General features: G+C 40.1%; 43 protein-coding genes (1 of these 43 running past the window's edge). 24 read left to right on the forward strand and 19 right to left on the reverse strand.

The window, feature by feature from the left end:
* Together AC1M9A_RS06950 and tusA are read right to left on the reverse strand one after the other, a co-directional pair.
* A partial coding sequence (locus tag AC1M9A_RS06950) for a phage late control D family protein (RefSeq protein ID WP_481609929.1) occupies positions 1–835 on the reverse strand: 835 nt, incomplete at its 3' end.
* A 107-nt stretch (positions 836–942) separates the two neighbouring features.
* Positions 943–1,200: a sulfurtransferase TusA gene (gene tusA, locus AC1M9A_RS06955; RefSeq protein WP_481609930.1), complete on the reverse strand. Its 258-nt coding sequence runs from the start codon at positions 1,198–1,200 to the stop codon at positions 943–945.
* Positions 1,201–1,400: 200 nt separating this feature from the next.
* Between tusA and AC1M9A_RS06960 the strand changes: the two genes are divergently transcribed.
* The gene (locus tag AC1M9A_RS06960) at positions 1,401–2,240 is read left to right on the forward strand and encodes an HlyC/CorC family transporter (RefSeq protein ID WP_092767211.1); all 840 of its coding nucleotides are present in this window, start codon (positions 1,401–1,403) and stop codon (positions 2,238–2,240) included.
* Positions 2,237–3,796: an apolipoprotein N-acyltransferase gene (gene lnt / locus AC1M9A_RS06965; protein WP_481609931.1), complete on the forward strand. Its 1,560-nt coding sequence runs from the start codon at positions 2,237–2,239 to the stop codon at positions 3,794–3,796. The genes AC1M9A_RS06960 and lnt overlap by 4 nt, the downstream gene beginning before the upstream one ends.
* Positions 3,797–3,859: 63 nt before the next feature.
* Here the strand turns inward: lnt and AC1M9A_RS06970 are convergent, their stop codons facing one another.
* The 3 genes from AC1M9A_RS06970 to gspF all read right to left on the reverse strand — a co-directional run bounded on the left by AC1M9A_RS06970 (position 3,860) and on the right by gspF (position 6,163).
* Positions 3,860–4,192: a hypothetical protein gene (locus tag AC1M9A_RS06970; protein WP_035264069.1), complete on the reverse strand. Its 333-nt coding sequence runs from the start codon at positions 4,190–4,192 to the stop codon at positions 3,860–3,862.
* 281 nt (positions 4,193–4,473) lie between these two features.
* Positions 4,474–4,911 (reverse strand): type II secretion system major pseudopilin GspG, encoded by a 438-nt coding sequence (gene gspG, locus AC1M9A_RS06975; RefSeq protein ID WP_035264112.1) that lies wholly within the window; start codon positions 4,909–4,911, stop codon positions 4,474–4,476.
* 46 nt (positions 4,912–4,957) lie between these two features.
* A complete protein-coding gene (gspF, locus tag AC1M9A_RS06980; RefSeq protein WP_035264068.1) occupies positions 4,958–6,163 on the reverse strand; it encodes a type II secretion system inner membrane protein GspF in 1,206 nt (401 codons plus the stop codon).
* Positions 6,164–6,315: 152 nt separating this feature from the next.
* Between gspF and AC1M9A_RS06985 the strand changes: the two genes are divergently transcribed.
* From AC1M9A_RS06985 to AC1M9A_RS07010, 6 genes are all read left to right on the forward strand, one after another.
* On the forward strand, positions 6,316–8,538 hold the full coding sequence (locus AC1M9A_RS06985; protein WP_481609932.1) for a primosomal protein N': 2,223 nt from the start codon (positions 6,316–6,318) through the stop codon (positions 8,536–8,538).
* Positions 8,539–8,648: 110 nt separating this feature from the next.
* On the forward strand, positions 8,649–10,529 hold the full coding sequence (locus AC1M9A_RS06990; protein ID WP_481609933.1) for a monovalent cation:proton antiporter-2 (CPA2) family protein: 1,881 nt from the start codon (positions 8,649–8,651) through the stop codon (positions 10,527–10,529).
* A 50-nt stretch (positions 10,530–10,579) separates the two neighbouring features.
* Positions 10,580–11,455, forward strand: a complete 876-nt coding sequence (hslO, locus tag AC1M9A_RS06995) for an Hsp33 family molecular chaperone HslO (RefSeq protein ID WP_092767221.1) — start codon at positions 10,580–10,582, stop codon at positions 11,453–11,455.
* A gap of 153 nt (positions 11,456–11,608) precedes the next feature.
* Entirely contained in the window at positions 11,609–12,532 is a 924-nt protein-coding gene (locus AC1M9A_RS07000) for a DnaJ C-terminal domain-containing protein (protein WP_481609934.1), read from the forward strand.
* Positions 12,529–12,855, forward strand: a complete 327-nt coding sequence (locus AC1M9A_RS07005; RefSeq protein ID WP_179998835.1) for a chaperone modulator CbpM — start codon at positions 12,529–12,531, stop codon at positions 12,853–12,855. Before AC1M9A_RS07000 ends, AC1M9A_RS07005 begins: the two co-directional genes overlap by 4 nt.
* 76 nt (positions 12,856–12,931) lie before the next feature.
* A complete protein-coding gene (locus AC1M9A_RS07010; RefSeq protein ID WP_035264053.1) occupies positions 12,932–13,195 on the forward strand; it encodes an HP1242/YdcH family protein in 264 nt (87 codons plus the stop codon).
* A gap of 82 nt (positions 13,196–13,277) precedes the next feature.
* Here the strand turns inward: AC1M9A_RS07010 and AC1M9A_RS07015 are convergent, their stop codons facing one another.
* From AC1M9A_RS07015 to rpsO, 3 genes are all read right to left on the reverse strand, one after another.
* Positions 13,278–14,510, reverse strand: a complete 1,233-nt coding sequence (locus AC1M9A_RS07015; protein WP_481609935.1) for a magnesium transporter CorA family protein — start codon at positions 14,508–14,510, stop codon at positions 13,278–13,280.
* 106 nt (positions 14,511–14,616) lie between these two features.
* On the reverse strand, positions 14,617–16,704 hold the full coding sequence (gene pnp / locus AC1M9A_RS07020) for a polyribonucleotide nucleotidyltransferase (RefSeq protein WP_481609972.1): 2,088 nt from the start codon (positions 16,702–16,704) through the stop codon (positions 14,617–14,619).
* A 242-nt stretch (positions 16,705–16,946) separates the two neighbouring features.
* Positions 16,947–17,216 (reverse strand): 30S ribosomal protein S15, encoded by a 270-nt coding sequence (rpsO, locus tag AC1M9A_RS07025; protein ID WP_035264047.1) that lies wholly within the window; start codon positions 17,214–17,216, stop codon positions 16,947–16,949.
* 249 nt (positions 17,217–17,465) lie between these two features.
* On the opposite strand from rpsO, the gene AC1M9A_RS07030 reads away from it, so the two are divergent.
* Positions 17,466–18,761: a serine hydrolase domain-containing protein gene (locus tag AC1M9A_RS07030; protein ID WP_092767411.1), complete on the forward strand. Its 1,296-nt coding sequence runs from the start codon at positions 17,466–17,468 to the stop codon at positions 18,759–18,761.
* Positions 18,762–18,825: 64 nt separating this feature from the next.
* Here the strand turns inward: AC1M9A_RS07030 and AC1M9A_RS07035 are convergent, their stop codons facing one another.
* From AC1M9A_RS07035 to AC1M9A_RS07055, 5 genes are all read right to left on the reverse strand, one after another.
* Positions 18,826–20,292, reverse strand: a complete 1,467-nt coding sequence (locus AC1M9A_RS07035) for a S8 family peptidase (RefSeq protein ID WP_481607853.1) — start codon at positions 20,290–20,292, stop codon at positions 18,826–18,828.
* Positions 20,293–20,335: 43 nt separating this feature from the next.
* Positions 20,336–20,623: a hypothetical protein gene (locus AC1M9A_RS07040; protein ID WP_035264045.1), complete on the reverse strand. Its 288-nt coding sequence runs from the start codon at positions 20,621–20,623 to the stop codon at positions 20,336–20,338.
* Between the two features lie 606 nt (positions 20,624–21,229).
* Positions 21,230–22,999: an exodeoxyribonuclease V subunit alpha gene (gene recD, locus AC1M9A_RS07045; RefSeq protein WP_481609936.1), complete on the reverse strand. Its 1,770-nt coding sequence runs from the start codon at positions 22,997–22,999 to the stop codon at positions 21,230–21,232.
* Between the two features lie 87 nt (positions 23,000–23,086).
* On the reverse strand, positions 23,087–26,806 hold the full coding sequence (locus tag AC1M9A_RS07050) for a UvrD-helicase domain-containing protein (RefSeq protein WP_481609937.1): 3,720 nt from the start codon (positions 26,804–26,806) through the stop codon (positions 23,087–23,089).
* A gap of 2 nt (positions 26,807–26,808) precedes the next feature.
* Complete coding sequence (locus tag AC1M9A_RS07055; RefSeq protein ID WP_481609938.1) at positions 26,809–30,471, reverse strand: exodeoxyribonuclease V subunit gamma; 3,663 nt, start codon at positions 30,469–30,471, stop codon at positions 26,809–26,811.
* 187 nt (positions 30,472–30,658) lie between these two features.
* On the opposite strand from AC1M9A_RS07055, the gene AC1M9A_RS07060 reads away from it, so the two are divergent.
* Positions 30,659–31,171, forward strand: a complete 513-nt coding sequence (locus AC1M9A_RS07060) for a hypothetical protein (protein WP_481609939.1) — start codon at positions 30,659–30,661, stop codon at positions 31,169–31,171.
* Positions 31,172–31,235: 64 nt separating this feature from the next.
* On the opposite strand, the gene pap is transcribed toward AC1M9A_RS07060, so the two are convergent.
* Entirely contained in the window at positions 31,236–32,690 is a 1,455-nt protein-coding gene (gene pap / locus AC1M9A_RS07065) for a polyphosphate:AMP phosphotransferase (RefSeq protein ID WP_481609940.1), read from the reverse strand.
* 195 nt (positions 32,691–32,885) lie between these two features.
* Between pap and AC1M9A_RS07070 the strand changes: the two genes are divergently transcribed.
* From AC1M9A_RS07070 to AC1M9A_RS07135, 14 genes are all read left to right on the forward strand, one after another.
* Positions 32,886–33,596: a DUF8198 family protein gene (locus AC1M9A_RS07070; RefSeq protein WP_481596132.1), complete on the forward strand. Its 711-nt coding sequence runs from the start codon at positions 32,886–32,888 to the stop codon at positions 33,594–33,596.
* A gap of 224 nt (positions 33,597–33,820) precedes the next feature.
* Positions 33,821–34,765, forward strand: coding sequence for a bifunctional demethylmenaquinone methyltransferase/2-methoxy-6-polyprenyl-1,4-benzoquinol methylase UbiE (gene ubiE, locus AC1M9A_RS07075; RefSeq protein ID WP_035264034.1), 945 nt, complete (start codon positions 33,821–33,823; stop codon positions 34,763–34,765).
* Positions 34,766–34,784: 19 nt separating this feature from the next.
* Positions 34,785–35,441: a ubiquinone biosynthesis accessory factor UbiJ gene (locus AC1M9A_RS07080; protein WP_481596131.1), complete on the forward strand. Its 657-nt coding sequence runs from the start codon at positions 34,785–34,787 to the stop codon at positions 35,439–35,441.
* 19 nt (positions 35,442–35,460) lie between these two features.
* Entirely contained in the window at positions 35,461–37,080 is a 1,620-nt protein-coding gene (locus tag AC1M9A_RS07085) for an ABC1 kinase family protein (RefSeq protein ID WP_481596130.1), read from the forward strand.
* A 58-nt stretch (positions 37,081–37,138) separates the two neighbouring features.
* Positions 37,139–38,224 (forward strand): patatin-like phospholipase family protein, encoded by a 1,086-nt coding sequence (locus AC1M9A_RS07090; RefSeq protein WP_481596129.1) that lies wholly within the window; start codon positions 37,139–37,141, stop codon positions 38,222–38,224.
* Positions 38,225–38,315: 91 nt separating this feature from the next.
* Positions 38,316–39,098, forward strand: coding sequence for a bifunctional phosphoribosyl-AMP cyclohydrolase/phosphoribosyl-ATP diphosphatase HisIE (gene hisIE, locus AC1M9A_RS07095; RefSeq protein WP_481596128.1), 783 nt, complete (start codon positions 38,316–38,318; stop codon positions 39,096–39,098).
* 163 nt (positions 39,099–39,261) lie between these two features.
* Positions 39,262–40,755: a UvrD-helicase domain-containing protein gene (locus tag AC1M9A_RS07100; RefSeq protein ID WP_481609941.1), complete on the forward strand. Its 1,494-nt coding sequence runs from the start codon at positions 39,262–39,264 to the stop codon at positions 40,753–40,755.
* A gap of 27 nt (positions 40,756–40,782) precedes the next feature.
* Positions 40,783–42,150, forward strand: coding sequence for an ATP-binding protein (locus AC1M9A_RS07105; RefSeq protein WP_481609942.1), 1,368 nt, complete (start codon positions 40,783–40,785; stop codon positions 42,148–42,150).
* Between the two features lie 314 nt (positions 42,151–42,464).
* A complete protein-coding gene (locus tag AC1M9A_RS07110) occupies positions 42,465–45,302 on the forward strand; it encodes a monovalent cation/H+ antiporter subunit A (protein ID WP_481609943.1) in 2,838 nt (945 codons plus the stop codon).
* A 3-nt stretch (positions 45,303–45,305) separates the two neighbouring features.
* Positions 45,306–45,671, forward strand: coding sequence for a Na+/H+ antiporter subunit C (locus AC1M9A_RS07115; protein ID WP_092767259.1), 366 nt, complete (start codon positions 45,306–45,308; stop codon positions 45,669–45,671).
* Positions 45,671–47,482, forward strand: a complete 1,812-nt coding sequence (locus tag AC1M9A_RS07120) for a monovalent cation/H+ antiporter subunit D (protein ID WP_481609944.1) — start codon at positions 45,671–45,673, stop codon at positions 47,480–47,482. The genes AC1M9A_RS07115 and AC1M9A_RS07120 overlap by 1 nt, the downstream gene beginning before the upstream one ends.
* Positions 47,483–48,007 carry a Na+/H+ antiporter subunit E gene (locus AC1M9A_RS07125; RefSeq protein ID WP_035264002.1) on the forward strand — a complete coding sequence of 175 codons (525 nt, stop codon included), beginning with the start codon at positions 47,483–47,485 and terminating at the stop codon, positions 48,005–48,007.
* Positions 48,004–48,279 (forward strand): monovalent cation/H+ antiporter subunit F, encoded by a 276-nt coding sequence (locus AC1M9A_RS07130; protein ID WP_035263999.1) that lies wholly within the window; start codon positions 48,004–48,006, stop codon positions 48,277–48,279. The genes AC1M9A_RS07125 and AC1M9A_RS07130 overlap by 4 nt, the downstream gene beginning before the upstream one ends.
* A 9-nt stretch (positions 48,280–48,288) precedes the next feature.
* On the forward strand, positions 48,289–48,681 hold the full coding sequence (locus AC1M9A_RS07135; RefSeq protein ID WP_481608947.1) for a Na+/H+ antiporter subunit G: 393 nt from the start codon (positions 48,289–48,291) through the stop codon (positions 48,679–48,681).
* 33 nt (positions 48,682–48,714) lie between these two features.
* On the opposite strand, the gene AC1M9A_RS07140 is transcribed toward AC1M9A_RS07135, so the two are convergent.
* The 5 genes from AC1M9A_RS07140 to aroB all read right to left on the reverse strand — a co-directional run.
* Positions 48,715–49,605: a metal-dependent hydrolase gene (locus tag AC1M9A_RS07140; protein WP_481589148.1), complete on the reverse strand. Its 891-nt coding sequence runs from the start codon at positions 49,603–49,605 to the stop codon at positions 48,715–48,717.
* 281 nt (positions 49,606–49,886) lie between these two features.
* Complete coding sequence (locus AC1M9A_RS07145; RefSeq protein ID WP_035263992.1) at positions 49,887–51,308, reverse strand: FAD-dependent oxidoreductase; 1,422 nt, start codon at positions 51,306–51,308, stop codon at positions 49,887–49,889.
* A gap of 72 nt (positions 51,309–51,380) precedes the next feature.
* The gene (gltB, locus tag AC1M9A_RS07150; protein WP_481608955.1) at positions 51,381–55,856 is read right to left on the reverse strand and encodes a glutamate synthase large subunit; all 4,476 of its coding nucleotides are present in this window, start codon (positions 55,854–55,856) and stop codon (positions 51,381–51,383) included.
* Between the two features lie 413 nt (positions 55,857–56,269).
* Entirely contained in the window at positions 56,270–57,115 is an 846-nt protein-coding gene (locus AC1M9A_RS07155) for a hypothetical protein (protein ID WP_481609945.1), read from the reverse strand.
* Between the two features lie 14 nt (positions 57,116–57,129).
* On the reverse strand, positions 57,130–57,671 hold the 3' portion of the coding sequence (gene aroB, locus AC1M9A_RS07160) for a 3-dehydroquinate synthase (protein ID WP_481596118.1). It continues 538 nt past the right edge of the window; the window shows 542 of its 1,080 coding nt (coding positions 539–1,080); its start codon lies beyond the right edge, outside the window — the gene reads right to left on this strand; it ends in the stop codon at positions 57,130–57,132.

Below are 57,671 nucleotides of genomic sequence, written 5' to 3' on the forward strand. Positions count from 1 at the left end.
CTGAGCCTGCGCCTTCTTCTTGTTCGAGGGCTGTGGCTTGCCAGCGTTGTAGGTGGACTGCGGTGGGTTGTAGGCTACGTTGTCCGATAAAGCTGGTGATGCTATCAAATTGTTCTGTCGCATCACTACGGTGGTAGCGAATGTTGCGTCGGTTAAGGGCTTGGTATTGGCTGTTGTCGTCAATCAGGCGGAGCTTTTGTGCTTCAATCGGGCTGTTGTTGCTCGGTACAATCGGTTGGGCTTCATCAATGAGCCAGTTAATGCCTTCACTGCGTAGTAAGCGAGTCAGAAAGTCGTAGTCGCTTTCGTTGCTTTGCATGATGAAGGGTCGGATGTCGTATTGTTGTTGTAATCCACTGTGGTCTAGGCTGAGGCTAGAGGCAAAGAGTGGGCTTTTGTTTTGCCATTCTTCAAAGAGGATTTCCACCACTTCGACCACGGATTTGTTCATAAATACGCGGCTGTTGCGGCGTTTGTGCCAAAGTGAGGTTGCATCGTTAAGCGTGAGTTTGTAGAGGGTCAGTGCCCCATCGCTTTGTCCTTGTGAGGCTTCGGTGATGATGCCTGTAGTTCTAAACAGGGTGCCTTGATCGGTGACTTGATCGACGGCCACTTGTGTGCCGATGAATTGTTTGAGTGGAATTAAGGCATTGGTCGAGAGACAGACGAGTTCTGCTTGCACGCCTTCGTTAAGGGCATGGCTGCCATCGATGCGTTGTAGGAAGACTTGGCTATTCAGCTGTGAATGACTGAATTGGATGTGGAGGGCTCTGTTTTGGGCAGTTAGACCGAGCTGTTCAATCGTACGCTGAATATTATTGATGAAATTCTTCATGTCAAAATGAGTTAATCATTATTATTTAGATATTCTTAACCCAAATTGTACACGAAAAAATCAATTTTAAACGATATGAATTGTTTCAACCGTTAATTCACGACGGGCTAACCTTTTTTTACCAAATAATGAAATTCTTTGTTCCCATTGTCATCTAAACGTTCTTCTTGCAACAGCAATTCATGACCAAGATGCATACAGAATTTAGGAATATCCCAAGAAGTTGAATTATCTGTTGCAAATACTTCCACCACATCACCAGACTTAGATTTACGAATGGCTTGATGTAACATCATCACCGGTTCTGGACAACGTAAACCACGAGTATTCAACAGGATTTGAGGTTGAACTTGAGAATCAGACATTCAATATCGCCCTAAAAAGATTGGGCGATTATTTTATCATAATTCAATCTTTTCACTCCCAAATTCAGAAAAAGACTCCAAATACAGTGGTCTATGATCAAATAGATCATTAGGAATCAAAATTTTACCAATAGACAAGCGTATTTTCTTCGGTATGATTAAAACTTATTTTTTCAATTGAAGAGTCTTTAGGAAAGATCATGCAAGAGGAATCAGGTACATCGTGGGGTATGCGTGGCTTACGCAAATGGTTAGGCACAGCCCCAGAAACCCGAGATGAACTGTTAAAAATTGTACAAGATTCACGTCGACTACTCGAACCAGATACAGTAGCGATGCTCGAGGGAATCTTTGACCTTCCAGCGACTAAAATTCGTGAAGTCATGACTCCACGAACTTCAATGGTCAGCTTACAAGAAGATGATGAGTTATTGGATATTCTTGATGTTCTCATCGAGTCAGCGCACTCACGTTTCCCTGTATTTTCAACAGATCAACCTGATAACGTCATTGGTATCCTTTTGGCAAAGGACCTCTTACCTTTCTTAAAAGATCGTGATTCGAAAGTAAATGTACATTCGCTGATGCGCCAACCGATTTTTGTGCCTGAAAGCGCGCGTTCTGATCAAGTGCTCCGAATGCTAAAAAACACTCAAACACATATTGCGATTGTGATTGATGAGTACGGTTCTACTTCGGGTTTAGTAACACTTGAGGATATTCTTGAAGAAATTGTGGGTGAAATTGAAGATGAACATGACAATGTCGATGAAGAAGCCAATTTTATTGTTCCAGATCAAACCAGCAACAGCAGTAACACGTGGTTAGTTCAAGCACTTACACCAATTGAACATTTTAACAATGTTTTAAATGCTGAATTTTCCGATGATGAAGTGGAAACTGTGGGTGGACTATTACTGCAAGAAATTGGTTTAGTCAGCGATCTTCAAGGACAAGTGATTGAATTGGGAGATTGGGAATTTACCATTGTGGAAGCAGATGTCCGTACTATTCATCTGATTCGAGCTGTGCGTAAATGAGAGCCTATTTTCAAAAATTATTGAGTCCTTCAGAAAAACAAAAATCATTACCTTTCATTTACCCACTCCTTATTGCTTTAACAGCAGGTGCGACTTTTAGTCTCGCACTTGCGCCTTTTTATTGGTGGTGGCTGGCAATATTATCGCCAGCATTGCTATATGCCACACTCAGTAAGCGAAATCCTAAACAAGCATTCCTCATCGGTTGGGCTTACGGTTTTGGTTTATGGTTTGTTGGTGCATTCTGGTTATACACCTCTATCCATGTGTATGGTGATACATCTGCATTTTTAAGTGTCATCATGATTGCGATTATGGCCTTGGTGATGGGGCTATTTACAGCAATACAAACTTGGATATATCGTCGATTCTTTCCAGAAACACCACTTACTTTTGCCCCTTTATGGGTATTCTTTGAATGGGCAAAAACTTGGGTATTTACTGGTTTCCCTTGGTTATTTGCAGGTTATGCTTTTACCGAGCGTTTCTTAGATAGCTATGCACCTTTATTTGGTGTATTTGCAGTTTCTTTCGTGGTCATTCTCATTGCATCTGCACTTGTTGAACTCCTACGAAAACGCTACTTTTGGGCTATTCCAGTTTCAATTGTATTGCTAGGTGCATGGGGCGCATCCTATTTAACTTTTGTAGAAGAAAAAAAATCAGCACCGCTGAGCGTTTCTTTAATCCAAGGTAATATTCCTCAAGATTTAAAGTGGTTAACTGAGTATCAAGTAAAGACACTTGAAATCTATGCACAATTAACGCGATCAGAATGGGGACGTGACTTGGTGGTTTGGCCTGAATCATCTATCCCAATGTTTCAATCAGATATTGAACCATTTTTAGATGCAATGGATCAGCAAGCCAAAAGTACCAACACAGCTTGGGTAACAGGCATTCCTTATTGGGATTTAAATGAATCTAAGGCATTGGGTTATCCGCGTTATTACAACTCCATGATGGCATCTGGTGATGAAGCTACAGGCTTATATAAAAAACAGCGTCTCGTTCCTTTTGGTGAATATATTCCGCTGTCTGGCCTGTTAAGTTGGGTGTTACCTGCGCTTCAAAATGATCCTTCAATGAGCGGTTTTTCACGTGGTCCGCAGGATCAAGCTCCTTTTTCAATTCACAACCACAAATTAGCTGCTGCAATTTGTTATGAGGTTGCCTATCCGAACCTAACCCGACGCAATGCACTAAATAGTGATTTCCTCGTCACCGTTTCAAATGATGCGTGGTTTACGGGTACGGCTGGTCCGTGGCAACATTTACAAATGGTACAAATGCGAGCAAAAGAAAATGGACGCTGGTTTATTCGTGCAACCAATACAGGTGTGACTGCTTTTATCAACCACAAAGGGGAAATCGTCAGCCAAGCCCCAATTGATCAAAAAGCGGTTCTTCGTGGTGATCTACCTGCAATGGAAGGGCAAACTTGGTATACGAGATTCAGTGATTGGCCAATATTGGGATTGTCATTGATTTTATTGGTGATGGGTTGGTACTTTAGACCACGTGTTGTCGATGTCAGTTTTAAATCTCGTCGATAACACTTGGTTCAAATCAAATATACGTTCTATATCAAAAAAACCGAGCAAATATGCTCGGTTTTTTTAAATTTGTGTTGTGAGGTAAGACAGCATTGCCATCAAACTCAACATCGGAATAGATCGATAAATTTTAATCAGCAGCGCTTCAAATGTTGAAGATACATCAGACAGCGTCAAAACAGATGCTTTAAGTGCACTATAAAAACTTAAAATCGTAATCGCACTAAATACACTAATCGCCAGAAACCCGATCATGATTTGACTGCTTGCATCTGCATTTGACCAAAGATCAATAAATAGATGACTGATAGGCAATAAGCTCAAAATAAGCAGTGCAGACTTGAGCACAGTCCAATGAAATAAATTGATTTCATCTGACAATATTAATGCTTTCATCATTCCCCCTTATTATCAAGCTAAGCTGTTGGCTCCATTATGCAGGGAAAAATTAAAATAAAAAGCCTAATTTTCTTCATATTTTCTGTTTCTTGTAACCATTAAATATGGGAATAATTCTTATTATAAATCTCAAAAACCAATTATTTATAAAAATTATAATTATCAAAAACTTAACCAGATAAAATCAAATAATAAAGATTATCACTTCACTCAATATTTATTAATTCGATTAAGTGAAGTGATTAATACCATGAATAGTTTTTAATAATGATTGTCATTTATGGTGTGTAAAAGATATCAGCATCATTTCCTTCGCCACCCTGCTTTCCATCTGCACCGAATGAATAAAGATCATATGCACGACCTTCCGAACCGGGAATCACATATTGTAAATCATTATCCCAACTATCTTTAGGATAACCACCCTTCACATAACCACCAGGTAACCAATTTTTTGCTGAAACTGGTTGATTGACCAAAGCATCCAAGCCACCATCTTGCATGGATGGATATTGGTTGTTGTCTAATTTGTATTGATCTAATGCACCTGCAACACCTTTCAGCGTAATGATTGTGGTATCAACCTTCGCTTTCTCACCACGACCCATGACATTAGGCACAATCAGTGCTGCAAGCACACCTAAAATCACAATCACTACCATCACTTCGATCAGGGTAAAACCAGATTGTTTTCGCATTTTCATCTTGTTTCGCATGTTTTCACTCGCTATTTCATTCATTATTAGAATTTATTGAATCTGTCTAAATCATATTGTTCATGTTGACGATTGGCAACATGACAGCAATCACGATCACCAATACAATCGCAGCCATTAACACCAACATTAGTGGTTCCAACAACGCCAATAATGTTGAAATCAATGTAGTAACCTCTCGATCTTGCATCGTCGAAGCTCTTTCTAACATTCGATCCAACTCACCCGAGGCTTCACCACTTTTGATCATTTGCACCATCATCGGTGGAAAATAACCACAGCGTTCAAGTTGCGTCGCCAAATTTCCACCCTCTGTGACCTTTTCAGCCGCGACATTGACTGCATCTCGAATAACCCAATTGCTACTTACTGCTGCACCAATTTTCAACGCGTCGACCAAAGGAACACCAGATTGCGTTAAGATAGATAAGGTACTTGAAAAGCGGGCGGCATTAATACCTCGTGATAGTTTTCCAAATAATGGCAACTTCAACGTGAGACGATCAAAAGCATAATGCCCTGCGGCAGTCCTTAAAAAACGCACCAATAGAAAGAATCCCAACGCCGATGCAACCAATACAAATGGCCAAGCTTGACGTATAAAATCACTAGCTTTCATTAAAGCAACCGTAATCCAAGGTAGCGCATCTTTACTTTGGTCAAAAGTTTTAACGATATCTGGTACTACATAGGTCATGAGTCCCATTACGATACCGAAAGACATCAACATCAAAATAATAGGATAAATCATTGCACCTTGAATCTTCTTTTGCATCGCAAAGCGATTTTCAGTGTAATCAGCCAATTGATCGAGAATAAGATCTAAGTGTCCTGATCGCTCACCAGCAGCAATCGTTGCAATATAAAGTTCAGGGAATCTGCCAGATTGTTGCATCCCTTGAGCCAAGGAATGACCTTCTAAAACCTTTGATCTTACAGATAACATCAAATTTTGCACGTGAGCTTTTTCGCTTTGTTTGGCAACTGCTCTTAATGCTTCCTCAAGTGGGATCCCCGCAGCAACTAATACGGATAATTGGCGAGTCATCAAAGCTAAGTCATAAGCTGTAAATTTTTTTTGAAAAAAACCACCAGTTCGATGCTTGTCTTTTTGTTCTACAGCATCAACTTGTACTGGAATCCATTGTTTATCCCGAAGCTGTTGTCGAATCTGTCGGGCTGAATCACCTTCTAGCACACCCTTTTGCTGCTTTCCTGAAGCATCGATGGCAGTATATTGATATGCGGGCATGATAATGCTCTAATTTTCCTAATTATGATGTCTTAAGAGTTGCCTTAGACCGTTCTCTTCATTCATATTGATCACTTGCAACAACTTGAACACTCTATCACAAGCATTGGTTATCCACGATAAGTTTTCACCATATTGATTGACGACTATATATGACAAATATTTCAGAATTAAGCCAAATTGTTTATCGAGTGCGCATCGCGGTGCCAGTTTATCTATATGATTGTTTTGATTATGAAGTTTCAGCAGAACAATACCAAACTATACACATAGGTTGCCGTGTTCTTGTTTCGTTTGGTCGTCAAAACTTAGTCGGAATCGTACTTGAAAAGATCGCACCGGAAACGCCATTAGATCCGAAAATCAAACTGAAATCCATCACTGAAATCTTGGATCTGCAACCCATACTCAATGCTACGATCATTCAACTCGCGCAGTGGTCTGCCCAATATTATCAATTCCCCATCGGGGAAGTCATGCATACCACTTTGCCTACATTTTTAAGGCAAGGTAAACCCTATAATTTATTAGCTCACTCTTGGAAAGTTTTAAATTTAGACGCTGAAAAGAAAGTGGCTCGATCTTTAAAACAACAAGAGGCTTATAAAATTTTAAAGCTACACCCTCAAGGGACTGCCGAGACGATACTGAATTTGAGTGGTGTGGAAACATCAACATTAAAAGCGCTTGAAAAGAAAGAAATCGTCGAATGCAAATTGATTCAGCAGGACTTTAGTCCTGAACCTGTACAGCTGGCTCAAATGCCATTGACTGCAAATGATGATCAAAAAAAAGCAATTCAATCCATTTTAAAAGCACAAAATCACTATCAAGCATTTTTACTCGATGGTTTAACTGGAAGCGGAAAAACTGAAGTTTATTTGCAAGTCATGCAAGAGGTTTTACAAAAAGGTCAGCAAGTATTGGTACTGGTACCAGAAATTGGCTTAACCCCTCAAACTATCAGTCGATTTCAATCTCGCTTTCACTGCAATATTGTCTTGTTGCATTCCGGACTGAATGACACAAAGCGCCTCCAAGCTTGGCAATATGCTCAAACAGGGAAGGCCTCCATTATTCTTGGTACACGCTCTGCGATTTACACCCCCATGCCAAATTTAGGGCTCATTATCTTAGATGAGGAGCATGACCTGTCATTCAAACAACAAGAAGGTTTTCGCTACCATGCACGTGATGTTGCTCTCTATCGCGCTTATTTAGAGCAATGCCCCATTGTCCTTGGCTCAGCAACACCAAGTATTGACTCATATCATTTGGTGGAGCAAAAAAAATTAACGATTCTGAAACTCGATGAACGTGCCGCAGGTGCAAGCTTACCTAAAATTCATTTAATTGATCTAAAGATTGCTCAAAAACAGCATGGTATAAGCGAACAACTCATTAAAGAAATTCAAAAAAGACTCAATCAAGAAGAACAGGTACTGATCTTTTTAAACAGACGTGGTTATGCACCTGTCCTGATCTGCGAAAGCTGTGGATGGCAAGCCAATTGTCCCCATTGTGATGCACATTTTACGCTTCATAAAAAACCATATGAGCACCTGCATTGCCATCACTGTGGGACAATTAATCGACTGCCTGATCAATGCCCCTCTTGTCAGCAACACACCTTGAAGCCTATTGGAATGGGCACGGCAAAAGTTGAAGAGAATTTACAACTTTTATTTCCAGACTTTCCTGTGGTCAGAGTAGATCGTGATTCCACGAGCCGTGTCGGGAGTTGGCAAAAAATTTACGAGCAAATTCATCAAAGTAAACCGATGATTTTACTTGGTACGCAAATGTTAGCCAAAGGTCATCACTTTCCGTATGTAACCTTAGTTGCAATCTTAGATATTGATAGTGGCCTACTCAGTGTTGATTTCAGAGCAACGGAACGAACAGCCCAATTGATTGTTCAAGTTGCAGGTCGTGCAGGACGAGGTGAAAAAAAAGGTGAGGTTTATCTACAAACTTTACGACCTGATCACCCTCTACTCAACACGCTCATTAATAAAGACTATCGTGCTTTTGCTCGTGAAACACTTCATGATCGTCAAGCTGCTTTACTCCCTCCAATGCGCTATGCAGCATTAATACGTTGTGAATCGCGTAGTCAGGAAGAAAATCTCAATTTTTTAACCAATATGACACAATCGCTCCAACAACATACTGGTGAGCTGATTGAGATTTGGGGTCCAATTCCTGCGCCAATGGAGCGAAAGGCTGGGCGTTATCAGGCACATGTGGTTTTATTGTCATCAGATCGTGCAAAAATGCATTTCTATATACGAGAATGGTGGCCATTCGTGCTTCAACAAAAACCTTCAACGATGAAGCTCAGTATTGATATAGATCCTCAAGAGCTAAGCTAATCATGAATAGAGTTAAATTATCAAAGTCGAAGACATGAATTAAATTTACACAGCTAAAGCAGACACGATTACAATTTCATCAGTCCAACATTCCACTTTAGGGAAGGCCAATGCCATTGTTGTTACAAATCACAATTTTTCTAGCTGCCGCATTAATTTTTGTTCCGCTCGGAAAAAAAATTGGTATTGCGACAGTCTTAGGTTATTTGTTTACAGGAATATTACTTGGTCCAAGTGCATTGAATGTGACCAATGATGCCGAAACATTAATGAAATTAGCTGAGTACGGCGTGATTTTTTTGATGTTCTTAATCGGCCTAGAATTACGCCCTCAGCGCTTGTGGAATATGCGTCACTCTATATTTGTGATTGGAAGTGCTCAAGTCTTGATCACAGGTATAATTCTTGTCGCAACCATTTGGCTGTTCTTCCAACAGCATCTTGCTGCTAGTGTCGTAATTGGTCTTGCCCTTGCTTTATCATCTACAGCATTTGTCATGCAATTACTTGCAGAAAAGCAGCAGCTGAATACCGCGCATGGTCAGCAATCTTTCTCTATTTTACTGTTTCAAGATATTGCCGCTATTCCTTTACTCGCCCTGATTCCCCTACTCGCGGGAAATCAGTCTACACATCATGGTATTGCTTATTTTGCCGCTGTTGTTGCAACGTTTACTGGCTTATTTTTATTTAGTCGCTATGTGATGCGACCATTTTTTAGATTCATTGTACAGAGTGGTGCAACGGAACTCATTACGGCTGCTGGACTCTTTATTGTTTTAGCGGTTGTTCTGTTTATGGATATGCTCGGATTAAGCACCACGCTCGGTGCTTTTCTGACAGGTGTATTACTCGCGGATTCTGAGTTTCGCCATGAACTGGAATCGAGCATTCAACCCTTCAAAGGGTTATTACTCGGTTTATTCTTTATGAGCGTAGGCATGATGACACCGATTGATCTCCTCGTAGATCAGCCGCTATTCATTTTTGGTGGGGCATTCGTGCTGATCATCATAAAAATATTAAGCATGGTTGCAATCGCGCGATATTTTAAATTTCAATGCAAAACCAGTGTATTGATTGCCATTTGTCTTGCTCAAGGAGGAGAATTTGCTTATGTGATCTTAGCTGTTGCGAATACCGAAGGTTTAATTACTCAAGCAGTGTTATCCCCTACGATTCTGATCATTGCAATTTCGATGGCACTCACCCCTGTCATTTTCTGGCTTGCACAACGATGGCTCATTCCATATCTTGATCGAAAGACTGATAGCGCTGAAGATGTCCCATTACCAGACACTCATTCAACATTAATCATTGCAGGTTTTGGACGCGTCGGACAAATAGTGGCGCGCGTTGCTTATCTCAATCATGTCAGCTTTACAGCCATTGATAATAATTTAGAAAAAATTGATTTTGTGAGAAAGTACGGTGGTAAAATTTATTATGGAGACGCCTCCTCCCCTGATTTATTGAGATCTGCAGGCATCGAGCATGCTAAGGCATTTGTACTTGCTGTAGACGATGTGGAAATGTCGATGAATATTGCTCGCCATTTAAGTTTGAATTATCCAACGCTCAAACTCATCGTCCGTGCCCGTGATCGACATCATATGCATTTACTTAAAGACTTAGGCATTGAGCATATTTGGCGTGAAACTTTTCTATCTTCACTCGGTATGGCATTTCGCACCTTAACCGCGTTAGGTTTAAGTCAAGAACATGCTCAACATAGTATTGAAATATTTAGAGACTATGATGAGCGTCTATTAGCTGAGCAACAACGCATCTATACGGATGATCAAAAAGTCTTTGAAAGCTATCGAAATTTCTTAGCGGAACTCGAACAAATTTTTGAAAATGATGCTCAACAACATCAACCACTTTCAGAAAGTTTAGATGAAACCATTGATTCTGAAGTAAGTTCTATAGAACGACGCGCTAAGCACTCGCAAAACCAAATTAATGTTTGTCGAGATGAAGAATTTTAACTTGTGATTTACAATATCGTCACCATCTAGACAGGGATTTGGAGAATTTTATGTCTGATTTACGTCAACGTTTTTTTATTGATAACAGCCCTGTTCGTGGTGAAGTCGTACATCTTGAAGATGCGCTTAAAACAATTTTAGCGCAACGCGCCTATGCACCTGCGATTCAAATTTTATTGGGCGAAATGCTCAGTGCGACTGCATTGTTGGCCAGCACACTTAAAATTAAGGGACGTATTAGCCTCCAAATTCAAGCTTCTGGCACCTTAAAATGGGCTATGGCTGAATGTAATCACCTCGGTGAAGTACGCGGATTAGCTGAATATGAAGCTGATCCACGTTTTGAAGAAGCATCAGACAGCAGCATCGTTCTGAAAACTTTGGTCAGTCCAGTTTTATTTATTAATATTGAACCTGAATTTGGCGAACGCTATCAGGGTATCGTGCCTTTAGATCAGCCGAATTTAGCTAAATGCCTCATGCAGTATTATGATTTATCTGCCCAAATCCCAACCAAGATCGTTTTAGCTAGTACTGCTCAACGCGCTGGTGGTCTTTTGATTCAATTATTACCGCGTAACAATGATGAAGAGCAGCAAAAGGTTGATGAAGATATCTGGCCTCGTCTAACCATGCTCACTGAAACCTTAAAAACAGATGAACTTACTGAGCTGGATGCGCAAGAAATTTTGTATCGCTTATATAATGAAGAAGAAGTCAGACTACCTGAAGCTGAACAACTTCAATTTGGCTGTACATGTTCTAAAGAGCGTTGCTCTACAGCATTAATTCAGGTGGGTGCTGAATCTGTGCGTGAAATTTTAGAACAACAGAACCCTATTACCATGGACTGTCAATTCTGTAACACTCAATACAGATTTACTGCTGAAGAAGCTCTTGGTCTATTCGGCGAGCACCTCAGTTAATCCTAAACAGTTCTCTTCGAAAATCAGCAAGTTTTACTTGCTGATTTTTTTTGTTGTAAGAAATTGAAACAATTATTCACCATCTGAACATATTGTAGTCTTCGAAAGTCTGCTCATAATGATTAAAAGTTAATCAACGGTTATTTTTGCTTAATGGCAAATAATTATTATGAGGAACTCGGACTAGATCGCGATGCGAGTCCTGAGGAAATAAAAAAATCATATCGAAAACTGGCTCGGAAATACCATCCCGATATCAGTCAAGCACCTGATGCCGAAAAAAAAATGCAGGCAATTAATACGGCTTATGACACATTAAGTGATCCTTTAAAAAAACAAGAGTACGATCAACAACTCGATCAGTTGAATAGTCAGTCTCCTTTCTCGGATAGTGAAAACCATACAAATCATGAATTTTCTGGCTTTGAAGATTTGTTTGGGCGTTTTGGAACAGGTTTTGGTGGAGGTTATGCACAGCGCTCACACCAATATAAATCCCAGCCGATTCGTGGTGAAGATCAACATGCCAGTATAGAAGTGCCCTTACAAGTCGCTTTTGAAGGTGTCACTCAATCCATCCAATTGCGTATACCCACTTTTAATGCATATGGACAACCTGAAGTTCAGCGAAAAACCCTTGAAATTAGAATCCCCAAAGGAATAAAAAACGGTCAGCAAATTCGACTCAAAGGTCAAGGACAATCCGGTTTATCAGGCGGTGAAAATGGCGACCTTTATATACAAATCCATTATCAAACCACTGACAATATGTATGTCGATGAGGCAGACATTTACTATCACATTAATATTAGTCCTTGGGAAGCTGCTTTAGGCCAAGACATCGAGCTAAAAACCCCCTCTGGAAAGATTAAAGTCAGCATTCCTGAACATACAATTTATGGCAAACAGCTCCGTATTAAAGAAAAAGGGATTCCCTCTTCACCCCCGGGACACCTTTATCTAATCCTGAATATTGTTTATCCAAGAGCAGAATCCCCGCAGCAAAAACAGGCATATGAGCAATTTGCTCAAGCATTTACACATTTCAACCCTCGTGATGAAGGAGGTGAATCATGACAACGATTCAGTACCGAGAAGTGTACAAAAATGGATATTTAGAGGCTGAAATCATTGATGAACAATATATTTTTGATTTAAAGCATTTTGCCCAAGCATGTGGACAAAGTCCTGAATGGGTTTTGCAATTACTTGAATATGAAATTCTACCAGCTCGTTCTGAGCAAAAAATCCATCAATTTTTTGGTGAAGAACTTACTCGAGCACGGAGAGCTTATCGCTTGCAACGGGATTTTGAAGCAAGTCTCCCTGCCGTCGCCATGATGATGGATCTGATAGATGAAGTACAACAATTGCGCAAGCAAGTGAAATACTTCAAATAAAGCAAGCCCACATAAATGCATGTACTGTTACATGCATTTATTTTTTATTGATTAGAATGAAAGGATTAAACCATCAATGAAAGTTAAAGAATGCAATAAAAAGCTGAAAAACCTTTTCCCTGAGTTCCGTGAACTTATTCAGCCTTTAAGAGAAGAAAACCCTCACTTCGCTAAAATTTTCGAGGAACATGAAACGCTAGATCATGAAATTACGCATTTGGAACTAAATCCAGTTAATGTAATTAATGATGATATTGAGTTTCTAAAGCGAAAAAAACTTAAATTAAAAGATGAAATGTATCGTTTGCTCAAACAAGCGCAGACGAACCTTACTCAGTAATTTCAATTTAATATTATAAAATAACGGTGAATCTGGCACTTATCATTCTGACTTAAAGCATAAGTGCCTTATGTGACGTTGACTATTTTAATCGAGTCCAACGTCCCATTTCTCGGAGCGTACCTTTCAATGTTTTTTGAATCGGTTCATACTCCAAAAATGCAAACAAACCGAGTTGTTGCTGCTGGTTTTGTTGAGCCAACAATTCCATCACACTTTTTTCACCGCGCCCGACCATTTGTCTACGATAAAAATACCAAATTAACAAAAGTGTTGTCACACACATGGCTGTGAGCATATACCAAAAGCCATGCGGTAAGTTTAATCCTGGAATAAATTCAAAATTCATTCCGTAAATACCTGTAAGAAGAGTCAGTGGTGCAAATACAGCGGTGATAATTGCTAAAATTCTCATATTTTCATTGGTTTGATTGGCCACTGCTGAAAAGTGCAAATCGATGGCGGCTTGTACTGCATGGTTTAACCGAACACTGTGCTTTTGTATTCTTTCAATATGGCTAATTAAATCATCCATTCGGACGAGCATTAGATTTTGCTTCTCTGCCTTACGTTTAGCTTTAATATGATGATAATTTTCGACAATTTCATCTCTTAATTCTTGTAGGCATTCAACCTGTTCTTCACACAAATTTTCAACTTGTTGAAAAGCGGTGATCTCTTGCAGCAGTTGATTCCATCGATTAAATTTTTGATTTCCTTGTAATAGTTCTCTTTGCCAAAATTCCACACGTTTGGTTAGTGGCACACGTAAACCTAAATAGCCATCCACCATCATATTCAGTAATCTAAGCACAATATCTACAGGGCTCTGTGCTAATTTTCGTGGAATATTTTGTTGCTCTATAGGTCGTGTTTGAATCGCCTGCACTCTTTCAAGATATGTTTCAAATACACAATTACCTCGTTCATGCACTGTGATTAAAACATTTGATGTCATGACAAAACTTACCGGCGTTGTAACAATGTCCGCAGTTTGTTGTTCAGCTGAATGACCATTCTGAATTTGTATGTGGTCATCTGGGGTGATTAATTTTTTAAAGATCAACAAATCATAATCATCCAATGCATCAAATACGCAAGGATGCTCAAGGTTTTGAATATCTTTAAGATGAAATTCGTTCAACAGAATTCCAGTGTTCTCAAAAATATATCGTTGCCACGTCTCTGTATTTTGAATCAATTCGTGGCGTTCAAAACTCAACCATATAAATTCTGCATCAACATCAGTCGATAATTCTTCACTCAGATAAATATACCCGTCACCTTGATGATAATAATAATTAAACTTTTGCATTTTAGTTATTTTTAAATGAGAACATTTTGATCATGCCATAAAAAAAGCCTTGTGTAACACTCGTTTAAACGAAGCACCACACAAGGCTTAGAATTAGCTTAAATGATTAAGCTTGTTCAATTTCTTTCATTGTAAGTTTGATACGACCACGGTTATCAACATCCGCAACTTGTACCTTAACTTCTTGACCTTCAGTAAGAACGTCTGTCACATTCGCAATACGCTCGTTCGAGATTTGTGAAATGTGAAGCAAGCCATCAGTACCAGGAAGGATATTGACGAACGCACCGAATTCAACGATACGAATGACTTTACCTGTGTAAATTGTACCTGGTTCAATTTCTGCTGTAAGCGCTTGGATTTTCGCTACTGCAGCCATTGCCGCTGCTTTAGTTTCACCAAATACACGTACTGTACCGTTATCTTCGATATCGATCGCTGCTTTGGTTTCTTCAGTGATTTGACGAATAGTTGCGCCGCCTTTACCAATCACGTCACGGATCTTATCAGGATTGATGCTGATCACTTGGAATGTTGGTGCGTGCATTGAGATTTCAGGACGAGCACGTGAAATCACTTGATTCATCTCATTCAAGATATGCATACGACCTGCATACGCTTGATTCAATGCAACTTCCATGATCTCTTCAGTAATACCTTCGATCTTGATGTCCATTTGAAGTGCAGTAATACCGTTTGCAGAACCTGCTACTTTAAAGTCCATGTCGCCAAGGTGATCTTCGTCACCTAGAATGTCTGAAAGAACTGCGAAACGTTCACCTTCTTTCACTAGACCCATTGCAATACCTGCAACTGGCGCTTTAAGTGGAACACCTGCATCCATAAGTGATAAAGAAGCACCACACACAGACGCCATCGAAGACGAACCATTCGATTCAGTGATGTCAGATACGATACGAATCACGTACGGGAAGCGATCAGCTGGTGGAAGAACTGCTTGAACACCACGACGTGCCAAACGACCATGACCAATTTCACGACGTTTAGGACCAGATTCACGACCAGTTTCACCTACAGAGTATGCAGGGAAGTTGTAGTGAAGCATGAAGTTATCAGTCTTCGTACCTGCAAGGGTATCCACCATTAATGCATCACGTGTATTACCTAAAGTCGTCGTTACTAACGCTTGAGTTTCACCACGTGTGAACAATGCAGAACCGTGCGCACGATCTAACACGCCAACTTGTACGTCGATTGCACGAACAGTTTTAGTATCACGACCATCAATACGTGGTTTACCTGACAAGATATTGTCACGAACTGTACGATATTTAAGGTCTTCAAATAATTCGTTCACTTCATCAGCAATACCTGTTTCATCATTTTCAGGAACGAATTGCGCAATTGCTTCAGCATGAAGTGCATCAAGTGCTGCATAACGGTCTTGCTTAACCGCAATCGTGTATGCTTCAGAGATTTTCGCTTCAAATGCTTCTTTTAATTTTGCTTGAAGTTCTTCATTTTTAGTTGGTGCAGTCCAAGTAGACTCTGTTGCACCCGCTGCTGCTGCGAATTCTTTGATTGCTTGAATTGCAATTTGCATTTCGTCATGACCAAAAAGAACTGCGCCCAACATTTGGTCTTCAGAAAGTTCTTTCGCTTCTGATTCAACCATAAGTACAGCAGCTTCAGTACCCGCAACGACAAGATCAAGATCAGATTGAGCAAGTTGTTCGTGGCTTGGGTTAAGAACGTATTCACCGTTGATTAAACCGACACGTGCAGCACCAATTGGACCACGGAAAGGTGTACCTGCAATTGCAAGTGCAGCAGAAGTACCTAACATTGCAGCAATGTCAGCTTCCATTGTTTTGTCAGATGATACAACTGTCGCAGTCACTTGGATTTCGTTGTAATAACCTTCTGGGAACAACGGACGAATTGGGCGGTCGATCAAACGTGAAATTAAAGTTTCAGCTTCAGATGCACGGCCTTCACGCTTACCATAACCACCTGGGATACGACCTGCAGCATATTGTTTTTCTTGGTAGTTAACAGTCAATGGGAAAAAGTCTTGACCTGCTTTCGCAGTCGGTTGAGCAACAACAGCAACCAATACAGTCACACCACCCATGGTAATCACTACTGTATTTGCTTGACGCGCCACACGGCCTGTTTCAAGCACAACTTGGTGCTGACCGAATTGGAATTCTTTACGAATAATATTAAACATCGACATGTTCTATTTTTTCCTGATTTTATTCTAGTGGAGACCCCTAAGGTTTGGCATTCACAACACAGGTTTTAAATGACAAAGCTTAGAAGCCGACCTCACTAGAAACACTATTTTTAAACACAAAGAAGGAGCGAAACTATTCGCCCCTTCCCCATGATCTAGTCGAAACTAGATCGCCTTTAGTTTTCAGCAATACAGCATTCAACATGCAATAATCCGAAAATAAAGTTTAAATCGAATTAACGACGTAAACCTAAAGCAGCAATCAAATCGCTGTAACGAGTAGCATCTTTACCTTTAAGGTAGTCAAGAAGCTTACGACGTTGGTTAACCATACGGATAAGACCGCGACGGCTATGGTGGTCGTGTTTGTGCTCTTTGAAGTGACCTTGTAAGTCATTGATTTGAGCAGATAAAAGAGCTACTTGAACTTCTGGTGAACCAGTGTCGTTTTCAGCGCGAGCAAATTTAGCAATGATCTCTGCGCGATCTGCGTTTGTTAAAGCCATTCGATTTCTCCGAGATGCTTATTTAAAAGTATTTGATACAAATCAACGACGCTCTTCAAAGCGGAATTGACTGCCGTGCATCACTACAGCAGCGTGCTATTTTAAAGGAACCCCCCTCAAAAAGCAAAATTATCCGCTCAATAACTTCTGGCAGAAACAATCATCAATTCATGTCGTTAAAGATACTGACTTTTGTTTTTTGGCAGGGCAAACTTGCCTGTTATAAAAACAATGAAACATGGAATGAACGTGAAATTACTCTCTACAAATACGTGCATAGCACCAAAAGACTTAACTACGATCACTCGTCATAAAGACGAAGTTGCGCCAGAACTTGGGGGAATGACGCAACAGCAAATTGATAAAATTTGGCACAGTGTTGAAGCACTTTATCGTACTGGCAATCATCCAATGATCAGTATGTGTTTACGTCGCAAGGGTCAGATATTAATTAATCGCAGTATTGGTTACACAGAACTTGGTCCAAACTATCAAACAGACCCTTCTAAAGTTGCGACACCAGAAACACCGGTCTGTATGTTTTCTGCCTCTAAAATCGTTAATGCCATGTTAGTGCATTTGTTAGATCAACAAGGGAAAATTAACTTACTTGATCCAGTGAGTCGCTATATTCCAGAGTTTGGTGTTAACGGTAAACGACGCGCCACCATATTTCATTTGTTATCACACCGTGGCGGTATTCCTAAAATTGAAACTGAGGTCACTCCAGAGCTTTTATTTGATCGTCAAGGGATCCTGGAGCATCTTTATGCAGCAAAACCGATTGCACCCGTAGGCTCGCAACTCTCTTATCATGCTGTAACTGCTGGATATATTTTAGGAGAATTGGTTGAACGTGTAACAGGACAAGATATTCGTGATTACTTGCACGAACATATTGAAAAACCAATGAATTTACCTTTCTTCAACTATGGTTTAAAACCAGAACTACGTCATTTAGTTGCAAAAAATTATCCAACTGGGATTCACCCTGTCTTGGGGACTGACCTATATCTCAATCGTGTATTAGGCGGAGGACTGCAACTGGCAGTGGATGTCACCAATGATCCCCGTTTTATGGATACCGTCTGCCCTGCAGGAAATATTTACACCAGTGCTGAACAAGCCAATCGTTTTTTTGAAATGTTACTTAATGGTGGTCGTTATCAAGATCAGCAAATTATCAATTCAGAAACGGTCTTCAGAGCAACACTCCCTACATCCAATACAACAATAGACCGTAACCTTTTAGCACCTATGCGTTATGCACTTGGTCCGATGTTAGGCAGTAATCCAATCGGTGTATTTGGCCCAAATACTGGACAAGCTTTTGGTCATCTAGGTTTCTCGAATATTTTATGTTGGGCAGATCCTCAACGGGATATCAGTGTATCGTTCTTAAATACAGGGAAATCTGTGTTAGGCACACATTTAGCCGCTTTAGCAAAAGTGCTATATCAAATATCCAACCAATGCCCAAGTATTCCTAAGGAAAAAAGACGCGCGTTATTTGGAACTGATCAATCTGAAACTGAACGTGTTTAATATCAATGTAAAAAAGGCATCATTTAGATGCCTTTTTTTAAAGTTTTCATCTATTAGCTATTAATTAACCACTACAGATTGTCACAAAAAAGAAAGTACGACAGTTACGTTTTGGTGCTGGCGTTGGTGTTGGCGTAGGAGTTGGCGTCACTACAGGTGGGTCAATAACAGGGGGTTGTGGTGCTGGAGTAGATGGAGCACCATTTAACGCAGCAATTAAATTCAAACGAGGTGTTCGAATTGAGTTACGATGATCCGTAACCAAAGTTCCCGTAGACGTCATACGTGCAACAATTTGATCCAGAGATTCATTCGGGAAAGCATTATTCGCACGTAACACAGCAACAGCACCAGCAATGTGAGGTGCAGCCATTGAAGTACCATCCATTGTATATCCGCCAGCGGTGATACGTGAACCAGGCGCCAATAAAGTTAAATTACGACTCGAGTTACTGAAACACGTTACTTTGTCGCTATAAGTTGCACTGTCAGAGCAATTGCTAAATGCAATCGAACCTACGTTAGCATCATAAACTGCCCCTACACTGACTGCACCCGCAGTACATGCTGGATAGGATATACCACTCAGATGGCCATCATTGCCAGATGCAACTACTGGTAATACCCCATAGCCTCTCAACTTCGAAAAAGAATCTGTAAGTACGGAACTAGTACAAGTTGAGGAATAACTACGTCCATTACCAATGCTTAAGTTTACTGATTTAATGTTTTTGCTTTGGGCATGGTTCGCTACCCAGTTCAAGGCACCAATTATGTCATAATCGGTTGCGCCACCACCAGTTCTAGCTGTACTGCCGGTGAACACATCAAGCATGACAATTTTTGCATCTGGTGCAACTTTAGAAGCAATTGCTGCAACGTTAGTTCCATGTCCATTAACATCTAATTCTAATGTATCGTCTTCTTGAGCAATTTCAATAGAATCCGAAACTTTGCAAGTGGATGATGGTACACCTGGCGCTGTACAATTACCAAAGTCTGAATGGTGGTAATTAATACCTGTATCTAAGATAGCAATTGTTGTCCCTGCACCAGTATAGCCTTGCGCAGCTGCAGGCACTTGACCAATTAATGGTAGACTTTGAGATGCTGTCGTATAAGAAATATTATTTGGATAAATTGCTTTTACATTCGGGTCATTCAATAAGCTTACGAGCGTGTCACGCTTTTGAACGCGATGAAAACTATATGGTAAGGCATTATAATCGCGTAGTAATTGAATACCACCTAAACGCTTAAAGTTCGATTGAATCGATTGCTTCTTTTGAGCAAGATGTTCACGAAGTTGAGCGCGATTATTTTCTAAATGATTAATGTCAATATGATATTCAACGATTAGATCATTTGAACTGTTGTTCAATAATGCCGACAGATTAATACCACCTTTCGACACTTTTTGTTTTGCCTGATTGTTCAATTTAGCGTTAGCTGCTACAGGACTCATTTGAGCCATTGCAGTACCGACCATCAAAACACTCAAACATGCGCTTAATGATAAAGTTTTAAACATAATTGTTCTCCGTTGTTATGTTTTTAGTGCGCAGGGTAAAAAATTACACTTGATTGGCTGGATCAGTTTCTGGATCAATAGGCTTAATCGAAAAATCGCTCTTCGGATCTACTAAATCTGGAGAATCAGTAACAGGCATCTTCTCAGACTCATTTAAATCTTCGACTTGATCTTCGTTAGGCGATATTGGCGTTTGCTGTCCACTCTCAGGAGCAGATAGAGAATCAATCTGAGCGACTGAGGAAGTGTTTTGATCTGCAGGCTTAAAACATTTATACAACCCAAACAGAACAACACTCACCAAAATGATTAAAATTATGAATTTTTTCATGGTTTTTTTGTAAAGTGATAATTTTTACTCACTTTAATAGAATCGTTAAGTCAAAACAAGTATAAAGATGCCTAAAAATTAAGATTGAGATAAACGGTTAAAAAAGACCCTATGACAAGTCATAGGGCCTTTTTTGCGCTGTAGATTCTTATATTTTAGTTATGATTCTGTTATTTATATTTTTATTGTAAGTGCTGCACACACATTTATTATTAATACGGTCCTTGTTCTTAAGGTTTCATTTCCTTATATGACTATTTTGCCAGATTCATTATGCAACACAAGTCGCAGTTTTCTGATCTTTATGTAAGAAATTGCGTACATTATGTAATCAATTTAATCCTATATGTATATAAAAAAGCCCTGTAGTCTCTCCCAAAACTACAAGGCTTAGCGGCTGTAAGTTTCCTCTTTTATCACTTACATCATTGTAAGTTCGCAGTCTCTCGACTATAAATTATTGTAATTATGCGATATTGCTCAACTTTCCGTGTTGAACCTTTTATGCAAGCAATCATCGCAAAAAATTGTACGAAGCTCTATGCGCCAATTTCTCGAATCCTTGTAAGATATTTCCTACAAAGGTTTTCTATTTTCAACCAATCGTTAAATATTAGATATAAATAAAGTGTTTAATTTATTCAATAAACCTGTTTTTCTTATTGTTTTAATGTTTATTGCCTCAAATAAAGCATCAGTATCCACCAATAAACTGACTGCTTTTTTTGCCCTCGTAATCGCGGTATACAATAATTCTTGGCTCAATAGACGTGACGCAAACTCATCTAATACAATTGCAGTGTGTTTAAATTCAGAACCTTGCGACTTATGAATGCTCAGCGCATAACAGGTTTGCATTGACTTTGGTAAACGTGATGCTGGAAACCATTGGTCAAGACTTGGAAAATATACTTCAAATTGATCAGCAAACTGGCGATGTCTGAGACATATCCCAATATCACCATTAGAAAGCCCGAGTTGATAATCGTTATATGTCATCATGACAGGGCGACCAATATACCAAAGGTCGTGTCGTGATATCCGCATGTGCTGAAATAGCTCCCTTTCAATTTCATCATTCAAACGATTCAATCCCAAATGTCCATGTCTCACTGCAGCTAAGATCCTATAATCATCAAATTTTTGGATAATTTCAGCCACATCCTGCTGCTGATATCCATTTCTGACATAAAGGTTGAGTGCTTTAAAGTAATCCGTAAACCCCGAGCTTAATTTAAGGTAATAGGCTTTTAAATCTTGATCTGAATATTCTTTATTCAAATACTCTAGTTGAACAAGATCCTCTTGAAGCTCAGCTAAATTAATCTGTTGGATTTCAGATGCTCTACAAATCTCCTTCTCAAATTTAGCCAATACCTCAACTTTCGAGCTTTGTGGTGAGCATTGATGTGACTGGATGAACCTTGCCAAATCACCGATTTTTGCACCTGCTTTGAATCTTCGACTGGTCACTAAATTGACGTGATGGTCATTAAGCGCTTTTACTTGTTGTAAATCCGCCAATACCATCCCCACATCAACCGAGGCCAACTGCTGTGCATCCCCTAACAAGATCAAACGACATTGGTCTGGAATTGCTTCAAAAAGCATCGTCGCGAGATTGAGATCGAGCATTGAGGCTTCATCAATCACCACCACATCATAGGGTAATGGCTTTTTCAGACTGTATTTAGGTTGAGCGCTATGCCCTAAACCCAGAAGACGGTGAATCGTTAACGTATTTTGCTGCTTTAAGTGGGCAATATCCAAACCCATATTGAGCATTGCATCGTCATTTAATGAGTTTTGCAATGCTTCTTTCATTCGCTGTGCAGCTTTCCCTGTCGGTGCAGCCATTGCGATTCTTAACTGATGATTCGACTCATTTAATACGGCAATAATACGCGCTAGAGTATACGTTTTCCCTGTACCCGGACCACCTGTAATCATACTCAGCGCTTGCCTTGATACTATTTCTAAGGCTTGCTTTTGAAATGGATCGATTAATAATTTTTCATATTTTGTGCAATCTACAGGCACTATCGTTTGCTGCTTTAAACGATAAACTTGTTGAGCTAAACGCTGCTCTAATTGCCAATAGCGATATAAATACAAATAGTTCTGATCATAAACAAAAGGCGCGACCTGTTGTTCTGCAAGCTCTGCGCTCACGAGCAACTTACTCAGATCTTGGATAACCTCCCCTTTCAAATCAATACAACTATCGCCGACAGTAGATGCCATCAGAACTTGTTCAATGGTGTTAATGGATTGTTCATTTAAATCATCTGATGAAAGATACTGATTTAGGATATATTCAGCCCAAGTTGTTACCCATTGAGGAACATCAACTTTTTCATTCTGATTAATTTCCACACAGTTATCCTCATAGTTATCTACACATTTATCATCAATATTATCCACAAGATAAATTAATGATTAATAATAAATTCATTTAAATATTCATGCTATTTTGCTGTTTTTATCCTCAGCAAAATAGCCCAATATTGCATCTAATCTTAGAATAAATTCTGAACTAGGACGCCAATAATTAAATCCATATTGGTCAGTGCCATTCATCCCACGTAAATATAAATAACTGGCACCACCAAGATCTCGATCGATGTTGTAGTCATCAATATGAATACTTAAATAGCGATGTAATGCCACCAAATATAGGGCTGCTTGTAGCCAATAACTTGCATGCGTCATGCTCAGCTGAATAGCTTGAGCTGAATAGTCTTCCACATGATTTCCGAGATAATTACTCTTATAGTCGGCAATGTGATAGCGCTCCCCATCATAATAAACCAAGTCAATTGAACCATTGAGGTAACGTGCTGAATTTGCAGCATTGAATTCGGGCATATTAAGTCCAAACTCTAAAAATAATTGCTGAATACGCTGAATACCAAATATTCGGTCTGCTAAAGCCAAATAGAATGGAAATTCAGCCAAATGTGCTTCAGGTACTAATTGTTTGAGTCGAAATTCAGGTTGAATCGGTGTCTCTAAAACCTCTGCTAACCATTCAGCCATCATTTCTAACAGATGTTGCTCGGTATCATGATGTTGAGGAAAATCTGATTGAAATTTAGCGAATAATTGCTCCCATAAACTCGAATAGGCATTTTTAAAACGGCGGCGAATTTCTAATGTCCAATCTCGGCGATCTTGAAAATCGATATGTTCAAAAATTTCATGTAGGAAATTTCCAGCTAATGTTCCCATCGGAAAATGAGCACGAATCCAACTCAAAGGTTGTTGATGATCCAAATCCTCAAATTGATATGGAGTCACGAGCGTCACAGCATTGACCTCATCACTCGCATGATGTTCAATCATATCTTGAGCCGCCATACGATCTTTAATTTGTTGATGACTCAAATGTTGTGCGAGATAACTAAAACTGGTTTTGGCTCTAGGATAAAAATGAACTTGAGGATATTTCTGCGCAATCATTTGAACAGTATGATGTTCTTTTTTTGCGATTACTTTCTCAGGGCATTGCTCTAAACATGGCTCATCTAAACTGAAAGCATGCTGAAATTGGTTCGCACCATGACCACGCCAAAACGCCAAACCATAAATAGATTGCCCTTTTTGATCACTCATCATTGAATAAACGCGGTGTTGTGCTCGAGTTAAGGCCACATACCATAATCGTCGATGCTCTGCCAAAGCACGTTGGTCATGTTGCTCAACCTCTAATGGTTCCAATAATTCTTCACGCTTTAACGCCACGACACGTTGTGCGACGGACTTTCCAGTTCCATTATCCTGCACTTCACGAATTGAAAAGTTAAGTTCGCTTCGATCTGACAGTTTACGATCTGCGCCAAGCAAGAATACAATCTTAAACTCCAATCCTTTAGATTGGTGAATAGTTAAAAGGTGAACGCCCGCTTGATTACTCAACTGTCTTTCAATTTCCCACTCTCTTTCCATCGGATTTGAAAGCTGCCGCATATACCAATGATAAAGGGTGTGCATACCTCTTAACTCATCACTGTTTTGGCTCAACAACTCTGAAATGTGTCGTAGATTGACCACTTCGCGTTCATTGTCATAGCTGAATTGCTCAACCAAGTTTGTCCAAACTTTGAATTCTGTGAGGAAACTTTGCCATGCTGTTAAAAAGCCTTGGCCCATCCACATTTCACGAATTTCTTCAAATTTCGTGATAAATAAACTTAAGCCATCTGCTTGAATTTGAAGTTGCAAAAAACGATGTAAATTAAAACCCATCAATCGTGTAAGTAAAGCTCTCTTTAATTTAGCTTCATCAAATGGATTTATGATGGCTGTCAAAATTGCACCAACATCTCGAGCAATTCCACTTTTGAAGACACTTTTTCGTGAAGGTCGATTTACAGGAATGCCTAACATCAATAAGTGATGATGAACTTTATCTAAATCAGGATTGTTACGAGACAAAACAGCGATATCATCTGCCTGAAGCTCAATACGTTGCCCCTGCTTTTCGAAATATAGCTGACTTTGGGCAGCCTGATTGAGCAAATCCAGTATCTTCCAAGCAACCTGCTCTAACTCGTGTTCCTTATCAATTACTTGAACCCAACGAAGCGGAGCATAATTTTCTAAACCGGATTGGATCAATAATGGATGCGATCGAGTACCTGCTGTAACAGGCGTATATTCAACTTGTTCACCAAAATCCATTTGTTGTTGAAACAATGCATCGACGACTTCGACCAATGGTTTCACTGAGCGATGATTATGCACAAGTTGGTAAAAACGCCCTGCTTTAGTTTCAACATCTTGATATGCTTTTAGGAACGTGAGCATGTCTCCACCGCGGAAACCGTAGATCGCTTGCTTACGGTCTCCCACCATAATCATACAACCCTGCTTCACACGACTTGGATGTCTCCAAATCTGCGCCAACATATCATCTTGATCTTGGTTGGTATCCTGAAACTCATCCACTAAAATAAGTGGGTAACGCGCGTGAACGTACTTTGCAAACTCCTGACCTTGCGCTCCCTGCAGTGCTTCGGCCAAAGTTCGAATTTGCTGTGAAAATGTGGTTTCTGATTTTTGCTGTAACAACTCTGGCAAACGTTGTTTTACTTGTTGTGCTAAATAATATTGTAAATAACTCTCCAAATGCTCGAGTTGTTGGTTGAGCTTGTCAAACTGTTTAAAAAACTCAGCAAGTTCAACAATAATAGGATGTTGCTCAAATGCCGCCAAAACATCGACGGGACATTTGTTGAGAACTTTTTTTCTTAATTCATTCAACTGACTAAGATGAGTGCTGAGATGCGACGCAAAAATGACTTCAATGCCTTGGGATTTAACTTGATCAAGGAATTCAGGCAACAACTGCGTGAGTGTCATTTTTAATTTATCTTGATCGCGCCACTTCTTTGCGACTACAGCATAATACTGCCCTTCAGGATCATAAAAGTCTGTTAATGAATCTAGCGTTTCAAGCTCGATCTGTATGAAGCGCTCTGCATGAGTTCTGAAAGCGTCTACATCTATGGTCGGCGCTGGCACTGCTTTGAAATAAGCAGAGGAAAAATTCAAACTCGTTTCAATTAAATCGATATAAGCATCTTGTGACTTAATTTTTTTCTTAAGCAGCAAATAATCTACAGTTGATTGAGGCTGCTGTTGAATCCATGCCCGTAATTCATCATGAATTAACTGAACCATATATTGTTTTGCATCATTGGTGATTTGCATTCGTTCAATTTTACCGCTCTCAAATGCAAATTCACGAAGAAGCTTTTGGCTAAAGCTATCCAAGGTCCCAACAAAGAGTTCTTCAAGCTGATCTATCACCAATTTTAAACGTGCACATGCATGTGCAATCAAGCCAGAAAATTGATTTAAAATCACTTGATATAAAATATCTGATTCTAATTTTGCACGCGCCTGAACTTGATCTTGATTTAGCTCACGACATGACTCTAAAAGTCCAAGTACCTCGATTAAACGTGCACGAATTCGACTTTTCAATTCAGCCGCTGCTTTGCGTGTAAATGTCGTCGCAATAATCTGCTTTGGTAAATATTCTTCTAATAAAATTCTGACCATGAGGCTGGAGAGCGTATACGTTTTTCCAGTCCCTGCAGAAGCCTCAATCCAATGCAATCCAGTGAAATGCATATCCACAATTGGCTGATATGAGACTATAGGCTTTTGACTCATATTTAAGCCTCCGATTGATACATATATATCGGCTGATATAAGACATAAGCAAACTGATCACACGCTTGTTTTAATAAGTGCTCAGCATCTAAATCCTGTAAAATATACTGCCAATCTCGGTGCAAATGACTTTCTTCACTGTCATTTAAACTATAACTCAGAAAGGCATCGCTTTTATTCCACTCATTTAATAGCTTATCGAAGTTATTTAACTGCTGATGACCCTCTTCATCAGTGACCCATTCTAATGCTTTTCCATCTACAGCAAGTTTCATCAGCAATGCTGCAGGTAAAACGAGAGGCTCTATTTGGGCTTGTTTATATGCCTGAATCCATTGAGAAAGCATATCCTGAGCTTGTTTCGTCGTCAGGCCAGTACACATGATGGTTTTATCGCTAAAGATTTGGATGCGCTGCATTTCAGTTGCAAGGTGATCTGGTAAGTCTCGATAACTTAACCAAAGTAAGTATTCTAACCACACATGTGCTCGTCGTTGTGCGCGTGCACTGGATGTTGAAACACTCACCCAACTCGTCTCATCCCCTTGAGGAACGGTCACTTGAAGCTGTATATCATCTATTGCTATGACGTGCTGAGTGATTTTGGTCGGCTCATCAACATAGCACTTTTGCCTTTTTAATAACTGTTGATGCTCTAACAGACTCATTTTCAAACTGACTTCTTGTAATTTGCCGACAGGAAGCTGGTCACTGAGTAATTCAGTCTGAAGCTTCGAAACATTTGGCTGCTGTTGTAAAAAGTCACGAATAGAGTATCGCGCCAATCCATCTAATAACAACGGCTCATTCACCTCAGGTAAATCCTGATCCTTTAAATTAGATACGCCCAAGGTTTTTAAATAAAGACGCGCAGGAAAACAGATATCTTTGATCCATTGTTCAGCATCCAAGACCATGATGTCCTGATTCAATTCAAGCGTGGTATTAATCCAAGCCTCTCTATGACCACGTTGATCCTGACGATTGAGGTTAGAAGCCACGGCATACCATTCATCTTCATAGCGCTGATGCTGTTGCTGAAAACCATCAGGATCAAAGGGTTGCAAAGGATGTACCGTGTAGAGTGTGCTCAAATTCTGATGAACTTGAATGCCATCAATATCAATGAGAGGATTCGAGGAAGATTGATCTGATGTTTTTATGATCCACGCGAGATGTTGGAGTAATTCCTGAACACTACTCGATGGATCTCGTACTTCACCATCGGCTACATCAAAACCATTATAGAATAGCCAGAGATTATCTTTGGCCAATAACAAAGCGTCTAAAAAAGCACCTTGATCATCATCTAAACGTGATCGATCACCAATCATGGGCTTGAGTAAATCCATTAAATCAAAAGGTAAATGACTCTCCCGATTTGGAAACTTCCCCCCATCTAAATTCATCATGACAATTAACTTATACGGTATTGGCCGAATCAAACCAATTTGACTAAATGTAATTTGTCCAGTTGGCAATGCATAATCAAGTTGCGATTCAAGGGTGCTTTGGATTTCAGTCAGAATATAGCTCAAGGGCAAACGTATGTTTTTAAGAATGGCTTGATCATGTTCTTCATAGAAATTTGCCAGCGTTAGCATTCTTATTTGCTTTTGAATAATCTCTTTAATCATCTCTAACGAGCTTACACCAGCGCTTTCAAACTCATTAACTTCTAAAATTAAACGATTGAGCCAAAATTCAACATGCTCTGACGTCTCTTGTTCATTTTCGATTTCAATCGTCGTGAGCCAATCTCGACGCTCTGTAAAGTGCTTATAAATTTCAATGAGCGTGGCGATTAAGTGAAAATCACCCGAGCCCACTAGATGAGAACTTAAGGTCTCCTCAAACATCGCATGAACTGGAACAGCCACACCCAGCGCCAAACGATCTAAGGCATACTTAAAACTAAACCGATAGTCTTGATCATACTCCGCCAATGTTTTTTGCAGATGTTGTTTATCCAAACCTCGTCGAAATCCCGCTTGTCTTAACAAAAATAAGATGCGCTCAGTACCATTAATGTCTAAGCAATATCTCACTTGGGTCGCTGCTAAGTTCAACCAATCAGCAAAATCATCAATGGTAAATCGACTTTGTATCAGTTCAATTCGCCCTAACACTGAACGCCATGCCAATACTGTATCTAACTGCGTGATACCAGCTAGCTTTACTGGCAGATAAACACCTGTTGCAGTATTTTTTTGCGGAAACACACTCCGTATCAAAGGCTCAATTTGTTTCAGATCAGGCGCGAGCACTAATATATCACTCGGACGGCGTGGTGCTTCTGCTGTTGACTGAGCAAGCCATCGGGTCAATTGATCTTTTAAGACTTCAAGCTGTCGTACAGCGGAATGACAAACATGAATGTGGATTGAATCGTCTGCTGGATCTAATACATAACTTTGAGCTTGAGGTTCAACCAAATGTAAAATATCTGATTGCAATTGGCTCAGTAAATGCTGCGGTGCTTCATCCACAAAAGCATCTATCCATTGCCCCTCATCACCTGAGGAAAGGTTAGACAACAGAGAAAAGTGATCACGTGCCTGCTTGCCCATTCGTGTTAATAAGGGATGTCTGGACTCACGTGCCAGCCCATTAAAGCTCAGACTAAAATTCTCAAAAAACTGCTCAACTTCATTATCAGCTGGTTTTCTTTGATGCTTTTGCTGAAACTTTTCGATATATCGCTCTTTGAGCTTTAAGTCATATTGTTTTTTCCAATTCGGATCGACACTATCTGCCCAATATTCTTGCGAGGGATTGTAATGCAAAATCAACACATCAATGTACTGACCCAAACGGCGTAAAAACTGTAATTGACTTGGTGGTAAATCCAAGAGTGTAAAAACGATCAGTTGCTGCGGTAGTTTTTTGAGGGCTATTTTCTGTTGCTGTTCATCACGAAGTACACCCCAAAAATCATGATCAATACTTTGCATTTCAACAAAGTCTTCATGAAAAATATTGAGCCATAACCAACGTTGCCAAGCCTCTAATTGTTGTGCCTGCGAAAATTTAAAACTGGAATCTTGATCGTTTAAATATTGTAATTGTTGTTCAATATTGAGTGCTTCATTACGCCCCCATACCTGAATCCAATTTTCAGGACAACGACAATCATATTCACATGCTCGGCGACAATCTGCTCGATAAATCATGTAATTGCTGAACAATTTTGACACTTGATCAGACACCCAATACAACATGCTCATCTTTTTTCGATATTGTTCATTTGACTGTTCAATACGTGCTGCGCTGTCATAGATACGTGTGATTAATGGGAATAAAGGATGTTCAACCTCAAGCTGATTATGCACACGCTGTATAAAAGGTTTGAGTGCTTGGAAAATACGCCACTTCATAATCAGACGTGGAATATTCGCTTTACGTACTTTATCTTTGTCACTCAAAATTTGCTGGTAGGCATACCATTGAAAGCCACGAATACGTTGATGGAAAAATGTATTTGCACTGATGCCTTGGTGCTCAGATAGCCGTTGGGTTAACCACTCTTGCATTGCCGCAGAAGGCACCACAAAATGTTGTTGCTGTAGGACTGCAAATGGGTTGTTCGTGGGACGCTTTTGAGTTGTGATGATGCCTTGTACCAAAACTTCAATGCGCTGACTTTGAATTACATGAATTCCCATAAGGTCCCTTTCACCATACAACGAACACGTTATGAAGTTGTGTGAACAAAATCATAAACATAAATTACTATACATCTTAATCTGACTATGTCACTTTTACTTTATGACTTTAATAAAACTTTCATCTCGCGCTATGTTCATCATGTGATGGATCGAGAACCATAGACTTTGATTAGGTGATAAATAAATGAAACTTGATAAAATTCCAGAAACAATCGACCCAAATTTAAATTTAGAACAAATTCGAGATGAATGTCTTGATCTCGTCAAAAAACGCTCTTATGTTTCAGCAGGTGTTGCTGTCATTCCTGTGCCCTTTTTAGATGTTGTGATTGACGTAGGTATGTTGTCAATTTTAATTCCAGAAATTAATGCTCGCTTTGGCTTAGCTCCTGAACAAATCAGCGTCTTTGATCCTCAAACCAAAAAAATCCATTGGAACGAACTACGCAAACGCGGTTTCGAGTTTTCTGGTCTAGTCGTGGCTCGTACTGCCGCTAAAGCTTCGCTGAACAATATGGCAGCCAAAGTGTTGACCAAGCAAGTGACTAAGTTTATTCCATTGGGCGGTTCAATTATTGCAGCTAGCTTGGGTTATATTGTCATGAAAAAAGTGGCTGAGGCTCATGTTGAAGAAAGCTATAAACTTGCCAAAAGCATTCAACAAAAACAACAAGCAAATGTTGTGAAATACGCTTAACCCATAAAACCTTATACGTATAAATAAAGCCCTGTAAGGGCTTTATTTATACCTCTCACCAGCTCTAAACATCTACTTTTAATTGTTTCAAAATTGCCTTCAAAATTTCAAGGCGTGCAGTATATTTATCATTGGTAGCAATGATATACCACGGCGCATCTTCGGTATTTGTTCGGTGGAGCATGTCTGCTGCAGCCAATAAATAATCATCCCAACGTTTGCGATTACGCCAATCTTCAGCCGTAATTTTAAAACGCTTATGCGGTGTTTCCTCTCGTGCTTTGAAACGATTGGCTTGCTCTTCTTGACTGATGGCCAACCAAAACTTAATAACGACTGTTTGCGTATCTACTAGATCTTTTTCAAAGCGATTAATCTCATCATATGCACGTTTCCACTCCACATCCGTTGCAAAACCTTCAACTCTTTCCACCAATACACGACCATACCAAGAGCGATCGAAAATCGAGATTTTTTCATCTTCAAGCAGTTTATTCCAAAAACGCCAGAGATAAGGCCGCGCCAATTCATACTTTTCAGGCGCAGAAATGTTATAAATTCCATATTCTCTTGGATCGAGCTTTTTCACAATACGCTTGATCGCACCACCTTTACCTGCGGCATCCATCCCCTCAAAAACGATCACCGTTTTTTGTCCTTCTGCGCGTAATGCTTCAGCGACCTTCTTGGTCAGTTTCTTGAGTTCAGCCTTATACTGATCTTTTTCAAGTACTGCTTCATTGGGGGACGTTAAAATTTCTGGGATATCCGCTTGATGCCATTTTTGGCGCATTTTTTGAGGATGATTTGGCAAATCTTTCAGTCGCGCTAATACAACTTCTGCGAATTTCTGATCACGACATACTTCATCTTCACAATCGATAATGACCCAGTCTTGGGTAAATTTTTGACGCAATCGTTGTACATTTTCATATTGTTTTTTATTGCGCCAATCCAGCCCATGCAATTTATGCCAACGCTGCTCCGAAGGTTCAATTTTATCTAAACGCTTCTGTAATGATTTCCACGATAAATCAAACCAAACTTTCACGACATCAACATGATTATTTTTTAAATCCTGCTCAAAGCTTTGCATTTGCTGCAAATAATTTTCGAACATGGTTTCATCAAATGGTTTTGAAACATGTAAGGATGTGGCTAAAAGATCACTATACCAATTTCCAAACATGACGATCATTTGTCCTTCAGCAGGAATATAACGTGCATAAGGTTGCCAATATGGGATATTCGGCTGAATAAGGTGAGGAGGGTCAGCTTTGACTTTCAAATATCGTGGATCAACCCATTCTCTTAATTGCTTAACCGATTCTCCTTTACCTGCTAACTCAATGCCACTTACCAACACCACTAAGCTTTTGGCATTTTTCTTACCACGTGTATCTTTGAGAGCATATTGCGCTTCAATTAAGTCTAAATTGATCTGATCTGCATCAAATATTTTGTTCTTATCTTCGGGTTGATCAGTATTTTTATCAAATTGTTGTTTTGGTTCAGACATAGCCCACTCAAAATTATTGTATTTTCGACAGTATACGCAAGGAACAGTATCAACTTAAATCTTCAGGTACAATTTATTGCAATTGTCTTTTCATCCATGACTGACCTGAAAGGTTTTATTTTAGATTTCAACAGTCATAGTCGAGCGTAATCCAACCTATTATGCTTTTTTCAGTCCTTTTAATTGAGCTAGAACATGTCCAAACTTGCTGCATTAGATCAACTTTTAGAACAATACAAACAACTCAATTATCATCAGGATCCGGTACTTAAACAAAGGTTAAATGATGCTCAAAATTGGCTAAAACAGCGCATACTTCACACACATGCTGAGTTATTCGCTGAAGACAAAAATAAGCTGATGGCTCAATATTTTATTAACCGTCTTTATGGTGGCCCTGAATTTGATGACCTAGCATTGCAAATCGAACGTTTACTAAAATACGCACACAAAGCTGAAAAAATCATTCCAGAAAATGCCATTAAAACTGGGTTAAAATCTGTAGGACTGGCGGTCTTGGCGATGCAACTGGATGAACAAGTTGCACAGTATTTACTCCAACATTATCCAAAAGACCAACCAATTACTGATGAAATGATGCGTGAAACTTTAGTGGCTTTAGATCAAGAGCAAGCGCGCCATGAACAACTCAATCTGTTGGATGAGCTCGGTCTGAGTCTGGACAAATACATGCGTTCATTCATCATGCACACAGCGTTTAAAATGTGTAAAGGTGCAGCAAGCAAATATAATTTTGAACTGATGTATGACTTTATTGGTGAAGGCTTTGTCGCTATGAAACCAATGAAATCGGCTGCGACCTTTATTCGGAGTTTTACAGAAAAAGAGCGAATCATTGTAAATAATGTCCACTCAGGGAAAGAAAATCCCTTCCAAATCGCTTAATTAGAAATCATTAGCAAAGATTCTGATCAGCCGAAAAAGCGTAAAAGCGTCTGGTCAGAATATCGAAAATAAAAGAACATCTTCTCATTTCATGGATGAAACTTCGCTTTAATTCTGTATATTATTCATATCAATTGCATAATCTAGACTGAAAAAAACTGAAGAATCTGTCATTATGCAGTTTAATTCAGATTTAATATTATTTGTGTTCAGGAGTGACTCGAATGTCTAATGAAAATCAACAGCCTCATGCTCAGGTTGAGCCGGCAAATAATAAAGACAACGTGAGTCCTTTTTTAACAGATCCATTACCAACTGGCGCACCTCAAGGTCAGCAACAATCGCTACAAGAGCAACTGACAGATACGCCAGTACATTCTTCAGTGCCGAAATATAATTTGCCACGTGGTGCGAATACTGGAAACGTTGGACCAACGACACACTTCGGTTATAAAACCGTAAATTCTGAAGAGAAAGCGCAAAAAGTCGCTGAAGTTTTCCATTCAGTTGCCGCGAAATACGACATTATGAATGACTTAATGTCATTTGGTATTCATCGTTTGTGGAAACGTTTTGCAATTAATATGTCTGGCGTTCGCCGTGGGCAACGCGTTTTAGATATCGCTGGTGGTACTGGTGATTTAGCGAAAGTATTTAGCCGTGAAGTTGGTCCTACTGGGCATGTTGTATTATCTGATATTAATGAATCCATGCTGAATGTAGGTCGCGACCGTCTGATCGACGCGGGTTGTACCAACGTTGATTTTGTACTGGCGAATGCTGAAACCCTCGAGCCTTTCGAAGACAACAGTTTTGATTTACTCACCATCAGTTTTGGTCTACGTAATGTAACAGACAAAGATGCAGCGCTTGCAGCAATGTATCGTGTACTTAAACCAGGTGGTCGCTTACTTGTATTAGAGTTTTCAAAACCAGTGTTTGAGCCTTTCTCAAAACTCTATGATTTGTACTCATTCACTGCTTTACCAATCATGGGTAAAATTGTGGCAAATGATGCTGAAAGCTATAAATATCTTGCTGAATCAATTCGTATGCACCCAGATCAACGCACATTGAAAAGCATGATGGAAAATGCGGGCTTCCAAAACTGCGATTATCACAATTTAACAGGTGGTATTGTTGCAGTTCACCGTGGTTTTAAACTCTAACCGCAGGTAGCACTTCGTCATGTGGTCAATCTTAGCACTGGGTGCAGTTGAAAAAACCATACATCATTGGATTAATTTGGATGCGATTACTCGTATCCAATTTAACCAGTTACAAGGGAAAATGCTTCGTGTTGTGATTGATACACCACAACTTTCCGTTGATGTGTTTTTTGATGAAAATAAAGTTCGTTTAGAACCAACAGTAACAGGTCATAGCACTCAACCCTCTATTTTCGAACAGCGGCCTTGGGAGCAAGCTCACAAGATTACTGAAGCAGATTCCACATTGCATGTTAATAATGTGGTCGACTTGTGCAAACTATTTCTAGCAGATGACATTGGCAATATCCCCGTTCAAGGTGACTATCGCCTTCTGCAAGACATTCAAAAAATTATACAAAATGCTGAGCCAGACCTCGCTTCGCAATTGAGTGATTGGATCGGACCTAATCTTGCAAGTCAAATCGGCAAGGTTCAATTAGCACCACAACATTTAATTAAGTCACTTCAATCTCATCTTTTTTTTGCGGAAGACTTTTTAAAAGAAGATACCGGACTATTCGCACCACGTTGGCAAATGGACGATCTTCTCCACGGAACTCGCCAGCTTAATCAAGATATTGATCGACTAGAAGCAAAAATTCAGCTTTTAAAATCAAAATTTAACCCTTCGTAGATTTCAGGTAATTGCATATATGATTCCGCACATTAGACGTTTAATCGAACTTTGGCGTATAGCTGCGCACTATAGACTCGACACGTTGGTTCCTGCGGAAGATATTCCTGCAAAGGTTCGCCCCCTGCTGAATCTTATACGTTTGCATCCTGCTGCACTTTCTAGTCGAGAACGTAAAAATCCTTTAAAGCTTAAAGAAGCTTTAGAAGAAATGGGGCCACTCGCAATTAAATTAGGGCAGCTCCTCTCTACGCGTCGCGATCTAATTCCACCAGAAATATTACAACAATTGGTGTTATTACAAGATCGTGTTAAACCTTTCGATCTTGGAGTGGCTAAGCAAAGAATTCAAGATTCGCTTAAAGCAGATGTTTCCACATTATTTGCGCGCTTCGATGATAAGCCGCTAGCTGCTGCTTCAATTGCTCAAGTACATACCGCTGCTCTTCACGATGGGCGTGAAGTTGTCGTGAAAGTAACTCGCCCGAATATACGTGCTCAAATTATTCAAGATTTTGAAATTTTAGAATGGCTTGGTCACTATTTAGAAAAAAGGCTAGAAGCTGCCCGTGCTTTACATCTATCAGAAATTATTCAAGATTATCGTCAAATCATTTTAAATGAACTCGATTTGACTCTTGAAGCCGAAAATACACGACGTATGCGCCATTATTTTACTGGCTCAAGCATGATGTATGTGCCTGAAGTATATATGGATAGTCCGGATGTAATGGTGGCAGAGCGTATCACTGGTGTGCCTATCTCAGATACTGCGACCTTTGATCGTTTAGGAATGAATCGTGCAGACTTAGCAGAAAAAGGCTTAACAATCTTTTTTACTCAAGTGTTTCGCGATAATTTTTTCCATGCAGATATGCATCCGGGTAATGTTTTCGTAGAAACGATTAATCCGCAAAACCCAAGATTTATTGCGCTCGATTGCGCCATCATGGGCGAGCTTTCCAAGCATGATCAAATGACGATAGCACGTATGTTGCTGGCAGTCATGAACAGTGATTTCATGCAATTGATTCAGATTGTGCATCAAGCAGGTTGGATTCCACCAGGCACGGATCAAGATGCTTTAGCACGTGAAATGCGTCGTACAGTAGGACCTATGGTTTCGAAACCGATGCATGAGTTAGATTTCGCAGGCATATTGATCCAAGTGATGGACATCGCTCGACGTTTTCATTTAGAAATCCCACCGCAACTGATGTTATTGCTTAAAACCTTAGTGCATGTTGAAGGCTTAGGTACAGACCTTTATCCTGAATTAGATATTTGGAAGTTAGCAAAGCCAATTCTAACGGATTGGGTTAAAGCCCAAATGAATCCTCAAAAAAATATTAAAGAATTAGGACAAAAAATCCCAGACTTGTTATTGGGCGCTCAGGATTTACCGACTTTACTGATTGACAGTCTTAACGGTTTAAAAAATCAGTCTGCATGGAATGCTAAACAATTGAATGAACTTCAAACGCTGCGCTTGCAAATGGAGCATCAGCAAAAGCGTAGTTGGATTTTCGGAAGTGTGATCGCAATTTTGCTCTCAATCGCGGTGATCGCACCATGGTTCATCTCCATGATTTTAATTGTGTTGGCATCTTTTATTGCCATTTGGCGTATGGTGAAATAAGTTCACTATTTCATGTCAAAACTTGCTACCTCAATAGGTTTTAGTCGCTGAATTGCTTATGACACATATCCTCAAGAACACTCAACCTTGCTTGAATATTCATGTAGGTTATAAAGCAAAACAGGTCATTGAAGAACAAGGTTTACAAGCCAGTGCGGTTGATTTTGTTCCTGGAGCAGCAGGTGGTCCTAAAGGTATTGGAATTCAAGGATTGGACCAAGCTGTTTTTGGTGAATTCTTTGCTCAAGCACCGAAAAAGCGAACTTTAATAGGCTCATCCATTGGGAGTTGGCGTTTTGCAAGTATTGCAGCGCATGGTGCACAAGCAGGCACATCCAAATTAGCAGACTTATATACCCATCTTGAATTTCGACCTAAGATGAATATTCTTGAAGTTGGAGATGTCTGTCGCGGCATGCTTAAAGCCCTCCTTCAAGGTAAAACCAATCAAATTATTGATCATCCCTACTACCATCTGGCTATTTTGGCAGTAAAGTCATCGAAAAAATTTCAAAGTGATCACCCTCTTATGCTGGCCCGTGCAGTCGCTGGCATTATCGGTCTCAATACTTTTTCGAGAGCTAAAATTGGGCACTTCATGCAACGTACAATTGCCCAACCACACAACGCTTCACGACTTTCACTCATCAAAAATGAATTCGAACACCTTGATTATGCGTTGACTGAAAAAAATTTAGAAGATTGGTTAATGGCATCTGCATCCATTCCATTTTTGATGCCGGCGGTCAGAAATATCGAAGGTGCAGATGTCGCTGCTTATCGTGATGGCGGGCTAATCGATTATCATATTGATCTACCTTTACCGAGTCATGGGATTGTCCTCTACCCTCATTTTACAGATCAAATAACACCTGGTTGGTTCGATAAGTTCCTCAAAAAACGTAGATCTAATGCTGAATATCAAGCACGAACCGTATTGATTTCACCCTCTGAGTCTTATTTAAGATCACTTCCTTTAGGACGTCTTCCTGATCGTAAAGATTTTACGCTGAAAGGGCTTGATCAAAAAAAGCGAATCGAGCTTTGGAAACAGTCTGTAGCTGAAAGTCAACGATTAGGTGATGCATTCTTAGAAATGATCCATAAGCAAAACTTTGAAGAATACATGCAAGATCTTAAATAAATTAATTTCTACTCTCCCCTACAAAGATTTATTCGCTTAAACTAATGACCTACAATTTTGTAGTGTCTCATTTAATTCTGGTGAAATCCTTATGAACAATACGCAATGGCTCGATGAAGTAAAATTTAACGAACAAGGTTTAATCCCTGCCATTGCTCAGCATCATCAAACAGGTCGAGTGTTGATGGTGGCTTGGATGAATCGTGAGTCTTTGGCACTTACCGCTGAAAAAAATCAAGCTGTTTACTACTCTCGTTCACGCAGCAAATTGTGGCATAAAGGCGAAGAATCAGGTCACTTCCAAACTGTGCATGAAATTCGTTTAGATTGTGATGCTGATGTGATCGTTCTTCAAATTGAGCAACATGGTGGCATTGCTTGCCATACGGGACGTGAATCATGTTTTTATCGCCGCTTAACATTAAACGGTTGGGAAATTGTAGACGCTCAATTGAAAGATCCGAACCAAATTTATGGCGAAAAGTCTGAGAATGCGCATAGTAAAGTGATGAATGCATCAACAGCTCAAGCTGAGCAAGTCGATGTATTACATTATCTTGGTCAAATGATGGCAGAACGTAAATCTGCAGATCCTGACTCTTCTTATGTGGCAAAGCTTTATCATAAAGGTCTCAATAAAATATTAGAAAAAATTGGTGAAGAAAGTTTTGAAACGGTAATTGCTGCTAAAGATTTCAAACAAGAAGCGACGCTGGATCACCAAAATGATTTAATTTATGAAGTTGCTGATGTTTGGTTCCATACCATAGTCATGCTGGGTTACTTCGATCTTGATATTCAACTCGTTTTAAATGAGCTTGCACGACGTCAGGGTCTATCAGGACTTGTTGAAAAAGCGAATCGCACGCATTAATTTACTCTTATAAAGCCATGTTCAAACATGGCTTTTTTATTTAATTCGGCTTTTTAAGTCGCCGAAGACTCCCCATCCAAAAAGAAAAAGATTGAACTCTCCCCTTTGTAAATTCTTGCTATACTCACTGATCATTTTAAAACCATTGAAGATTTATTAACCTGTGTCTGTCATTGTCAAACCTACCTTAGAACAAGAAATTGCGATTCAACAAGCGCAATCTGGTCAATCCTTCAAAGTGATTGCCTATGCAGGTACAGGTAAAACAACAACGCTTAAATTAGTCAGTGATGCGATGCAACAGCGTCGCGGTATGTATCTTGCCTTTAACAAAGCGATTGCCAGCGAGGCTCAACAAAAATTTCATCAGCGCGTGGATTGTCGTACATTCCACTCTTTAGCATTTCGAAGCGTTCCACGTGGAGTGACAGATAAACTTAGACTCCCACGCTTGAGCCCGAGCTTTATTGCCAAAGAATACCGTTTGCAACCCATCACATTACGCCGACTCATGGGGGGGCGTTACGAAAAATATGCGCTTATGCCTAGTCGTTTGGCGGGCTTAGTTGCAAATGCTGTTAGTTATTTCTGTTCAACAAGCTCGCAATATCCTGCACCCCGACATATTCAAGCACCAAGTTGGCTACATGCTGACGATATTGCGGTATTACAGCAACACCTCTATCCTGCAGTCGAACGTCGTTGGTTAGAATCAATCGACCCTAATCATCAGGCTGGCATTGGGCATGATATCTATCTCAAATTATGGGCTTTATCAGATCCTTTTATACCCGCAGACTATGTATTGTTTGATGAAGCACAGGATGCTGACCCACTCATGCTAGGGATTTTACTCAAGCAAAAAAGTACGCAAGTCATCTATGTCGGCGATGCACATCAACAAATTTATGCATGGCGTGGGGCAATCAATGCGATGCAACAAATGCCTTTACCCGAATCGCGCCTAACCACTTCATTCCGTTTTGGTGATGATATCGCTGAAGTTGCTAATCACTTATTAGGCGCACTCAATGAGACTGTTCCGTTGATTGGCAACCCCGAACTCCAATCAAAAGTCGTCAACAAGCCTCATACCAAAATGCGAGATGCGATTTTGTGCCGTACTAACGCACGCGCAATGGAACTTTTACTCTCAGGATTAGTTCAAGGGGACAAAGTGAGCCTGCAAGCCGATCATGCGAAATTAAATCGCTTTGTTGACGCTGCAAGCTTACTTAAACAAGGTAAAAGAGTAACGGACGTTCCAGAGTTAGCTTGGTTTAACTCTTGGCATGATGTGCATGAATATTGTGAAACAAATGATGGTAGCGACATCAAGCCTTTGGTTAAATTGGTTGATGAACATGGTACAGATCCACTCAAACGAGCTCTTGCCAAAATCACACCCATTGAACAAGCGGACTATGTAATCTCAACCGCTCATAAAGCCAAAGGTTTAGAGTGGAATCGTGTGCATTTAGAAGATGATTACCAATTTAAAATTAATGGACTAGAACATAAAATTAGCGATGAAGAATTACGTTTACTTTATGTTGCATGTACACGAGCAAAAAGCAGCTTAAATATTCATCATATTTATGATTTAATACAACAACTCAAACTTAAATCCACGATTAAAACGAAAGCAACAGCATAATCCCCTACGATAAGTTGCAGGCAAAATATGAAAGTTCAATCTATTCAGTTACGTCACTGTTATCATTTTTCAGATATAAAAATTAAATTTGATCCAACTCAACGACCAATATCTATTATTTTAGGTGATCAGGCCTCTGGTAAAACTGCGATAATTAAAAATATTTATCAAGCTTTAACGTGGTTTGCTGCACGTGCCAAAGATTTAAGAACTGCTGGTGTAGTCATGCTTGATTCGGATATTAAGCACAAACACATTCAAGCCAAAATAGATATTTGTGTTCAATATCCCACGGATATTGGATCTATTGAACAGGCTGCGACCGTGCAAAACAATGAAGAGGGTTTGTGCGAATGGCAACTCTATAAAACATTAACCAGCAAAGGTGTAGGTCATAGTAAAGCGCTAACGACTCAATTAGAATCACTCGTTCATCTTTATCAACAAGCGATCAAACAAGATCCTGCTCAAGGCATGCCTATGGTGGCCTACTATCCTTCTGATCGCTTTATCAACGAAGTGAATTTGCTAAGCAAAAATAATCCTGCTGTATTACAAACACATGCAGCCTACGAACTTGCAGCACTCCCTTATACAACATTTGCTCGGTTCTTCGAATGGTTTCGTGAAATTAGTGACATCGAAAATGCACGATTAGCACAAGTTTTTCAAAAAATTCAAACCAATCAAAAATTATCCTCTCATCATGACCAAGAGGATTTAGTTGCAAAATTATTGAATCTTGAAGCAGAGATGCAACTACCATCACTCAAAGCACTCAAGAAAGCCATCCAGACATTATTCCCGTCGATCAGTGACATTTATATTGAATACACGCCCAAGATCCAATTGATGCTGGTACAAAATGGTCAAGAAATTCCTTTTTCGCAATTATCTAATTCGTATCGTCAATGGTTGTGTTTAGTAGGTGATATTGTCAGACGACTTTGTCTCCTGAATCCTCATAGTATTGACCCATGCCTTGATGGTGAAGGCATTCTATTAATTGACAATATTGATGCTCAAGTGGATGAAGATTTTGTGCAAAACGTACTCAGCCGTTTGCATGAAGCATTCCCACAAATTCAAATTATCGCATCTGCATGCTCTGAATTGATTTTAAACAATGACGTAGATCTACAACATTTTAAATTAGAAAATCGAAAAGTTGTTGAAATAGAACAAAACCAAATCAGGGAACAATATGATGAACTATTTGCTCAACTCATGGCTAATGATTTACAAGATGGCCAAATCTCTGAAGTGAATCGAACTACTGATACGCTTGATGGCTTGCGTTTGTTTGAACACTTCAAAAATTTATCAGCGTCAGAAAAACAGCGCTTCATTGAGTATCTCCAAACTGGTGACTTATCGAGTATTTCCTTACCCTAATTGATTGGAAATAGATGAATTAATCGGGTATGACTCACTCAATTTAAACAGAAATTTAAGCTTTTTTTCGCTATAATTCTGAATTGTGTAGCTAAAAAGTTTGATGTAATTTTATACATGTAATAAAATCTACTCATTCATTTTTTAATCAAAAAGTGTCTATTTCTTTGCATTAGCTTTCCAAGTTGCGCAACACAACTTGTTTTTGTTTTTAAAATTCGTTCGGCTTTCAAAGTTTAAGTAGTTGGATGACTCTTTGCCATCCTCAAGCTTTTGAAAGATAAAACTCATCATAGGTTCCGGCCTACAACTCTATGGATACGAGTGTGCTACCGATTATTATATTGTTACCATTAATACTTGGCACTTTTCTTGTCCTCTGGCTGCAAAAAATCTCTCGCGGGGCGACAGCATTAGGGGCAATTGGAGTCAGCTTAACAAGTTTTATCTTGTTGCTGACTCAAGCCAAAGACGTCTTTCAAGGTCAAGTCCTCTCTGAACATTGGTCATGGTTACCACAGTTTGGTATCGACTTAAGCTTTAGACTTGATGCATTAGGCTTGATCTTCTCCCTTCTTATTACAGGGATTGGGACGCTCATTTATATTTATGCTTATTATTATTTAAATCATAAAAACTCTCTAAGTAAGCTATATTTCTTACTGATGCTGTTCATGGCCGCCATGCTCGGCATTTCACTTTCTAATAATTTACTTATTCTTCTTGTCTTTTGGGAAATGACCAGTATTTCGTCATTTCTTTTAGTAGGTTATTGGAGTAACTACGAAGCAGCACAGCGTGGCTCAAGAATGGCCTTAACCATCACGGGTATGGGTGGTTTAGCCATGCTCGGTGGTTTTATTCTCTTAGGTCAAATCACTGGCACATATCAAATTGATCAAATCCTCAATATGACGGCGCAGATTCAATCGAGTCATTTATTTGTGCCAGCCTTGCTCCTTATTCTTTTAGGTGCATTCACCAAAAGTGCTCAATTCCCTTTCCATTTTTGGTTGCCAAATGCAATGGCTGCTCCAACACCCGTGTCAGCTTATTTGCATTCAGCGACAATGGTGAAAGCCGGAATTTTCTTACTGGCGCGCTTAATGCCGATCTTTGTTGGTTCTGCTTTGTATCATAACCTCGTCACATTCATTGGTTTATTTACCTTATGTATGGCCGCGTTCTTTGCCATTTTTAAGGAAGATCTGAAAGGTTTGCTTGCCTACTCCACCATTAGTCATTTAGGCTTGATCGTTTGCTTACTTGGGATTGGTTCACCACTCGCTGTGGCTGCAGCTATTTTTCATATCATTAACCATGCGACCTTTAAAGCAGCATTATTCATGATCGCTGGTATTATCGACCATGAAACAGGTACACGTGATTTACGAAAACTCAGTGGGGTATGGCAGTTACTTCCATTTACAGCGACTTTAACCATGATCACAGCAGCCTCAATGGCTGGTGTACCACTGACCAATGGATTCTTATCCAAAGAAATGTTCTTTACTGAACTATTAGCGAATCTCTCAGGTGGTGTAGGTATCTTCGCAGCAATTATTGCAACACTCGCAGGTCTGTTTGCTGTCGCGTATTCTGTTCGTTTAGTTCATGGCGTATTTTTTGATGGTGATTTAGGCAAAGCGATTCCAAATAAAGATGCGCATGAACCACCAATTGGTATGCGTGCACCTGCAATTTTATTAGCTACATTATGTATTGCAGTGGGTCTATTACCAGCGCTCTTAGTAGGCGATATCGTCAATGCTGGTGCACGAGCAAGCACCAACCTTCCAGCTTTTGAAGGCGTACATCTAGCAATCTGGCATGGCTTTAATGTGCCTTTATTGATGAGTGCGATTGCATTGATTGGCGGTATTATTTTTTATTTTAGTCTTGCGAAGAACAGTAGAATTCGTGACATTGACCTTGATCCAATACTTGGCAAACTTCAAGGTAAAGTCCTGTTTGATCTCTTTCTCAAACATTTGCTCTTAAATTCGCGAAAATTAAAAAGAGCAACAGAAACAGGTTCTCTACAAAACTATTTATTGTGGATATTAATTTTTGCTGTTGCTTTAGTCTCCATGCCTCTCATTGGTCAAGGTATTTATGCAGGTACACGCGAACTGACGCATGCACCATTGGTTGCAATCGTGCTTTGGTTATTACTGTTTTCAGCGTGCTGGATGATGCTTTGGTTTCACCATGAACGCATTAAAGCCGTTCTTATCAGTGGAGCAATCGGTCTTGTCGTGACGATGGTCTTTGTTACGATGTCAGCACCAGACCTGGCACTCACACAAATCACAGTCGATGTTGTCACAACTGTTTTACTTCTGATGAGTCTGTCCCTCTTACCACAACTTACGCCTTATGAATCTTCACGCACTCGTCGTTGGAGAGATGCGGTGATTGCAATCATCGGAGGCCTAGGAGTCGGTTGGATCACTTGGATGATTCTAACGCGTGATCACAATTCAATCTCATGGTTCTTTGTTCAACAATCTCTACCGCTCGGTGGTGGTTCAAATATTGTGAACGTAATTTTAGTCGATTTCCGTGGATTTGATACCTTTGGTGAAATCACAGTACTGGGTATTGCTGCGATTGGGACACTGTGTTTAATGGATGGAATGCGTGCTCATGGTACGACCATTACACAAGGCTTAACCTATCGCTTTAATCCATCACCGTTGATGTTCCGAATGACCGCATCTTGGGTCCTTCCGATTGCCTTAGTCGTCAGCTTATATATTTTCTTACGCGGACATAATCTTCCAGGGGGTGGCTTTATCGCAGGTCTCATTACATCAATGGCGCTTGTGATTCAGTACATTGCACTAGGTCAAGATCACACTGAACAACTCTTACGAGCAAAGTCTGGGCGTCTTTATGAAATTTGGATTGGTACTGGCTTAACTATTGCTGGTCTGACTGGGGTCGCTGCGTGGTTCTGGGGTCGACCATTCCTGACCAGTGCTCATATTTATGTAGAGCCGATCATTCTCGGAAAAATGCATTTGCCATCTGCTGCAGCATTTGATGTTGGTGTCTATGTCACAGTCGTTGGTGCAACAATGCTCATGATTTCCGTTTTAGGCGACTCACGCAACTCAAGCATCACCGGCCCTGTACCGAAGGAGTAAAGAATGATTAGTTTAGAATTTTTACTCGCCTCCGCTATTGGATTATTGGTTGCCACTGGTATTTATCTGATTTTACGTGCCCGCACTTTCCCTGTAGTACTAGGCTTGGCCATGATAGGGTATGCAGTCAATTTATTTCTCTTCGCAATGGGGCGGATTCAATTAAATTCACCTGCGATTTTAACCAATGCCACTCAAGTTACAGATCCATTACCTCAAGCACTTGTATTAACGGCAATTGTAATCGGTTTTGCCACAACTGCTTTTATCGTGCAACTAGCATTGAGAAGTCGCTATGAATCGGGTACTGATCATGTTGACTCTAAAGAAGAAATAATCAATACAGACCCAAGAGAGGATGAGCCTTAATGATGAATTTTTATGATTTATGGCTCACCCACTCGCCAATTTTAAGTATTTTAATTCCGACATTTACTGCATTTATTTTAGTGCTATTGGGTAATCCAGGTTCAGGATCTTTAGCGCATGACTGGCGTCAACCTTGGCGTCGTGGAATCAGTTTAACATCGGTTTTTCTTGGTTTAGCGACTGCAATCATTTACTTAATTCAGGCGAACTCTGGTCAGATCTATGTGTATAGTTTAAGCGAGTGGTCAGCTCCTTTTGGCATTGTACTTGTACTAGATCGTTTGGCAGCCTTTATGCTCGTGCTCACCTATGCTCTTGCGACACCAATTATTTGGTTTGCAAGTAAAGAATGGGATGAACGTGGACGCTATTTCCATGCAATGAGCCATTTTTTACTCATGGGATTATGTGGTGCATTTCTAACAGGCGACTTATTTAACTTGTTTGTTTTCTTTGAAGTGCTGTTGATGGCTTCATATGTATTGCTTCTACATGGTCAAGGCAAAGCACGTTTCCAACTTGGTATTCACTATGTAACGATCAACCTATTAGCGTCTGCATTCTTTTTGATTGGCTTAGGGATGATTTATGGTAATACTGGTAGCCTGAATATGGCTGATGTGGGTCGAATTGTACGTACACTTGAAGGTGATCAGTACAATATGGCAGTTGCAGGCGGATTAATGCTGTTTGTAGTCTTTGGTATCAAGGCTGCAATCCTCCCTGTCGGACTATGGCTACCTAAAACTTATGCCGTCGCCACGACCCCTGTAGCCGCATTATTCACCATCATGACCAAAGTGGGTATCTATGCCATTTTACGTGTGAATGGAACCGTATTCACCGATGAGCTTTCGCGAGAAATTCTCAGCACTTGGCTGCTTCCAATTGGTTTAATTACGACTATTTATGGTGTAATTGGTGCGATTGGTGCAGAGCGAATGCGTCGTTTTGTTGGTTTCATGATCCTATCGTCTATAGGAACGATTGCAATCGCCCTTTCTCTGATGACTGCAGATGCTTGGGCTGCAGCGCTATATTACCTCGTGCATAGTACGATTATTGCCGCTGCATTCTACTTGCTATGCGGTTGGATTACTTCGCAGCGTGGTGCATTCAAAGATCATGTAAAAATCGCACCAATCATGAAACAGCAGACGCTAGTTTCGATTTGCTTCTTCATTATTGCACTCATGATGGCAGGGCTTCCACCCTTCAGTGGATTCTTTGGAAAAGTATTTATCCTTCAAGCGGCCTCTGTATCTAGCTATCAATTGCTCATTATTATTGTCATTCTGATTGTGAGCTTGCTTAGTATCATAGCTTTCACTCGTTTAGGATTCGTTATTTTATGGCGTTCAACTGTACCAGAAAATGACCCTAATCAAGAGTCTTATCATGAATATCAAAAGTTACCAAGCAAGGCACCTCCACGTAATGACACCACAATTTTTGTCTTTATTATAAGTTTAATCGCTTATGTGATATTTGCTCATCCAGTCACTCAGTATATTCAACAAACTGCAAATCAGTTAAATGATTCAGAACAATATATTACTGCTGTTTTAAAAATGGATGAACGTGGTGAAGTAATTAGTGTACAACCATTTGATCCCAATTATCTTCCAGAAACAAAATACGGCGGAGAGTTTGCAGACCAAAATGCGCATTATATTCCACATATCGTAAGCGAGAAGGCACTCGAAGGAGAACATATCTCTGAGTACAAGCAACGTCAAATTAAAGAGCAAGAATTGAATCAGCTTCAACCTGAAGAAGTTCAATCTAAACTTCAACCGATGGAGCAATAAATGAAACAACAAAGTTCTCTACTCGATCGAGTTTTCCCGCATCCTTTTGTTTCTGTGATTGTGGGAATAAGTTGGCTAATGCTGGCACAAAGCGCTCAGTTTTTTGATATTTTAGTTGCCATTGTGATTGGTTTAGTCATCCCAAAATTGGTACAACCTTTTATCGTTCGCACACCCAATATTCATTGGGATTTAGCGTGCAAATTAATTTTGGTCGTACTTTGGGACATTATCATCAGTAATATCCGTGTCGCTAAGCAAGTGCTTGGACCAACTGACCGTCTTCATCCCAAGTGGTATCGTGTTCCATTAGATACTGATCATGATCAGGTCAACAGCTTATTGGCAATGATCATTACGACTACACCTGGCACAGTAAGTGCTGGAATCGACCAAGAACGCGGTGACATTTTGGTCCATTCAATTAACTCAGATGATCCCGAAGCTGATATTTTGGAAATCAAACAACGCTATGAAGCACCACTTATGGCGATTTTCCATGTGAAACAAGGAGATTCAGCATGACGATCTTACTTTATGCATTGGGAATTAGTTTGATTGGAATTACGATTTCAATGCTGCTCTGCTTAATGCGTTTAGTCATTGGTCCTTCTATGGTAGATCGACTACTCGCACTAGATACTTTATTTCTGAATGCAACCTGCTTGGTCGTGGTACTTGGAATTTTTTGGGCAAGTACTTCATTGTTCGAAGGTGCATTGTTGGTGGCAATGCTTGGATTCGTATCCACAGCAGCATTGGCTCGTTATTTTACGACAGGCCATGTGGTGGACTAGGAGAACAATATGAATACTCAGCTCATCATGGAAATCTTAGTTTCATTCTTCCTTCTTACCGGTGCCTTCTTTACCCTTGTAGGTGGAATTGGAATCGTAAAGTTACCCGATCTGTTCATGCGTCTGCATGCCCCTACAAAGTCAAGCACACTAGGCTTAGGTAGTTTTTTAATAGCAGCCATGATTTATTCAGCTTTTCATAGTCGCTTTGGGTTTGCTGAACTACTGATTACATTACTTGCCTTTATTACGGCGCCTGTATCGGCAAATTTAATTGCACAAGCTGCATTACATTTACGTTTACGCTCTACATCAGGCGATGTCCCCGAAGCACTAGACCGCCCTCTCCCTTGGCAGCGCCAAAGAAGAATGCGTCAGTTTAATCAAGAATCATCTAAGTAATAAAAAAACCTAGCTTTCGCTAGGTTTTTTTTGTTAGCTATATAGTACAGGTTGGGGATGCTCTTGGAAGCCTTCCACTTGATATTCTTCAGCTAATTTTGCCTTCCAATGATTCACGATATCCGTATAGTCAATTTCAGAAGGATGAAAATCTTCTTTGTAATATGATAAATATTCTGGAATTAGCTCGATCATCATTTTAGAAATCAGGTAAATACCATATAAGTTTCCACTGACCTTCGGTAAGCTTTTTCGACGATCTTGCCAAAATAATCGAGTCGCTGAATAAAATGTAAGACTCGCGAAACCTGTGGTTACGCTACGCATAATATTGCGGCGCACTTTGGTATCTTTGTATACCGCTTGATAGACATCAAATGCAACTGCTCGATGTTCAATTTCTTCAATAGCATGCCAAACCCAAAGCTTAGTTGCATCTTCATCTAAGGTCGACAGGACTTCAGGATGACGAAGAATATAACCACCCAATAACGCTGTAAAATGCTCAAAAGCACAGGTAATTGCTAACTGCAATTTTGGATGGGTAGTACGAATAAATTCATCGCGTCGCGCTAACCATGCTTGAAAGTTGTCAAGTTGATAATCATCACGGCGCCAAGCGTCATTAAATTCCGCATGTGCTTTTGAATGCATCGCTTCTTGACCAATAAATGCTGCAATCTGCGCTTGTAATTTTTCATCTTTCACTTTATCTCGTACATTACGAACACTATGAACAAAGAATTGTTCACCAATTGGAAAGGTAGAAGAAAGTGCCGTCAACAAGTGTGACATGACAGGAGAATTCGCGAAAAAATGGCGTCGTATGGCTTTAGGATTATAATTTAAACGTCGTACGGTAATCCCAATCGCTTTTGGACGATTTAAATACGATTTATCTTTGGCGATTTGTGTAGTTGTCATTTTAGAGCCTATATGGATATAGCATTTCTTATTCATACTGTCAGAATAAATCAGATTTAATATTGCAAAAATAACCACACAGACAAATAAATTATATTTTTTGCCAATAAAGTCGCAAATTAAATTACAACTCCATTCTCTTTTTTAATTTAATTACATGATTCTTAAGATAGTTCTTGAATTGGATACTTTTGAATATTCAACAAGAGAGTGTCAAACAAGTCATGCATATAAATGAAAAATCCTACCGAAGTAGGATTTTTTGTAAGGCATGTTTTCGTTTAAACATCAAGATAATCTAAAATACCTTCAGCAGCCTGACGTCCTTCCCAAATCGCAGTTACGACCAAGTCAGAACCACGCACCATATCTCCACCGGCAAAGATTTTCGGATTAGAAGTTTGGAACTTGTATTGTTGATGCTCAGGAGCAACGACACGACCTGAACCATCTAAATTAATACTTACATCATTAAACCATTCTGCAGGGCTTGTACGGAAACCAAAGGCCAACAGCACTGCATCAGCAGGTAAGATTTCCTCTGAACCTGGGATCGGTTCAGGACTGCGACGACCACGACTATCAGGCTCACTGAGTTGAGTCGTCACAAATTTAACACCTGTGACCTTTCCATTCTCACCCACGATTTCGATCGGCTGACGATTGAACTGAAATTCAACACCTTCTTCTCGCGCATTTTTAACTTCACGGCGTGAACCTGGCATGTTTTCTTCATCGCGGCGGTATGCACAAGTGACAGATGTTGCACCTTGGCGGATTGAAGTACGGTTACAGTCCATAGCTGTATCACCGCCACCGAGTACAATAACTTTCTTACCTTCCACACTGATAAATTCTGAAGGATCTTTCTCCCAACCTTGGCAACGATTCACATTGGCAATTAAGAAATCAAGCGCATCATAAACACCTTCCAAATCTTCACCTGCGAAACCACCTTTCATGTATGTGTATGTTCCCATACCCATGAAGACAGCGTCATAATCAGCAAGCAATTGATCAATAGTGATGTCTGTACCAATTTCTGTATTTAAACGGAATTCAATCCCCATGCCTGTAAAGATTTCACGACGACGTTTCATCACGTCCTTTTCCATCTTAAATTCAGGAATACCAAAGGTCAGCAAACCACCAATTTCTGGGCGCTTATCAAATACGACAGGTTTAACACCATTGCGCACCAAAATGTCCGCACAACCTAGACCTGCAGGGCCTGCACCAATAATCGCGACTTTTTTATCTGTCCATTTGACATGAGACATGTCAGGACGCCAGCCCAATGCAAATGCCGTATCATTAATATACTTTTCAGCATTTCCAATGGTCACCGCACCAAACCCATCATTTAGTGTACATGCACCTTCACACAAACGGTCTTGAGGACAAACTCGACCACACACCTCCGGTAGAGTATTGGTTTGGTGGCAAAGCTCTGCTGCTTGAAAAATACGACCTTCAGCAATCAGTTTTAACCAGTTTGGAATATAGTTATGTACTGGACATTTCCATTCACAGTAAGGGTTACCGCAACCTAAACAACGATGTGTTTGGTTTTTAGCAACTTCGGCTGTAAAAGGTTTATAAATTTCCACAAACTCAGCTTTGCGGACGTTGAGATCTTTTTTCTCTGGATCTTGGCGTGCGACATCCAGGAATTGAAAGTCATTATTAAGGCGTTCTGCCATGTCTCTCTCCGTGGGTAGATGCAGTCTGTTGTTAGTTCAGCTGCATCTGCCTATATATCTGCAGTAGTGGAATTATTGAGGATCAGCTTGAGTTGTTTTTAATAAAGTCTGCAAGTTTGCAGCTTTTGGTTTCACCAACCAGAATTTACGGCTGTAGTAATCAAACTCGTTACGGATCTTGTACGCCCAAGCACTACCAGTTTCCTTAATATGCTCATCTAAAATGCGGCTTAAGAACTCTTTATGTTCTTCCATTGATTCGGTCGAAATACGATTAAGCTCGATCAACTCGTGGTTATAATGATCAACAAAGTCATTATCTAAATCAAGTACATAAGCAAAACCACCTGTCATACCTGCACCGAAGTTATGACCAACTTTACCCAGTACCGTCACAATACCACCTGTCATGTATTCACAGCAGTGATCGCCTGCACCCTCAATCACCGCGAACGCACCTGAGTTACGAACAGCAAAACGTTCACCAGCTGTACCTGCAGCAAATAATTTACCGCCTGTTGCACCATATAAACATGTGTTACCAATAATCGCTGTTTCTTGTGTTTGGAATGGAGAACCCTTCGGTGGGAAAATTGAGATACGACCACCCGCCATACCTTTACCCACATAGTCATTCGCATCACCCTCAAGCTTGATATGCAGACCACCCGCATTCCATACACCAAGTGATTGTCCAGCAGTACCTGTCAAATTCACTTTAACAGGGTGTGCTTCCATACTTAAGTTACCATAGCGACGAGCGATCTCACCTGAAACACGTGCCCCAATAGAACGGTCACAGTTACCAATGCTAAAACTGTATTCACCACCTGTACCAGCTTCAATCGCAGGCAATATTTCTGCGATCATAGACTCAGCCAAAACACCTTTATCAAATGGTGCATTTCCTTCGACTTCGCAATATTGAGCTTTGCCTTCAGCAGCTGGATGTGATTCAAGTAAAGCACTTAAATCTAGGTGAGCATGCTTATCTGTTTCACCAGGTAGCATTTCTAGTAAATCGGTACGACCAATCAAGTCTTTCAAACTTGATACACCTAATGCAGCCAACCACTCACGTGTTTCTTCAGCGATAAAGGTGAAGAAGTTAATGAGCATTTGTGGTTCGCCGATATAGTGCTCTTGACGCAAATGATCTTGCTGAGTCGCTACACCAGTCGCACAGTTATTTAAGTGGCAGATACGGAGGTATTTACAACCCAACGCAATCATTGGTGTAGAACCAAAACCGAAGCTTTCCGCACCTAAAATAGCTGCTTTCACGACATCTAGACCCGTTTTTAAACCACCATCCGTTTGAACGCGAACTTTACCACGCAAATCATTTACACGAAGGGCTTGATGCGCTTCAGAAAGACCAAGCTCCCATGGCGAACCCGCATGATGAATCGAAGACAATGGCGATGCTGCTGTACCACCGTCATAACCAGAGATGGTAATAAAGTCAGCATAGGCTTTTGCAACACCCGCAGCAATCGTACCCACACCTGGCTCGGATACCAGTTTTACAGAGACCATCGCTTGAGGGTTAACTTGTTTTAAATCAAAAATTAACTGCGATAAATCTTCGATTGAATAAATATCGTGGTGCGGTGGTGGAGAAATTAATGTCACACCCGGTACAGAGTAGCGTAAACGTGCAATTAAGCCATTCACTTTACCACCTGGCAACTGACCACCTTCACCCGGTTTTGCACCTTGTGCCACTTTAATTTGCAGTACTTCTGCAGAAGTTAAGTAAGCAGGCGTTACACCAAAACGACCTGATGCGATTTGTTTGATTTTTGAGTTCCGGATTGTGCCGTAACGCGCTGGATCTTCCCCCCCCTCACCTGAGTTCGAACGACCACCAATTGTATTCATTGCAATGGCAATCGCTTCATGTGCTTCTGGTGATAATGCCCCTAAAGACATCCCTGCAGAGTCAAAACGCGGAAGAATCGCTTCTACAGATTCAACTTGATCCAGTGGAATTGAATTTTCTGTTTTGAGTTTAAATAAATCACGAATGGTTGCCACTGGACGATTATTTACAAGCTCAGCATATTCTTTGAAATCTTCATATTTCCCAGAACGTACAGATTTATGTAGAGCATTAATTACATCAGGATTAAAAGCGTGATATTCCTTATCAAATACAAATTTCAGCAAACCACCTTGTTCAATTGGCTTACGTGATTTCCAAGCGGTTTCTGCTAATTTTTTCAAATCATTTTCAAGATCAACAAAAGTCGCACCTTTAATACGGCTTGGAACACCTGTGAAGCATTTATTAACAACTTCTTCAGATAAACCGACAGCTTCAAATAACTGCCCACCACGATATGAAGCAACAGTCGAAATACCCATTTTTGAAAGGACTTTCAGCAATCCTTTTTCAATCCCTTTACGGAAATTCGCTTGTGCATGAATCGGATCACCTAACAACTCACCTTTCGCAATTAAATCATTAATGACGTCATATGCAAGATATGGGTAAATTGCTGTTGCGCCAAAGCCAAGCATTACGGCAAACTGGTGTGGATCACGCGCTAAAGCTGTTTCAACAATAATGTTTGCATCTGTACGTAAACCTGCATGGATGAGGTAATGGTGGATAGCACCCGTTACCATCGCTGCATTGGCTGGTAAGAACCCTTCACGGATTTTCTTATCGGAAATCACCAATAGGGTTTTGCCATCACGAATTGCTTGCGCTGCTTCTTCACAAATACGTGTAATCGCGGCTTCTAGACCTTCAGTCTCTGCATAGTTTAGATCAATATCTGCAATCTCATAGCCCTTACGACCTAAAGTGCGAATTTGATGCATTTTAGAGTTTGACAGTACAGGACTTGAAATAATTAATCGATCCGCATGCTCTGGACCTTGTTCAAATACATTTTGTTCACGACCCAAACATGTTTCTAAAGACATTACGATCGATTCACGTAATGGATCGATTGGTGGGTTAGTTACTTGAGCAAACTGTTGACGGAAGTAATCTGTTACATGGCGTACTTGACGAGACAATACTGCCATCGGCGTATCATCGCCCATCGAACCTACTGCTTCTTGACCACTTTCAGCGATTGGACGTAATAACTGATCTCGCTCTTCAAATGTCACCATAAACATTTTTTGCGCTGCTTTTAAAGCATCGCCTTTTAAGCCTTGATCACATAGATATTCTTCTAACTCAGGGCTGCCTTGGATACGCACTGAATTTTCACGCAACCATTGACGATAAGGACGCATTTTTTTCAGATGATTACTGACGTCTTTAGTATCCAGCAATTTACCAGTGAAAGTGTCAATGACTAAGATCTGACCTGGTCCAACACGACCTTTAGAGACCACATCTTCTGGTTCATAACCCCAGACACCAATTTCTGATGCAAGTGTGATGTAACCATTTTTAGTAATTACCCAACGTGCAGGACGTAAGCCATTACGGTCAAGCATACAAATCGCATGACGACCATCTTGAATCACAAGACCTGCTGGCCCGTCCCATGCTTCCATATGTTTAGAGTTGAACTCATAGAATGCACGTAAATCAGCATCTAAAGTTTCAACGTTTTGCCATGCTGGTGGAACGAGCATGCGTAGTGCACGGAATAAATCCATACCTCCACCAACCAAGATCTCGAGCATGTTGTCTAAACTTGAAGAGTCAGAACCAGTACGGTTTACGATTGGGTTGAGCTCAGTTAAACCAGGTAAGAGCGGGTTTTCAAACTTTGGTGTACGTGCCATCGCCCAGTTACGGTTTGCTGTAATGGTATTAATTTCACCATTGTGCGCTAAGTAACGGAAAGGTTGTGCCAATGGCCAACGTGGCAATGTATTGGTTGAGAAACGCTGATGGAACACTACAATGTGTGATTCCAAACGTGGATCAGCTAAATCTGTATAAAAATCTGCAATCGCTTCAGGCATCATTAAGCCTTTATAAGAGATCACAGTTGAACAAAGTGTTGTAACGTAGAATGAACTATCTTGACTTAATTTTTGTTCAGCACGACGTCGAGCCAAGAATAACTTACGGTTAAACTCAACTTCTTCAACACCCATTGGACAGTTAACAATTACTTGTTCAAAAGCTGGCAAAGACTGCATCGCAATTGAGCCTAATGCTTCATTATTGGTTGGCACTAAACGCCATGCAATTACACGCAAACCTTCTGATTCAATTTCTTTAGTCAGCACTTGTTTTGCATGTGCAGCAATTGAAGGATCTAGGCTAAGAAAAACTGTACCTACTGCAAAAATTTCACTGAGTGTAATATCACTTAAACGTTTTGCTTCTTCACGGAAGAATTGCTTAGGCATAGCCAAAAGTAGACCACATCCATCACCCGTCTTACCATCTGCAGCAATACCACCGCGGTGCGTCATACAACTTAAACTATGAATCGCGGTCTTGACCAAGTCATGACTCGCATCACCTTGCATATGGGCGATTAATCCGAAACCACAGTTATCTTTAAACTCATCCGGTTGGTATAGACCTTTAGCGGGAGCTACAGTATTAGGCGATGGCATGTGCATAGCGTACCCTTCTTCAACATGGCCCTCATTGGGCAAAACTTATCTATTCTTCAAATACGATTTCTTTATAAAACAAAGACATGATTCTGTATGTCTTTCGTTATTGAACGTCTTTTCTGATTTAATTTCACAAATGTACGAGACGATTTGCACTCATTTAAAGCAGATCAATTTGACTAAATCGCACACTAAATTAAGGTCTTCGCTCCAAAATAGGGACAATTTACTTAATCAGTGCACCAATAAAGCAAAATCTATGCCAATATTTATTTATTCCGTGCAAGCGTTTTATTTCAATTATTTTGTCATTATTAACCGAAAAGGCACCAAATTAGAACCACTTTATCGCACCAATGATGTGCAAATTTATTATGCTTTCGTTTAATTTTGCGCCATTTTATACCATTTTAATTAAATGGATCACTAATTTGAGCCTCTTGATTCCGTTTATCCGTATTATTCTTTGAATTATCGCTCGAAATAGGGTCAACATTCGATTGCGAACGTCTCACATCAACCACATTTCCTGACTGATCTTTTCTTGTAATAGTCACATTGGTTGTTGCCTTAGCAGGATCAGCCACAGGGGTTGGCTTAGGACGAACCAGCAATGACTCATCAATCAATGGTACCGCTGCAGGTCGTAATTTAATTTCGTATAATTTTGCAGTTGTTAGTTCTTCAGAACCCATGTCATTGACTTGACCCACAAACTGATTAAAGCCAGCAACTTTAGGCGCTACAGAAGGTGGTAACTTTAAATCCAATCCATTTAAAGTTGTCTTGGCAGCACCTTCCCCCATAAACAACCCATAACCCAAAATGTACTGTTCAACTTGATCCTCACCACTCAAACGAAAATAAATGTATGGTTTACGATCAGTTTGCTTATTAAGAAAACTTTTAATTACATCTTCATTGGTAACGCGAAATAGTTCGATAAAATAATAATTTTTATTGTCTTGAATAAACTTTGTGCCTCTAAATTCAGGCAAATGGTTTCCTGAAGCCACTTTACGCGCAGTTAATTCCAAAGGTCGCACTTGATCAGTCAGCCCGCCCAAATAATTTGTTGCTGCCACCTTTTCAGGTTGAATCTGGACTTGAGTTTCTTCAATTTGCTTAGACTGAGTAACCAACTCTTTGCTATCAGTCAAAATCCAGAATACAAAAGATGCGACTAAAAACAGTATGCCACCGATCAACCAAATATATTGTTGCGCTGTGCGTGGGGATGAGTGGCGTACCGTCATGAGAAAACCTAAGATTATGCTTGATTACGTAAAATCGCTTGTTTCATTAATTCCACATCAAACTCTTTGGTAATTACTGCTTGCCCTAGCGACTTCAAGAGCACTAAACGTAATTGACCATTCAGGACTTTTTTGTCATGAGACATATATGCCAAAAATTCATCAAGTGGAATTTGAGGACATTTTATCGGTAATTTCGCACGTTGAATGATAATTTTTGTACGTTCAAGGTCAGCTTCTGTGATCCACCCCATTAAATAAGATAAATCTGCCGCCATCACCATTCCCGTCGCCACAGCCTCACCATGTAACCACTCACCATACCCCAGATAAGATTCAATCGCATGTCCAAAGGTATGACCTAAATTCAGTAATGCACGCTCACCCTGTTCTTTCTCGTCATTGGCCACAATTCGCGCTTTGTGTGCACAAGAGCGGTACACTGCTTCAGCAAGTAATTCTGGATGTTGTGCAACGAGACCATCCATGTTTTCCTCAAGCCATGCAAGAAAATCAACATCTCCTAATAGGGCATACTTAATGACTTCAGCCAAAC

Source organism: Acinetobacter sp. ANC_7634, assembly GCF_056779875.1.

Bases quoted from the DNA above. Each gene is read 5' to 3' on its own strand.
- AC1M9A_RS07010 (WP_035264053.1), top strand. From the start codon at position 12,932: ATGAAAGTTAAAGAATGCAATAAAAAGCTGAAAAACCTTTTCCCTGAG.
- tusA (WP_481609930.1), bottom strand. From the start codon at position 1,200: ATGTCTGATTCTCAAGTTCAACCTCAAATCCTGTTGAATACTCGTGGT.
- AC1M9A_RS06970 (WP_035264069.1), bottom strand. From the start codon at position 4,192: ATGAAAGCATTAATATTGTCAGATGAAATCAATTTATTTCATTGGACT.
- AC1M9A_RS07070 (WP_481596132.1), top strand. From the start codon at position 32,886: ATGTCCAAACTTGCTGCATTAGATCAACTTTTAGAACAATACAAACAA.
- AC1M9A_RS07060 (WP_481609939.1), top strand. From the start codon at position 30,659: ATGAAACTTGATAAAATTCCAGAAACAATCGACCCAAATTTAAATTTA.
- AC1M9A_RS07000 (WP_481609934.1), top strand. From the start codon at position 11,609: ATGGCAAATAATTATTATGAGGAACTCGGACTAGATCGCGATGCGAGT.
- hslO (WP_092767221.1), top strand. From the start codon at position 10,580: ATGTCTGATTTACGTCAACGTTTTTTTATTGATAACAGCCCTGTTCGT.
- AC1M9A_RS07085 (WP_481596130.1), top strand. From the start codon at position 35,461: ATGATTCCGCACATTAGACGTTTAATCGAACTTTGGCGTATAGCTGCG.
- AC1M9A_RS07120 (WP_481609944.1), top strand. From the start codon at position 45,671: ATGATGAATTTTTATGATTTATGGCTCACCCACTCGCCAATTTTAAGT.
- AC1M9A_RS06990 (WP_481609933.1), top strand. From the start codon at position 8,649: ATGCCATTGTTGTTACAAATCACAATTTTTCTAGCTGCCGCATTAATT.
- gspG (WP_035264112.1), bottom strand. From the start codon at position 4,911: ATGCGAAACAAGATGAAAATGCGAAAACAATCTGGTTTTACCCTGATC.
- AC1M9A_RS07110 (WP_481609943.1), top strand. From the start codon at position 42,465: ATGGATACGAGTGTGCTACCGATTATTATATTGTTACCATTAATACTT.
- AC1M9A_RS06985 (WP_481609932.1), top strand. From the start codon at position 6,316: ATGACAAATATTTCAGAATTAAGCCAAATTGTTTATCGAGTGCGCATC.
- AC1M9A_RS07130 (WP_035263999.1), top strand. From the start codon at position 48,004: ATGACGATCTTACTTTATGCATTGGGAATTAGTTTGATTGGAATTACG.
- AC1M9A_RS07135 (WP_481608947.1), top strand. From the start codon at position 48,289: ATGAATACTCAGCTCATCATGGAAATCTTAGTTTCATTCTTCCTTCTT.
- AC1M9A_RS07050 (WP_481609937.1), bottom strand. From the start codon at position 26,806: ATGAGTCAAAAGCCTATAGTCTCATATCAGCCAATTGTGGATATGCAT.
- gltB (WP_481608955.1), bottom strand. From the start codon at position 55,856: ATGCCATCGCCTAATACTGTAGCTCCCGCTAAAGGTCTATACCAACCG.
- AC1M9A_RS07145 (WP_035263992.1), bottom strand. From the start codon at position 51,308: ATGGCAGAACGCCTTAATAATGACTTTCAATTCCTGGATGTCGCACGC.
- hisIE (WP_481596128.1), top strand. From the start codon at position 38,316: ATGAACAATACGCAATGGCTCGATGAAGTAAAATTTAACGAACAAGGT.
- pnp (WP_481609972.1), bottom strand. From the start codon at position 16,704: ATGTTTAATATTATTCGTAAAGAATTCCAATTCGGTCAGCACCAAGTT.
- AC1M9A_RS07080 (WP_481596131.1), top strand. From the start codon at position 34,785: ATGTGGTCAATCTTAGCACTGGGTGCAGTTGAAAAAACCATACATCAT.
- AC1M9A_RS06960 (WP_092767211.1), top strand. From the start codon at position 1,401: ATGCAAGAGGAATCAGGTACATCGTGGGGTATGCGTGGCTTACGCAAA.
- ubiE (WP_035264034.1), top strand. From the start codon at position 33,821: ATGTCTAATGAAAATCAACAGCCTCATGCTCAGGTTGAGCCGGCAAAT.
- pap (WP_481609940.1), bottom strand. From the start codon at position 32,690: ATGTCTGAACCAAAACAACAATTTGATAAAAATACTGATCAACCCGAA.
- AC1M9A_RS07125 (WP_035264002.1), top strand. From the start codon at position 47,483: ATGAAACAACAAAGTTCTCTACTCGATCGAGTTTTCCCGCATCCTTTT.
- AC1M9A_RS07115 (WP_092767259.1), top strand. From the start codon at position 45,306: ATGATTAGTTTAGAATTTTTACTCGCCTCCGCTATTGGATTATTGGTT.
- AC1M9A_RS07035 (WP_481607853.1), bottom strand. From the start codon at position 20,292: ATGTTTAAAACTTTATCATTAAGCGCATGTTTGAGTGTTTTGATGGTC.
- AC1M9A_RS07155 (WP_481609945.1), bottom strand. From the start codon at position 57,115: ATGACGGTACGCCACTCATCCCCACGCACAGCGCAACAATATATTTGG.
- AC1M9A_RS07090 (WP_481596129.1), top strand. From the start codon at position 37,139: ATGACACATATCCTCAAGAACACTCAACCTTGCTTGAATATTCATGTA.
- AC1M9A_RS07040 (WP_035264045.1), bottom strand. From the start codon at position 20,623: ATGAAAAAATTCATAATTTTAATCATTTTGGTGAGTGTTGTTCTGTTT.
- rpsO (WP_035264047.1), bottom strand. From the start codon at position 17,216: ATGGCTTTAACAAACGCAGATCGCGCAGAGATCATTGCTAAATTTGCT.
- AC1M9A_RS07015 (WP_481609935.1), bottom strand. From the start codon at position 14,510: ATGCAAAAGTTTAATTATTATTATCATCAAGGTGACGGGTATATTTAT.
- AC1M9A_RS07105 (WP_481609942.1), top strand. From the start codon at position 40,783: ATGAAAGTTCAATCTATTCAGTTACGTCACTGTTATCATTTTTCAGAT.
- AC1M9A_RS07140 (WP_481589148.1), bottom strand. From the start codon at position 49,605: ATGACAACTACACAAATCGCCAAAGATAAATCGTATTTAAATCGTCCA.
- gspF (WP_035264068.1), bottom strand. From the start codon at position 6,163: ATGCCCGCATATCAATATACTGCCATCGATGCTTCAGGAAAGCAGCAA.
- AC1M9A_RS07055 (WP_481609938.1), bottom strand. From the start codon at position 30,471: ATGGGAATTCATGTAATTCAAAGTCAGCGCATTGAAGTTTTGGTACAA.
- AC1M9A_RS07005 (WP_179998835.1), top strand. From the start codon at position 12,529: ATGACAACGATTCAGTACCGAGAAGTGTACAAAAATGGATATTTAGAG.
- lnt (WP_481609931.1), top strand. From the start codon at position 2,237: ATGAGAGCCTATTTTCAAAAATTATTGAGTCCTTCAGAAAAACAAAAA.